Annotated in this window: 42 protein-coding genes and 3 pseudogenes (1 of these 45 running past the window's edge); 9 read left to right on the top strand and 36 right to left on the bottom strand. The window is 60.9% G+C overall.

The genetic code is table 11. From position 1 onward, the window contains the following. Window positions 1-60 precede the first annotated feature (60 nt). The 3 genes from bktB to P0D80_RS31170 all read left to right on the top strand — a co-directional run bounded on the left by bktB (window position 61) and on the right by P0D80_RS31170 (window position 3,272). Complete coding sequence (gene bktB / locus P0D80_RS31180; RefSeq protein ID WP_408289652.1) at window positions 61-1,257, top strand: beta-ketothiolase BktB; 1,197 nt, start codon at window positions 61-63, stop codon at window positions 1,255-1,257. Between the two features lie 25 nt (window positions 1,258-1,282). Next, window positions 1,283-2,134 (top strand): 3-hydroxybutyryl-CoA dehydrogenase, encoded by an 852-nt coding sequence (locus tag P0D80_RS31175; RefSeq protein ID WP_408289665.1) that lies wholly within the window; start codon window positions 1,283-1,285, stop codon window positions 2,132-2,134. A 511-nt stretch (window positions 2,135-2,645) separates the two neighbouring features. Further along, on the top strand, window positions 2,646-3,272 hold the full coding sequence (locus tag P0D80_RS31170; RefSeq protein ID WP_408289649.1) for a hypothetical protein: 627 nt from the start codon (window positions 2,646-2,648) through the stop codon (window positions 3,270-3,272). 145 nt (window positions 3,273-3,417) lie between these two features. Here P0D80_RS31170 and P0D80_RS31165 read toward each other — a convergent pair whose 3' ends face one another. The 9 genes and pseudogenes from P0D80_RS31165 to P0D80_RS31125 all read right to left on the bottom strand — a co-directional run bounded on the left by P0D80_RS31165 (window position 3,418) and on the right by P0D80_RS31125 (window position 16,827). Further along, a complete protein-coding gene (locus P0D80_RS31165) occupies window positions 3,418-4,092 on the bottom strand; it encodes a hypothetical protein (protein WP_408289646.1) in 675 nt (224 codons plus the stop codon). A 252-nt stretch (window positions 4,093-4,344) separates the two neighbouring features. Further along, a pseudogene (locus P0D80_RS31160) lies at window positions 4,345-4,594 on the bottom strand (IS5/IS1182 family transposase); the annotation flags it as partial. 84 nt (window positions 4,595-4,678) lie between these two features. Next, window positions 4,679-6,772, bottom strand: a complete 2,094-nt coding sequence (gene glgX / locus P0D80_RS31155) for a glycogen debranching protein GlgX (RefSeq protein ID WP_408289643.1) — start codon at window positions 6,770-6,772, stop codon at window positions 4,679-4,681. After that, complete coding sequence (locus P0D80_RS31150) at window positions 6,756-9,251, bottom strand: glycogen/starch/alpha-glucan phosphorylase (RefSeq protein ID WP_408289640.1); 2,496 nt, start codon at window positions 9,249-9,251, stop codon at window positions 6,756-6,758. Before P0D80_RS31150 ends, glgX begins: the two co-directional genes overlap by 17 nt. A gap of 44 nt (window positions 9,252-9,295) precedes the next feature. After that, window positions 9,296-11,692 (bottom strand): phosphoketolase family protein, encoded by a 2,397-nt coding sequence (locus P0D80_RS31145; RefSeq protein WP_408289637.1) that lies wholly within the window; start codon window positions 11,690-11,692, stop codon window positions 9,296-9,298. A gap of 44 nt (window positions 11,693-11,736) precedes the next feature. After that, window positions 11,737-11,967: pseudogene (locus tag P0D80_RS31140) on the bottom strand (arginine deiminase family protein); the annotation flags it as partial. A 1,025-nt stretch (window positions 11,968-12,992) separates the two neighbouring features. Further along, the gene (locus P0D80_RS31135; protein ID WP_408289662.1) at window positions 12,993-15,347 is read right to left on the bottom strand and encodes a mechanosensitive ion channel family protein; all 2,355 of its coding nucleotides are present in this window, start codon (window positions 15,345-15,347) and stop codon (window positions 12,993-12,995) included. A gap of 226 nt (window positions 15,348-15,573) precedes the next feature. Beyond that, the gene (locus P0D80_RS31130; protein WP_408289659.1) at window positions 15,574-16,287 is read right to left on the bottom strand and encodes an IS6 family transposase; all 714 of its coding nucleotides are present in this window, start codon (window positions 16,285-16,287) and stop codon (window positions 15,574-15,576) included. Window positions 16,288-16,614: 327 nt separating this feature from the next. Further along, window positions 16,615-16,827: a DUF2964 family protein gene (locus P0D80_RS31125; RefSeq protein ID WP_132383185.1), complete on the bottom strand. Its 213-nt coding sequence runs from the start codon at window positions 16,825-16,827 to the stop codon at window positions 16,615-16,617. Between the two features lie 157 nt (window positions 16,828-16,984). Here P0D80_RS31125 and P0D80_RS31120 point away from each other — a divergent pair. Further along, a pseudogene (locus P0D80_RS31120) lies at window positions 16,985-17,304 on the top strand (IS3 family transposase); the annotation flags it as partial. Window positions 17,305-17,653: 349 nt separating this feature from the next. Here P0D80_RS31120 and P0D80_RS31115 read toward each other — a convergent pair. From P0D80_RS31115 to P0D80_RS31075, 9 genes are all read right to left on the bottom strand, one after another. Then, a complete protein-coding gene (locus P0D80_RS31115; RefSeq protein WP_408182201.1) occupies window positions 17,654-18,022 on the bottom strand; it encodes a BON domain-containing protein in 369 nt (122 codons plus the stop codon). Between the two features lie 30 nt (window positions 18,023-18,052). Further along, window positions 18,053-19,198, bottom strand: a complete 1,146-nt coding sequence (locus P0D80_RS31110; protein WP_408182199.1) for a porin — start codon at window positions 19,196-19,198, stop codon at window positions 18,053-18,055. A gap of 92 nt (window positions 19,199-19,290) precedes the next feature. Further along, complete coding sequence (locus P0D80_RS31105; RefSeq protein WP_408289632.1) at window positions 19,291-20,919, bottom strand: 3-(methylthio)propionyl-CoA ligase; 1,629 nt, start codon at window positions 20,917-20,919, stop codon at window positions 19,291-19,293. A gap of 41 nt (window positions 20,920-20,960) precedes the next feature. Continuing rightward, window positions 20,961-21,317 (bottom strand): Rieske (2Fe-2S) protein, encoded by a 357-nt coding sequence (locus P0D80_RS31100; protein ID WP_408289629.1) that lies wholly within the window; start codon window positions 21,315-21,317, stop codon window positions 20,961-20,963. 184 nt (window positions 21,318-21,501) lie between these two features. Further along, window positions 21,502-22,062, bottom strand: a complete 561-nt coding sequence (locus tag P0D80_RS31095; protein WP_408289626.1) for an RBBP9/YdeN family alpha/beta hydrolase — start codon at window positions 22,060-22,062, stop codon at window positions 21,502-21,504. 7 nt (window positions 22,063-22,069) lie between these two features. Next, window positions 22,070-22,918 (bottom strand): TauD/TfdA dioxygenase family protein, encoded by an 849-nt coding sequence (locus tag P0D80_RS31090; RefSeq protein WP_408289623.1) that lies wholly within the window; start codon window positions 22,916-22,918, stop codon window positions 22,070-22,072. Between the two features lie 10 nt (window positions 22,919-22,928). Beyond that, entirely contained in the window at window positions 22,929-23,909 is a 981-nt protein-coding gene (locus P0D80_RS31085; protein ID WP_408289620.1) for a quinone oxidoreductase family protein, read from the bottom strand. Window positions 23,910-24,022: 113 nt separating this feature from the next. Then, window positions 24,023-25,342, bottom strand: a complete 1,320-nt coding sequence (locus P0D80_RS31080; protein ID WP_408289617.1) for an MFS transporter — start codon at window positions 25,340-25,342, stop codon at window positions 24,023-24,025. 155 nt (window positions 25,343-25,497) lie between these two features. Next, the gene (locus tag P0D80_RS31075; protein ID WP_132383167.1) at window positions 25,498-26,553 is read right to left on the bottom strand and encodes a beta-keto acid cleavage family enzyme; all 1,056 of its coding nucleotides are present in this window, start codon (window positions 26,551-26,553) and stop codon (window positions 25,498-25,500) included. A 254-nt stretch (window positions 26,554-26,807) separates the two neighbouring features. On the opposite strand from P0D80_RS31075, the gene P0D80_RS31070 reads away from it, so the two are divergent. Further along, window positions 26,808-27,809, top strand: coding sequence for an AraC family transcriptional regulator (locus P0D80_RS31070; protein ID WP_408182187.1), 1,002 nt, complete (start codon window positions 26,808-26,810; stop codon window positions 27,807-27,809). Between the two features lie 103 nt (window positions 27,810-27,912). Here the strand turns inward: P0D80_RS31070 and P0D80_RS31065 are convergent, their stop codons facing one another. The 6 genes from P0D80_RS31065 to aspT all read right to left on the bottom strand — a co-directional run bounded on the left by P0D80_RS31065 (window position 27,913) and on the right by aspT (window position 35,236). Then, window positions 27,913-29,016 carry an AI-2E family transporter gene (locus tag P0D80_RS31065; RefSeq protein WP_408289613.1) on the bottom strand — a complete coding sequence of 368 codons (1,104 nt, stop codon included), beginning with the start codon at window positions 29,014-29,016 and terminating at the stop codon, window positions 27,913-27,915. 350 nt (window positions 29,017-29,366) lie between these two features. Then, the gene (locus P0D80_RS31060) at window positions 29,367-29,954 is read right to left on the bottom strand and encodes a BPSL1445 family SYLF domain-containing lipoprotein (RefSeq protein WP_408182183.1); all 588 of its coding nucleotides are present in this window, start codon (window positions 29,952-29,954) and stop codon (window positions 29,367-29,369) included. Between the two features lie 141 nt (window positions 29,955-30,095). Beyond that, the gene (locus P0D80_RS31055) at window positions 30,096-30,287 is read right to left on the bottom strand and encodes a DUF2964 family protein (RefSeq protein WP_132383159.1); all 192 of its coding nucleotides are present in this window, start codon (window positions 30,285-30,287) and stop codon (window positions 30,096-30,098) included. A 33-nt stretch (window positions 30,288-30,320) separates the two neighbouring features. Beyond that, on the bottom strand, window positions 30,321-31,700 hold the full coding sequence (gene gad / locus P0D80_RS31050; RefSeq protein WP_408289608.1) for a glutamate decarboxylase: 1,380 nt from the start codon (window positions 31,698-31,700) through the stop codon (window positions 30,321-30,323). A gap of 80 nt (window positions 31,701-31,780) precedes the next feature. Then, window positions 31,781-33,436: a bifunctional aspartate transaminase/aspartate 4-decarboxylase gene (locus tag P0D80_RS31045; protein ID WP_408182179.1), complete on the bottom strand. Its 1,656-nt coding sequence runs from the start codon at window positions 33,434-33,436 to the stop codon at window positions 31,781-31,783. Between the two features lie 57 nt (window positions 33,437-33,493). Continuing rightward, on the bottom strand, window positions 33,494-35,236 hold the full coding sequence (gene aspT, locus P0D80_RS31040; RefSeq protein WP_408182177.1) for an aspartate-alanine antiporter: 1,743 nt from the start codon (window positions 35,234-35,236) through the stop codon (window positions 33,494-33,496). A 227-nt stretch (window positions 35,237-35,463) separates the two neighbouring features. Between aspT and P0D80_RS31035 the strand changes: the two genes are divergently transcribed. Beyond that, the gene (locus P0D80_RS31035; protein WP_408182175.1) at window positions 35,464-35,748 is read left to right on the top strand and encodes a hypothetical protein; all 285 of its coding nucleotides are present in this window, start codon (window positions 35,464-35,466) and stop codon (window positions 35,746-35,748) included. 32 nt (window positions 35,749-35,780) lie between these two features. Here P0D80_RS31035 and P0D80_RS31030 read toward each other — a convergent pair whose 3' ends face one another. Next, window positions 35,781-36,179, bottom strand: coding sequence for an RT0821/Lpp0805 family surface protein (locus P0D80_RS31030; protein WP_132383157.1), 399 nt, complete (start codon window positions 36,177-36,179; stop codon window positions 35,781-35,783). Window positions 36,180-36,367: 188 nt separating this feature from the next. Between P0D80_RS31030 and P0D80_RS51920 the strand changes: the two genes are divergently transcribed. Continuing rightward, window positions 36,368-36,664, top strand: coding sequence for a hypothetical protein (locus P0D80_RS51920; RefSeq protein ID WP_459252579.1), 297 nt, complete (start codon window positions 36,368-36,370; stop codon window positions 36,662-36,664). A gap of 387 nt (window positions 36,665-37,051) precedes the next feature. Next, a complete protein-coding gene (locus tag P0D80_RS31020) occupies window positions 37,052-37,525 on the top strand; it encodes a glycine zipper family protein (RefSeq protein ID WP_408182169.1) in 474 nt (157 codons plus the stop codon). Window positions 37,526-37,744: 219 nt separating this feature from the next. Here P0D80_RS31020 and P0D80_RS31015 read toward each other — a convergent pair whose 3' ends face one another. The 6 genes from P0D80_RS31015 to P0D80_RS30990 all read right to left on the bottom strand — a co-directional run bounded on the left by P0D80_RS31015 (window position 37,745) and on the right by P0D80_RS30990 (window position 44,435). After that, on the bottom strand, window positions 37,745-38,620 hold the full coding sequence (locus P0D80_RS31015; protein WP_408289598.1) for a hypothetical protein: 876 nt from the start codon (window positions 38,618-38,620) through the stop codon (window positions 37,745-37,747). Window positions 38,621-38,786: 166 nt separating this feature from the next. Continuing rightward, window positions 38,787-39,044 carry an RNA-binding protein gene (locus P0D80_RS31010; protein ID WP_132383151.1) on the bottom strand — a complete coding sequence of 86 codons (258 nt, stop codon included), beginning with the start codon at window positions 39,042-39,044 and terminating at the stop codon, window positions 38,787-38,789. A gap of 24 nt (window positions 39,045-39,068) precedes the next feature. Beyond that, complete coding sequence (gene fabI / locus P0D80_RS31005; protein ID WP_408289595.1) at window positions 39,069-39,851, bottom strand: enoyl-ACP reductase FabI; 783 nt, start codon at window positions 39,849-39,851, stop codon at window positions 39,069-39,071. An 80-nt stretch (window positions 39,852-39,931) separates the two neighbouring features. Continuing rightward, a complete protein-coding gene (locus tag P0D80_RS31000) occupies window positions 39,932-41,119 on the bottom strand; it encodes an acetate/propionate family kinase (protein ID WP_408289592.1) in 1,188 nt (395 codons plus the stop codon). Between the two features lie 4 nt (window positions 41,120-41,123). Continuing rightward, entirely contained in the window at window positions 41,124-42,062 is a 939-nt protein-coding gene (locus tag P0D80_RS30995; RefSeq protein ID WP_408182161.1) for a phosphate acetyltransferase, read from the bottom strand. A 36-nt stretch (window positions 42,063-42,098) separates the two neighbouring features. Beyond that, a complete protein-coding gene (locus P0D80_RS30990) occupies window positions 42,099-44,435 on the bottom strand; it encodes a DUF3141 domain-containing protein (protein ID WP_408289589.1) in 2,337 nt (778 codons plus the stop codon). Window positions 44,436-44,985: 550 nt separating this feature from the next. Between P0D80_RS30990 and P0D80_RS30985 the strand changes: the two genes are divergently transcribed. Continuing rightward, complete coding sequence (locus tag P0D80_RS30985; protein ID WP_408289586.1) at window positions 44,986-45,744, top strand: transporter; 759 nt, start codon at window positions 44,986-44,988, stop codon at window positions 45,742-45,744. Window positions 45,745-45,878: 134 nt separating this feature from the next. Here P0D80_RS30985 and P0D80_RS30980 read toward each other — a convergent pair whose 3' ends face one another. From P0D80_RS30980 to P0D80_RS30960, 5 genes are all read right to left on the bottom strand, one after another. Beyond that, entirely contained in the window at window positions 45,879-47,174 is a 1,296-nt protein-coding gene (locus P0D80_RS30980) for a TAXI family TRAP transporter solute-binding subunit (RefSeq protein ID WP_408289657.1), read from the bottom strand. 164 nt (window positions 47,175-47,338) lie between these two features. Next, a complete protein-coding gene (gene gltS / locus P0D80_RS30975) occupies window positions 47,339-48,538 on the bottom strand; it encodes a sodium/glutamate symporter (RefSeq protein WP_408289583.1) in 1,200 nt (399 codons plus the stop codon). 120 nt (window positions 48,539-48,658) lie between these two features. Beyond that, window positions 48,659-49,252, bottom strand: a complete 594-nt coding sequence (locus P0D80_RS30970; protein ID WP_408183643.1) for a PqiC family protein — start codon at window positions 49,250-49,252, stop codon at window positions 48,659-48,661. Continuing rightward, entirely contained in the window at window positions 49,249-50,865 is a 1,617-nt protein-coding gene (locus tag P0D80_RS30965) for a PqiB family protein (protein WP_408183641.1), read from the bottom strand. Before P0D80_RS30965 ends, P0D80_RS30970 begins: the two co-directional genes overlap by 4 nt. Next, a protein-coding gene (locus P0D80_RS30960) for a paraquat-inducible protein A (protein ID WP_408289578.1) crosses the window boundary here: on the bottom strand, window positions 50,858-51,406 show its end. The gene runs 717 nt beyond the window's last position; 549 of the gene's 1,266 nt are visible here — the last part of the coding sequence; its start codon lies off the right edge, out of view; it ends in the stop codon at window positions 50,858-50,860. Before P0D80_RS30960 ends, P0D80_RS30965 begins: the two co-directional genes overlap by 8 nt.

The following is a 51,406-nucleotide window of genomic DNA, read 5'->3' as shown; positions in this document are numbered from 1 at the left end:
TCGATACCCGGGGCGTCGGAAACGATGCCTGCGTGCGCCATCTAAATCAAGGAGTGCAACGTGCAAAGAGAGGTCGTTATTGTGAGCGGTGTGCGCACCGCCATTGGAAAGTTCGGCGGAAGCCTGAAAGACGTGCCGCCGACCGAGCTTGCAGCGCTTGTAGTGCGAGAGGTAGTGGCACGGGCCAATGTTGCCGGCGATCAGGTAGGACATGTAGTCTTTGGCAATGTTATCGCAACTGAACCCAAAGACATGTACATGGCACGCGTGGCCGCCATTAACGGAGGTGTCTCCGAAGCGGCGCCGGCACTGACCGTGAACCGCCTGTGCGGCTCTGGATTGCAGGCCATTATCTCTGCCGCGCAAGCAATTCTGCTGGGTGACGCCGACGTTGCCATCGGTGGCGGCGCGGAAAACATGAGCCGTGCGCCCTACATGACTCCCGACACACGCTTTGGCGTGCGGATGGGCGATGCGCGTCTGATCGACATGATGCTCGGCGCGCTTAATGATCCCTTCCATGCTGTTCCCATGGGGATCACGGCAGAGAACGTTGCGCAGAAATATGGCATCACGCGCGAACAGCAGGACGCATTGGCTGTGGAATCGCACCGGCGTGCGGCGCGCGCGATCGCCGAAGGGCGCTTCAAGGAGCAGATTGTTCCGGTAACGCGCCGGGTCAAGGGGAAAGAGGTGTTGTTCGACACGGACGAGCACGTGCGTCCAGACGTCTCCCTTGACGACCTTTCCGGTATGCGACCTGCTTTTCAGAAGACCGGTGGCACCGTAACGGCGGGTAACGCATCCGGTATCAATGACGCTGCCGCCGCCGTCCTGATGATGGAGCGAGGAGTTGCCGAACAACGCGGGCTCAAGCCGCTGGCCCGGCTGGTGTCCTACGCTCATGCCGGCGTGGATCCGCTCTATATGGGCATCGGTCCCGTGCCAGCCACGCGCATCGCGCTCCAACGCGCGGGTCTGGAGATTCGCGATATCGACGTGATCGAAGCAAACGAAGCATTCGCCGCACAAGCCTGCGCCGTCGCACAAGAACTCCAGTTCGACGCTGACAAAGTGAACCCCAACGGGTCCGGCATTTCACTGGGTCATCCGATCGGCGCAACCGGCGCATTGATCACCGTCAAGGCTCTCCACGAACTGAAGCGTGTTCACGGGCGCTTCGCGCTGGTGACCATGTGCATTGGCGGCGGTCAGGGTATCGCGGCTATCTTCGAAAACCTCCAGGCATCGCCATGAACTATTTGACTATCGGAGATCGAACATGACCATTGAAACGATCGGCGTCGTCGGCGCCGGAACGATGGGCAGTGGTATCGCGCAGATCGCCGCAACGGCCGGACTCAAGGTCGTTCTGATCGACGTCACCGAGACTGCCCTCACGCGAGGCATGGCGGCATTGCGGTCGAGCCTGGAGCGGCTTGTAGCGAAGAATACGATCGCCGCGGAGGTGGCCAGCGCGACGCTGGCGCGCATCGATACTTCAACCGACTATCAGCGCCTCGCCGATGTGGATCTGGTCATCGAGGCCGCAACCGAACAGGTCGAGCTGAAACGCGCGGTCCTGAAGCAGATCGAAGCGGTCGCAAAACAACACGCGATTATCGCCACGAACACCTCGTCGATCTCCATAACATCGTTGGCATCGAATCTTGCCGATCCTTCCCGCTGCGTCGGCATGCACTTCTTCAACCCGGTGCCCCTGATGCCGCTCGTCGAGATCATCCGTGGTGTGCAGACCAGCACGAAAACTGTCGACGCAATTCACGAATTGTCCCGCCGGCTCGACAAATCGCCAATCGGGGTCAAGAACTCGCCAGGATTCGTCGTCAACCGGATTCTGGTGCCGATGATCAACGAGGCATTTTTCGTTCTGGCGGAGGGAGTCGCAACGGCGGAAGAAATTGACGAGGGGATGCGTCTTGGCGCCAATCACCCCATTGGACCGCTTGCATTGGCGGATCTGGTGGGCCTCGATGTTTGCCTCGCCGTGTTAGAGGTACTCGCGAAGGACCTTGGCGATCAGAAGTATCGCGCCTGCCCTTTGCTTCGCGAACTGGTGGCTGCTGGGCGTCTCGGGCGCAAGACCCGGCACGGAGTCTACCGCTACGACTGATCAACGGTAAGTGCCAACGTCGACCGCCGTATTCAAGAGCATGAAACTATCCGTTCACGATGGGACTCACCTTCGAGATCAGTCCACCGCGAGCCTCGCGGTACATGTTCGCCCGCGCGAATTGCCCCTGAAAGACCTACACTGATAGACGGCACTGCCAAATTGCGAGGCTGGCCATCACCCCGGACAAGATTCGTTTGACGCCGAGAATGCATTTATCGCCGCAGCCGTCACGGGGGAATGTCCATGAAGACTCTGATAATGCTGGCGTGCGTGATGCTGTCGGCGAACGCGTTTGCAGAGTGCGCGAAGAACGCCCGTGGCGAAACGGTCTGTGGCACACCGCTATGAGCAAATCCGTACATGAGCACCTGCAGCGCAGAACGAAGTGCAGCGGCGGTTCAAGGCGCGCCGTGGACAAGATGGTCTCGCTCCGGCCAAGGCAGTAATGAACAGGCCGGGCGCGACGCGCGCATCGCAAACAAGTACCTGATCGCACAAGGTGACTGCCATGCCATTCCGATCGAATACACGCATTTCCGCTGCCCGCCGCTGTATTTGCATTCTTGCGGCTTTGGGCTTGTCCGCCGCATGGATTCCCGAGTGCGGTGCGGACGACGCCGTCCCGTCGGCGGCTGCGCAAGCCGTCCCAAGCGGCGCATCCGTCGACAGCGAGAGCGGCACCGTCAGCCTGATCGACCAGCGAAACGCAATCATCGTCGTGACCGTGCCGGGCCACGAGGATCTGAGTTTCAACGCTAAAAACCACCGGGACGCACTCAGCGCCGTCAAAATCGGCGACAAGGTCACGGCGAGCTATCTGGAACCCTATGTCACTGAGCTGTCGCTCGCGAAGGGCGTGCCGCTCACGCGCCTGAACCGCACGGTCAAGCTGACCCAGTATTCTCCGGGTGCCGGACAAGAGGAGTTTCAGGCGCTCAGAGTCTTCCAGGGCGTGGCCGAAGTCACCGGCGTCGATCACAAGCTCAACCTGCTGACGATCGAGGACAAGGAAGGTACGGCGCATTCGGTCCGGGTCAGCCGCCCCGAGCTCGTCAAAGTGATGCAGTCTCTCGCGCGCCATAGTCACGTGAGGATCACGTATGAATCCGAGACCACGGTGGTTGTCGCGCGCTAGGGTGACATCGCAGTGACACAGACGTTCCTCCAGCCAACCATTACGAACGCTATGCCACGCCAGGATCGCCCGCTGCTCGACGGAGTTGATCGCTACAAAACGGTTTCCAGACCGCAACCAGCCAGCTGTGCAATCCGGATCGAATCTAGAATCGAAACGTCGCGCTCAGGACTGGGCCCTTGAAACGCAGACTTTGAACAAGTTGATCACCCGAACCGTAGAACGCGAGATAGCGATATGACAGGGTGACGTCGCCCCACTTCATTGCATACGCGATACCGGACGCAGCCTGCCAGGTAAAGTCCGATGTACCGGTGCCTACATCGAGATAGAACGGAACGTACCAGTGGCCATCGCCGGTGAGTGACATTCGACCGCGAACGCCGATAAACCCGTCATAGATATCCGCGCTTTGCGACGCGTCGAATTCCGGGGTGAAACCTAGTCCGGCACCTCCAGCAGTGGTGTTGCGAGACACGTCGAGCGAGCTGCGCACGCCAAGATAGCGGATGCCCACAATCGCATCGAGTGTGACGCGCGACAGCTGTACGACGGTGTGGCCGCCACCCAACTGAATCAATACGCCCTCGAAGCTGGTTTCGCCGCTGCTTTCCAGTTGACGCTCGAGAGCACCGCTGCCCTTTGTCTGTACTGTTGCGGAGTGATTGCCGAAGTTCAGATAAATTGCGTCGGCGAAGATGCTCCAGTCGCCCTTGCGCGCTTCGCCCTGCAGCATCGCAAAAAAACGGATGTTCTGGAAATAGTTATACGGGCCAGTCGATGCATCGGCCTCTCCGTTGTCCGGCAACGAGAAACGCATCGAACCGTCGACGCTGGGCAACCAGACATAGGGCGTCAGAGCGAATTGCCACCGAGTGCTGGCATCTACAATGGGAGGTGTGTCCGCCCACGCTGGCAAACTTATGAGCGCGACACTCGAAAGCGCGATTCGAAGAATACGGCGACGCATAACGAGCCCCTACGCAACGATTGACCTGGAAGCGCACTTCCATGCCCTCGATGATTGGGTGGACATGAAGTACCCGGAAAACGGTGCAACTTAATGGAAGGGCCGTACGGTCATTGCGTTCGGCGCTCGGTCGGGTCGACGCCGCATGATTTCTAGTACGCGTTCGTGCTCCCATCGTCGAATACACCGATATTCATTTGTGCTACATCGGTCCTTGAGGAGGTAACGCCGGCAGGGCGTCGGGCCAGTACACGTGCAGATTCGGATCGTGTTCAACAGTGGTAGAGCGATGGACCGCCCGCTCGACAACGGAGACATCTACGATCCTCACGGCGCTGTCCTTGCCGATGTAGTTCACCAATACATCCGAGAAGTAATGCAACCTGCTTGGGGTCGCGATGGTCATTCATGCCGTCACGTCGCTCGGCAGGTCCGTTCACCTCTCTTCGAAAACCACCACACTTCGCGCTTGCACACGACATGCTTTGCTTTCCGCCCTGACCTCTTCGGCAAGCGGGACGATGTCGTGCGGTGGGACGGCTGCCGTGTCGACGACGCGCCGCCAGCCCCGCTCGTCGAGGTCAGGAAGCGCGACGAGGCGCGCGACTTGGTCCATGTTGAACACCACGTGCAGCAGCGGCTCGTCGGAAGCTTGCCCGGCAAGCGTGAAAGCGAGGAGACGGGCTTCCGGGTCGTGCCATGCGGGCTCATGCAGGCGCTCGCCGTGCCAGGCCACGTCGGGGTGCGTCTGCCCGCTTGCGGGACGCCCGGTGAAAAAGCGCGCACGGTGCAGACTCGCGTGCCGTTTGCGCAACGCAATCAACTCACGCACGAAGCGGGACATGTCCATACCGGCATCTGACGGCGTCCAGTCGAACCAGCCAAGTGCGTTGTCCTGGCAATAGCAGTTGTTGTTGCCACGCTGGCTGCGCAGTACCTCGTCGCCGGCGAGTAGCATCGGTACGCCCCGGCTCAAGAACAGGATGGCAATCAGATTCCGCGCCTGGAGGCGTCGAAAGCGGAGCACTTCAGGGTCGTCGGTCTCGCCTTCGGTGCCGCAGTTCCACGAGATATTTGCATCGCTGCCGTCGCGATTCTCTTCGCCGTTGGCTTCGTTGTGCTTTACCTCGTAACTCACCAGATCGTTTAGCGTGAAGCCGTCGTGGCAAGTGACGAAATTGATGCTGTTGCTGGGGAGCCTGCCGTCGTCCGCATAGAGGTCCGAGCTTCCCGCGATGCAGCTGGCAACTTTGCCGACGAGGCCGCGATCGCCGCGCACGAATTGGCGAATCACATCCCGGTAGCGGCCGTTCCACTCGGCCCAGGCCATGCCAGGGAAAGCGCCGACGTGATAAAGACCGGCAGCATCCCATGCTTCGGCGATCAGCGGCACGCGCGAAAGCACTCGCGAAGACTCGATAGCCCAGGGAATCGGCGGGTCGGCCATCAGATCGCCTCGCTGGTCGCGCGCGAATACGCTTGCCAGATCGAAGCGGAATCCGTCGACGCCCAGCTCCTCCACCCAGTATTCGAGGCAATGCACAATGAATGCGGTTACCACAGGATGGTTGCAATTGACCGTATTTCCGCAGCCCGTGTAATCGCGGTAGCGGCGCCGGTCGCCCCCGTCGAGATGGTAAAAGATGTCGTTCGCCAGGCCCTTGAAGTTAATCACCGGCCCTGAAGCATCGCCTTCCGCCGTATGGTTGAAAACGACATCGAGCAGCACGAAGATGCCCGCGGCATGCAACGCGTCCGTGAGCTCCCGGAATTCCTGCGGAGCGCGATTGGTATCGATGCAGTATCGGGGATGCGGGCTGTAGTAGCTGTGCGTGCTGTAGCCCCAATAGTTGCAAAGCCCGCGCACGGCTGCGGCTTGCGGCACGTCCTGCTCATCGAAGGCCATGACCGGCAGCAGTTCGACGTGGGTGACGCCGAGCTGCTTCAGATACGGAATTTTTTCGATTAAACCGGCGAACGTTCCGGGATGCGCTACACCGCTCGAAGGATGGCGGGTGAAACCGCCGACGTGTAACTCGTAGATAATCGCGTCGTCCAGTCCGCGCGATGCTCGGCTGCCGGACGCGAGCATCGGCTCCGTCACGATCGCGCGGTGTGTTGCATGCCCGGCGTCGGCCGTATCGCCAGCAGGGCGCCGTGTCCATAGATCAGTTGACACGGCACGGGCAAAAGGATCAAGCAGTTCCTTGCTCGGATCGAACGCGCAGCCGGTATGCTGCGTGTCCCGCGGTCCGTCCGCGCGCCATGTGTAACAGATGTGCAGCGGCAGGTTTTCCACCAGCACATGCCAGTAGAAGAAGGTTCGATTACGCTCGGACACGAGCGGGACGATCTGGAACGGCTCGCGACTGCTCGGGGCCGCATAGAGCAGAAGTTCCACCTGCGTTGCGTGGCGGCTGAAAACGCAAAAGTTGACTCCCCCGGGCACAACCGTTGCGCCCGGGGGGAAACGGGATCCGGGATGAACCGGATAAACTCGGGCCGGGCCGGTTTCAGAGTCGCTGGTCAAGATCGACGCTCACCGGGTGAATCTTCCAGATCTGTTCGCAATACTCGCGTATCGCGCGGTCGGAGGAGAACTTGCCCGCCCGCGCGGTGTTGAGTATCGACATACGGGTCCAGCGTCTCGCATCCTGCCAGGCGGCGCTCACCTCCTCCTGGCACGCCACGTAGGCCGCATAGTCCGCCAACACGAGGAACGGATCGGTTTGCCGCAGATTTTCGATCAACGGGCGGAACATATTGCGGTCTCCACGCGAGAAGTGCCCACCCGCGATCAGATCCAGTGCTTCACGCAGTTCCTCGTTCGCATTCACGCAATCCGCCGGACGATAGCCCTCGCAATGGATCTGCTCCACCTGGTCTGCGGTCAGGCCAAAAAGGAAAAAATTCTGATCGCCCACTTCCTCCCGGATTTCGACGTTCGCGCCGTCGAGTGTCCCGATGGTCAGTGCGCCGTTCATCATGAATTTCATGTTACCGGTGCCTGACGCTTCCTTGCCGGCGGTGGAGATCTGCTCGGACAAGTCGGCGGCCGGATAGATAAAGTGTGCGTTCTTCACGTTGAAGTCCGGGAAGAACACGACCTTCAGCCTGCCATCCATCGCAGGATCATTGTTCACGACTTCGGCCACACCGTTGATCAGTCGAATGATCAGCTTGGCCATTGCATACCCCGGCGCCGCTTTTCCGCCGAACACGAAACAGCGGGGCGCGACAGCCCGTTGCGGGTCGCGACGCAAACGCTGATACAGCGTAACGACGTATAGCGCATTCAGGTGCTGGCGCTTGTACTCGTGAATGCGCTTGACCTGAATGTCGAACAACGCGGTAGGGTCGACGACGACACCAACCGCGCTCCGCATGTGCTGCGCCAGAGCCTCCTTGTTCGCACGCTTGACGCCGCGCCACTCGTCCTGGAAGGCCGCGTCGTCGGCATGCGCTTCGAGAGCCCGAAGCCGCGTGAGGTCGGTCACCCATCCCTCCCCCACCGTCTTGTCCAGCAGCCGCGCCAATCCCGGGTTGCTGAGCAGCATGAAGCGACGCGGGGTGACGCCATTGGTCACGTTATGAAAGCGCTCGGGCCACAGTTGCGCGAAGTCGCGCATCACGGTCTGCTTGAGCAACGCGGAATGCAGCGCCGCCACGCCGTTCACGGCACAACACCCGACAGTCGCCAGATGCGCCATGCGCACTTTTTTCTCGCCTGCCTCGTCGATCATCGACATCCTCGCGAGGCGTGCGTCGTCGCCGGGATAACGTTGCCGGACCTCGTCGAGAAAGCGGCGGTTGATCTCGTAGATGATTTCGAGCGGGCGCGGCAGCAGGCCGCGAAAGAGCGGCAGCCCCCAAGTCTCGAGTGCTTCAGGCAGCAGCGTATGGTTCGTATAAGCGAGCGTGCGCCGGGTGATGCTCCACGCCTCGTCCCAAGGCAGCAATCGCACGTCCACGAGCAGGCGCATCAGTTCCGCAACGGCGATTGAAGGATGGGTATCGTTCAGTTGCGCCGCAAACATGTCCGCGAAGCGCCCAACGGGTTCGCCCTTGAGATCGAGCAGGCGCAGCATGTCCTGCAGCGAGCAGGAGACAAAGAAGTACTGCTGCGCGAGACGGAGCCGCTTGCCGGCTTCGGGCTCGTCGTTGGGGTAAAGTACCTTGGATAGCGTTTCGGATATCACCTTCTCCTGCACGGCCTGGTAATAATCGCCAGCGTTGAAGTCCTGCAGATCGAAGGACTCGACGGCTTCGCTCTTCCACAGGCGCAGCGTATTGCAGGTATTGACCCGGAATCCCAGCATCGGCGTATCGCAGGCCACGCCCTTGACCATGTGCGCCGGAATCCATTGCACGCGCAGGCGGCCCTGCGGATCGGTCTCGCTTTGCGTATGTCCGCCGAACGCAACGTAGTAAGCCACGTTCGGGCGCACGATCTCCCACGGGTTGCCCTTCTGCAACCACTTGTCGGTAACTTCCACCTGCCAGCCGTCGCGGATCTCCTGATCGAAGATGCCAAACTCATAGCGTATGCCGTAGCCCACGGACGGTATTTCGAGCGTCGCCAGTGAGTCCAGATAGCAGGCGGCAAGCCGTCCGAGCCCGCCATTGCCGAGTCCCGGCTCTTCCTCGATCGCGAGCAGCGCGTCGAGGTCCTGGCCGAGCGCCTGCATGGCGGCACGCGCATTGGCCTCGATACCCAGATTGACGAGGTTGTTGCCGAGTTGCGGTCCGATCAGGAACTCTGCGGAGAAGTAGCAAGTCACCCTCAACTCGCGTTCGGCATAGGTCTGGAACGTCGCAGCCCAGCGCGCCAGCATGCGATCACGCACACTGTAGGCAAGGGCCATGTACCAGTCATGCGGGGTAGCGATGCCCGGCGGACGGGCCTGCAGGCAGATGAGATTGTCGAGCACGCCGCGCTTCAGCGCGTCGGCATCCAGCCCCGTTCGCGCGGAACTGCGGATAGCGGTGGTGGTCGGGTCGGCAGCCATAATCGTTTCCTGCGGTTATCGGGGCTGGCGATCGGGGCTGGCGTTCACTCGGGCCATACCCAATCGGTGATCTCCGCGCGATCGATGCCATGCGTGTGCGCGTAGTCCAGGTTGCTGATGATCGCGTCCTTCATGTCTTCCCTGAGATGCGCTGTCCTGCCCTGCAATCGCGGCACGCGGTCGAGTACGTCGATCACCAGATTGAAGCGGTCGACCTGATTGAGAATCGCGAGTTCGAGCGGAGTGTTGATGTTGCCCTTCTCCTTGTAGCCGCGTACGTGCAGATGCTCGTGATTGCGAAAGCGATAGGCCAGTTTGTGGATCAGCCACGGGTAGCCGTGGAAGTTGAAGATCACCGGCTTGTCGACGGTGAAGAGGCTGTCGAACTCGCGCTCGGTCGAGCCATGCGGATGCTCGCTCGCGGGCTGCATCCTGAAGAGGTCCACGACGTTCACGAAGCGCAGTTTCAGCTCCGGCAGCCGTTCGCGCAGGATGGCCGTGGCCGCCAGCGCCTCCTGGGTGGCAACGTCGCCGCACGCGGCCATGACAACATCCGGTTCCTCACCTTCGTCGTTGCTTGCGCGCCGCCAGACGCCCAAGCCTTTCGCGCAATGCACTATTGCCTCGTCGATGGTCGTGAATTGCAGGTGCTTCTGCTTGTCCGCGACGATGACGTTGATGCAGTCGGTCGACCGCAGACACCCGTCGGCCACGGCAAGCAGCGTATTCGCGTCCGGGGGAAGGTAGACGCGCGTGACGGACGGGCTCTTGTTGGTTACGAGATCGATGAACCCCGGGTCCTGATGCGAAAAACCGTTGTGATCCTGCCGCCACACAGTCGACGACAGCAGAATGTTCTCCGACGATACCGACGCACGCCACGGCACGTGATTCTTGCTGATGTCCAGCCATTTCGCATGCTGGTTGAACATTGAGTCCACCACGTGCGCGAATGCCTCATACGTGTGAAAGAAACCGTGCCGCCCGGAAAGCAGATAGCCTTCGAGCCAGCCCATCAACGTATGCTCGGACAGCATCTCCATCACCCGGCCGTCGCGCGCCAGTTCCCCGCCGTCCTCGTCTTCCGGCAGGAGATCGGCCATCCAGATCTTCTTGCTGACCTCGTAGATCGACTGAAGGCGGTTGGACGCCGTTTCGTCGGGGCCAAACACCCGGAAGGTGTTCATGTTTTCGCGCATCGTGTCGCGCAGGAATTCCCCGAGCGGCCGGGTATTCTCTTGCAGCACCTTGCCCGCCTGTGTCACGTCTACCGCATACGCGCGGAAATCGGGCAACTTCAATTCACGGCGCAGTATTCCGCCGTTGGTATGCGGATTGGCGCTGATGCGACGTCGTCCTTTGGGCGCGAGGGCTTTCAGTTCGGGAAGCAGTCGTCCGTCGGCATCGAACAGTTCTTCGGGCTTGTAGCTGCGCAGCCAGCTATCCAGAAGCTCGAGATTCGCGGGATTGCCGCGCACGTCGGAGAACGGCACCTGATGCGAACGCCACGAGCCCTCGACCTTGTGTCCTTTGATCGTCTTCGGTCCCGTCCACCCTTTGGGCGTACGCAACACGATCATCGGCCAGCGCGGCCGCTCGACTTCGCCGCCAGCGCGCGCCTTATCGTGGATCGCGCAAATCTCGGCGACGACCGTATCGAGCGTGTCCGCCATCTTTTGATGCATCTCGGCATGGTCCGAACCTTCGACGAAATACGGCTTGTAGCCATAGCCCACGAACAGCGCTTCCAGCTCTTCGTGGCTGATGCGTGAAAGCACGGTGGGGTTAGCGATCTTGTAACCATTCAGGTTAAGAATCGGCAATACGGTGCCGTCCCGCGCCGGATTGACGAACTTGTTCGAATGCCAGGCCGTGGCAAGCGGTCCCGTCTCCGCTTCGCCATCCCCAACGACGCAGGCCACGATGAGCTCGGGGTTATCGAACGCGGCTCCGTACGCATGCGACAGGCTATAGCCAAGTTCGCCGCCTTCGTGGATCGAGCCAGGAGTTTCGGGCGTAACGTGCGAGCCGATGTGGCCTGGAAACGAGAACTGCTTGAAGAACTTCTGCATCCCCTCTGCGTCTTCGCTTTTGTCCGGATACACCTCCGAGTAGGTGCCTTCCAGATAAGCGGGGCCGAGTACGCCGGGAGCTCCGTGTCCGGGACCCGCCATGAAGATCACGTCCAGATCGTCGCGTTTGATCACGCGGTTCAGATGCGCCCAAACGAACGAAAGCGCTGGACTCGCGCCCCAATGCCCGAGGAGCCGCGGCTTGACGTGCTCCGCCTTGAGCGGCTCGCGCAGTAGCGGATTGTCCATTAGATAGATCATACCGACCGAGAGGTAGTTGCATGCGCGCCACCACGTATCGATCAGCCGAAGTTCATCGCTGCCAGGCCCAGTCTGCTCCGAAGCAGCCGTCGTAGGATGTGTGCCCATATCGATGTCTCCTGTCCTTGCGCATTGCCGTGTTCTCAATCCGGAACATCTTCCACAACCACGCCACCAATCAGGAATTCTGCGAGCCGGCGCGGTTCAAGGTTATCGAGCCAACTCCGTACTTCGCCGGCAAGGCCCACGCCGGTCGTGTTCGGGCGGGTCTTACGTTCGCGGATCCACGTTCGTGCCTCGGGGTTTTTGACTGCCTCGGTAAGCAGATGGTGCATCTCGACGACTTCAACGCCGCGTTCGCGCATCTTTGTCACAAAGAACAGACCATCACCTTGTGCAGCTTGCCGGCCTCGGAGTGAACTCCGAGGTTGAATGTCTCCGTGCTCACCATGCTGGTCCTGAATTGCGAGTGTGACGAATCTCTTGCAGGTTTCAGGGGGCGGCAACAACTCTCCGTTCTACAAACCGGATGGCAGTTTTCTTTGCGTACGTGAATGCCGCTCCCGGACTCATGCCTGTGGTGATGACTAGCGGGCCCCGGGGGCGTAGGAGTCGCACCGGATGCGACTCGGAGCCGAGCGCAATGGCATGCTGACCCCGGTAAACAAAGTGGCTACGGTTACGGTCGGCAGATCGACAAACGCGCGACGCAGCACGGTACAAACTAAAAAATAGCTTTGCTGACGCTTTGCCACAATAGGACTTTGGGTTTATTGGCCGATCGATAACGCTGGCTGAAGTGCGTTTCAGTTCAGATCAGTTCGTAATCGACTCGGCAGCCTGTTCTCCTTCGGTGACGGGCGGCGACCGCCGGGGCGACGGTATGCCGTCCTTCTTTCACACGGCTGACAACATTTCTCCTGCAAGCTTCGCGCAGATCAAGGTCAGTTTCGAGCCTGTTATGGGAATGCGGCGCGTGCGCCCGTCACCCGCCAAGATGACGGAGTACTGGAAGGAGCATGGCCGCTATGCCGACGTCCCGAGCGTGACGTCGTGGACGCACGACCTGCCTTTCAACGTTGACGAAAACCGCGTCCGCTCCCTGTTCTGCGCAATGGAGGCACGAATGGCACTCCCACCCGAGCTAGTCGGTGTGTCTGGAGACGGAGTGAGTTTGATGTCCCCGATGGGCGGCACCGCTTTGCCCTGCTGTCGGTCGGGGGCATGACGAGCTTCCCGACACACGTTCCGGCCGCTCGATCCTACGACATCGTCCGACAGATCGGTGCAAAGCAACCGGATCCGTGCTGGCATCGGAGAGAAACGAATTCATGCATGCGAGCAGATTGGGGTTATGCCGTCGATGCACTTGCGTTGGGATATGGCACTTGCGGCACCAATTACCGCTTCAACCGCGGCGCTGCCCTTCCCTCTCGTCCTGGCCACCATCGTCAGGCTGTGACCATGCTCTCGGTCCGCTCGGCGGGGTGTGAACCCGCATATGCGGCACTGGAATCTCAATACCCGCCTCGTCCATCTTTCGTTTGAGCCGCGCATTAAAAGCGCGCACCACGCCCCACTGCTGCATCGGCCGCGTCTTGATCTGCCCTTTCACAACCATCCAGTTAGCCTCGAAACGCTCAAGCCCCCACACTTCGACGGGCGCAAGTATTTCGTTGCGCAGGCGAAAGTTTCCCTGCAGGTCTTCGCCCACTTCCACGATCATGCGTGTGACTTCATCAAGGTCAAGCGAGAAGGGCACTCGTACCTCGAACACCGCATTGGCGAAGTCACGCGACAGGTTTTTAACGATTTTTATCTGCGAGAAGGGAATGGTGTGAACCGCGCCTTGTCCGTCACGTAACCGGACCGTGCGAATCGTCAGGTCCATGACGATGCCGGCGTGGCTGCCGTCAATCTCAATCCAGTCACCGACCGAGATCGTCTCCTCGACAATGATGAAGAGCCCCGTGATCAGGTCGGTGACGAGCGTCTTCGCACCGAAGCCGACTGCAAGACCGATCACGCCTGCGCCCGCAAGGAGAGGCGTAAGATTGACGCCCAGGGTGGCGGCGGCGACGATGGCGGCGAGGGTCGCAACCGCCACGAAAACAGCGTTGCGCACGAGCGGCAACATAGTGCGTGCGCGCATGCCGGGATCGAGTGCCTTGTTCCGCGAACTGCTCGGGCCCAGCGCGTTGAGAATGGCGGTGTCGCACAGTATCCAGATGAACCAGGCGCCAAAGACCGTCGCGACAACTGTAATCAGTGCGTGCTTGAAACTGGGTGTCATCGCACTGTGCTTGATCATTCGCGCGATCGGTCCGCTCCACAGGTCCAGCTCGAATTGAATGTACGCGAGCCACATCAAAAGGACGAGCAGCGTGCTCACGAAGCGCAAGAGTCGCATCAGGTGCGGCGCGCGGCGCTGGGCGCGCGTGTCCCTTCGACGCGTCACGTGCATCAGCAGCGCCGACACGAACAGCGTGAGCACGAGTAACAGCGCACTGAGAAGCGACGGTTGTAGTACGTTCTCTTCCGAACCGCGCGCATCAACGATCGTAAAAACCGATGCGATCGCGATTAAAAGGACCGGGATGTTCCACAGCGATGCCAGGATATCGAGCGCTTCCGTGGCGAGTTTGTGATCACGCCTTTGCGCATACGGGCGATTGCGTATCAGATGCGTGACGGGCCGCCGGTAAGCGAGTGCGAAATAACCGATCAGCAGGGCCGCAGCCACATTTGCGGATGCCGATACGAGCCCGGCGAGATTCAAACCGAGCAGGTTTGTCACGTCTGGATTGGCCGTCGCGTCACCGAGCGCACCACATGCACCGATAGCGAAAAGCGGCCAGCGGCTTTGCGCGAGCAGTTGATGAACTGCGACACGCCGGTGTGCCGTGTTGAACGCAGAGAACACAATCAGGCAGATTGCCGAGAAGATCGAACCCGCGACTATGGCATAGACGATCACAAGCCCCAGCGTGCCGCCGAGCGCGTCAGGCATTCCGCGCATGAACAGCGCCACCGCCACGAAAGCGGCGATCCATGGCGCCGTCCGCCAAAATGCAAAACTCAAGAGTTCGAACGAAGTTGGACCCGGTTCCAGCGTGAGCTTCCAGCCATAACGCGCACTGATGCGCCGCCGCAGATAGATCAGCAGGCCAGCGCACGCGCCCCAACCCACAAACGTCGCGATCATGCCAAGCAGGACATGGCCGAACGACTCCCCGCTTCCGCCGCTGAGAATAGTCCAAAGATCGTCGGCCGCCGCGCTCGAACGGGCCGCCCAGTAATGCAAGGGTGTGCGCCCTTCACTCAAATCCGTTTCGACAGACGCAATGCCTGACGCAATCGCGCCGAGCATATCGCTTTTGCCTTGTCCGGACGATGCCGGCGCAGCGGGGGCGGCACTTTGGGTACCTTCACGAAGCCCCTTCAGATGGGCTACCAGCGCTTTGCGTTGTGGATCGCTCTCGAGCGTGCCGATCAGGCTGTCCAGTGAGCGCGCCAGTTCGGCCTGACTCGCGGGCGTTGGTGCCGATGCAGCCTGCACTGCGGAAGCTGGCGGCGCGGTCCCACCCGTCACATTGTTGAGGATGTTTTGCAGCCCGGCGGGCAACGCGGCTGCCGCTGGACTGATGGCCGCCGTCGACAGAACGAGGAAGCTGGTCACGGCCAGCCATAAGCAGGCGCACCCAATGGCACACCACACGCCTTCATATAATCCAGCGTGCGCCGGCAGTCTGGCGGAGACCATGGCATGACTGGATTCACACTGCATAGAGGGGGTCATGGAGATCCCTTCCGAGAGGTCACCTCTGTGAGAGCTGGATCGCCCCGGGCTAACGCTATTACGAAAGCCTTGGCGCACCCGAACTGCGCTTCGTGCGGTTAAAGCATACATCACCATAAACCGATGCCCACTCGGCGTTTTGTTGCAGTAAGGCTCGCAGCCGAAAAGTGATCGATATGGGAAGCACTGCTTATATTGCCAGTTCGTGGAATCGATCTGCGGCGGACGGATGGGTTCCGCGAGCGCACTTCATCTGTCCTTTGGCGATCATATGCATCACTTCGATGCCGCCAGGAAGAATCCGGACGCAGCGAAAAGTCTTGAACCCCAGCATGGGTCGGGTGCGCCGCTTGATCGCCCGATGGTCTTGCTCGACGAGGTTGTTGGGATATTTGGACTGGCGGATCTTGACAGGCGTTTCACGGTCAGCATTGATGGCTTCGAGCGCCGCGAGATTGGCACCGCTCTTGTCGATGGTCACCGTCTCCGGGACGCCATTCTGGGCGATCGATTTCTCAAAATAACGCCGGGCTGCAGTCTTGTCCCGATGGGCGCGCGCCAGGAATTCGATGGCGTTACCGTCCTTGTCGACGGCCCGGTGAAGATATTTCCAGTCGCCCTTGACGCGTATGTACGTCTCATCCATTCGCCAGCTCTTTCCATCTGGCCGCTTGCGACGACGAAACGCTTTCTCCAGTACCGGCAACAGCTTGAGCGCCCAACGGGGCACGGTCGAATGATCGACCGACGTTCCACGTTCGGCCATCATTTCTTCAAGATGCCGCAGACTCAGCGGATAGGCGACGTACCAGCGCACGCACGTCAGAATCACCTCCAGTGGATAGCGCAAGCGTTTCAATACCTCGGCCAACGGCGGGTTCAGCGTTTTCGTCGATTCTCTCAGCAGCAACTTTGTATTGCTGGAATTCCACCGGTCATCTCTTACTGCAACACAGCCCGTTACTATGCGTGGATTGCGAGGGTGATCCGGTTGCGTATCGAGCGGCTCGCAGCGCCGCAATGCGATGCGCAGAACTCCCGTCTGGCGAACGATATGAGCGGGTTCTACGCACAAACAGGCGCCGCGGCGACGAAGCGGATGCAGGACACGCGGCGGGCGGCGCAAAAAAAGGACGCGTGAAGCGAAGAGCGATACGCGCGATCAGACGAAAAAGAAAAACGAAACCACACCTGCGCCGGCATTCGGTTCACAGTGAGCACGCTGCTATTGCTAGGTCTGCTTTTTCTTGCGCGGCAAGCCGGGAATCGAGATCAGGTTCAGCGCAATGACCGCGATCGCCACGCCGACGAAAATGGCGAGCGCGCCGTACCGGTATTCCATGCTGCGGTCATAGACCAGTCCGGTAATGGCGAAATAGAGACCACTGAGCCAGATGGCGATGCCCACTAATGCAATCGCAACCCGTCTTTCAGATTTCTTCATCGGGACCTCCAACATTTGCGACCGGTTTCCCAAAACATATTAGTTCGCTATTGCGGCCTTTGCCTGCCTTTGTCCTGCGACCCGGGCCACAAGCGTCGTTATCGTGTCGTGACGGACTCGAAACACAAGCTGCATGTCACGCAGAATCTGCTGGAGGTTTCCGCGTCGGCCTGAACCCGGCGCGCGGTATCGTTCGGACGGAGGCACCCAATTTGCTAGCCTCGACTTCCAGCGGATGCGCTGCTCGATGAGCGGCAAGGGTAATTGTTGGAAATGTACTGATGAAGACCTTCTTTAACAGCCTAAAGAACGAACGGGTGCCTGCTAACGCACTATCGCACCCATCAGGAAGTCGCTGCGGAGCTGTTCGAATACACGCTAGTGTTTTATTAGCGCAGTCGACGTCATTTGTCACTCGGCTTCGTACCGCCAGTTCAGTTCCTGCATGGCTGGATCAAAGCTCGGCAGATCAAGGATCCACGCATTCAGTGGCGCAGCTTATTTGTGCGAGACGAGCGAGCAGATTCACCGCGACGCCCGTTCTTTTCGCTAGAGACGTGACAACAAGGCATGGCAGGATAGGCTTCCGCCGGTTTTGGACGCCATGTGCAACGCATTTCTACTCGGCAAACAGGGTCGCGTCGAGCGTCAGAAAAATTGAACCGTGCCTTTGCCTCTCGGACGATGTCCTTGCACATGCGATCATCTCGCAAGGAGGCAAGGGCTGCGCGAAGCCGCCTGATCGGGTGTCACCCTATATGGGTGGAAGCCGGCGCGGCCAGTTGTCTTCGGCCTCGCCGTACTCCATGTGCCTGGCTATTGCAGCTTACATGCCGCCAAGCGGCTTCCTCACCGTCAGCTTGTTGGTCACCGACGTCACTCCTGGAACGCCCCTGGCGATCGCCTCGGCCTTGCCGATCTGGGCAGCTTCCGTGACCGCGCCATTCAGTGTCACCGCGCCGTCTTTCGCGATGACACTGATGTCTCCGGCGCTGATCTCCTTGTCCTTCCCGAAGGCGGCATAAATCCTGCGGCGCAGGGCACGGTCCGCTTTCCTGCCCGCGGGAGCCACGGAGCCCGATGCCGCCGTCGCGGACGCACCTTGCGCACTGGCTGCTTCACCGGTCTGGGACCACGCCGTCGTGGATACCGCAACGAATGCGGCGGCCACCAGCGCGAGTGTGATTGCTTTCATAGATTACTCCGGTTCATGAAGGTGACGGGATCAGAAGCTATGGCGAATGCCGACCATGGCCGCAGTGGTGGAGACGCCCGGCGCAACCGGATTCCCATAGATGATCGTCTGGTTCATCGTCCCCTTGTTGTCGACATAGCCGACTTGCGCGTACGCCTTGGTCCTTTGGGACAGGTTGTATTCGGCACCCACTGCGAATTCGCTCGAGTGATTCGCTGAATTGTTCCGGTCCTTCAGGTAGTAGTAGCCGGACGTGATCTTGAAGCGCGGATTGAACTGGTAGCCGAGGCCGCCCGACGCCATTTCGAAGTCGACGGTATTGCTCTTCGCCGGGTTTTTGCCGATGGCGTACGAGGCGGATAATGAAAACCCGCTGATCGTATACATCGCACCGAAATAATAGAAACGGTTATTGCTCTCGCCTGTCGCAGGCACGGCCGGAGCCGCCGGAAAGTTCTGCGGAAACGGATTGGTGTCATGTCCGTTGTAATACACAGCGGACAGGTTCAGACCGTAATTCGAATACTTGAGTACAGCCGACTCACGCGTGCCGCCCTGGAACTGTCCCGCGACGCCACCCGGCGCGTACTCGAGCGCAAGCGACGCGCCATAGAATTTCGGCGAATTGTAGACCAGCGCGTTGCTGTCATAGAGGGCGCCGATTGGAGCGTTCGTGCTGGTGCCGGGCCAGCCGGCTGCCTGATTGACGCCCAGCCACGCGGTCAGAATACTGCCGAAATACTGCGCGCCGCGTACGTCGGTTTCCGCCATGGCGTAGATCATCGGGATGATCTGCCGGCCGGCGTCGAACGTGCCAAACGGCCCGGTTGCGCCGATTGTCGCAAACTGGTTGAAGATCGCGGTCGTGCCGGGCGTGTCGGACAGCCCGAACCTGCCATTCGTGGTGTTGAACGTGCCTTGCAGCTTGAACGTGATCTTGTAGCCGGCGCCGATGTCCTCGCTTCCCTTCAGGCCCCAGAAGCTGGAATAGATTCCACCGTCCTTGAGCTGATAGACATGCCCCAGGTTACGCGCGTTCGGCAGAAAGGTTGCGGCCGAGGTGCTCTGATACAGAAGTCCCGTATCGAGTACGCCATAGAGCGTAACCGACGACTGGGAATGGGCCGCCGCGGAAAACACTAGCAGCACTGCCGAGCTATACGATTTTAATTTCATTACGTCTCCTCCGAGTGTGGGGCGCGCCGGGTAGACCCGGCAATTTATGACTTGTTGTTCGAATGAAACTGTGTTGTTGCCACGCAGGTATCTCAGGCCGGCAGGTAGTAGTCGCCGAACTGATCCCGAAGGCGGTTCTTGAGCACCTTGCCCGTGGCACCGAGCGGAACCGAGTCGACGAACAACACGGCGTCCGGCTTCCACCACTTCGCAACCCGATCGTCAAAGAACGTGAGCAGTTCGTCCGCGGCGAGCGTGCTGCCCGGCTTCCTCACGATCAGCAGCAGCGGCCGCTCGTCCCACTTCGGATGCCGCGCGGCGATGCATACCGCCGTCGTGACTTCGGGGTGCAGGTACGCGACGTTTTCGATGTCGGTCGAACTGATCCATTCGCCGCCGGATTTGATGACGTCCTTGCTGCGATCCGTAATCTGCATGAAGCCGTCGGGATCGATCCTGGCGACGTCGCCGGTCGGGAACCAGCCGTCGCGCAGCGCCGGTGTGTCGTCACTGCTGAAATACTCCCGCGTGACCCAATGACCGCGCACGAGAAGGTCGCCAGTCGCGGTGTCGTCCCACGGCAACGCGTTGCCTTGCAGGTCGACGATTTTCATGTCGATGCCGAACACCGGACGCCCCTGCTTCGCCTGAAGCGCGTAGCGTTGCGCCGCGGGCAGAGACACCTGATGTGCCTTGAAACTGCAGACGGTGCCAACCGGGCTCAATTCCGTCATACCCCATGCATGCAAGACGTCGACGTGATGGCGCTCCTGGAACGCCGCCGTCATCGCTGTCGGGCAGGGAGCGCCGCCGATAATCGTGCGCTTCATCGACGAGAACGAACCCTTGATCGCGTCGACATGCGCAAGCAGTCCCTGCCAGACTGTCGGCACGCCGGCCGAAAGCGTGACCTGTTCGTCCTCGATCAGTTCATGGAGCGATTGGCCGTCCAGCGCCGGCCCCGGAAACACCAGCTTCGCACCCACCATGCAGGCGATATACGGCAGTCCCCACGCGTTGACATGGAACATCGGCACGACCGGGAGGATCGCGTCGCGCGCCGAACAGTTCAGCGCATCCGGCAGCGCCGCCGCGTAGGTGTGCAGCAGGGTCGAGCGATGGCTGTATAGCACCCCCTTCGGATTGCCGGTCGTCCCAGACGTGTAGCACAGCGATGACGCGCTGTTTTCGTCCAGCAGAGGCCAGTCGAAAACGTCGCTTTGACCGTTGACGAGCTCCTCGTAGCACAGCAGCCTCGCCGGCAGCTCATGGTCTCGCGGCATGTGCGCGCGATCGGTCATGGCAACGAAGACCTTCGGACTCTTGACCCGCGACGCGACGCTCTCGATCAGCGGCAGAAACGTCAGGTCAAAGAACACAACGCGATCTTCCGCATGTTCGATGATGTACGCGAGCTGGTCGACGTGGAGCCGGGGGTTGAGCGTATGCAACACGGACCCCGCCCCGGACACGGCGAAATACAGCTCCATGTGCCGGTAGCCGTTCCACGCCAGCGTCCCTACCCGCTCGCCCGGCTCGATGCCGAGGCTTGCGAGGGCATTTGCCATGCGGCGCGCGCGTTGCGCAAAATCCCGGTACCGATACCGGTGAATGTCGCCTTCGACCCGTCGTGACACGATCTCCTGGTCGCCGTGATGGCGTTCCGCGTGCATGAGCAGCGAAGCAACCAGCAGCGGTTGCTGCATCATCAAACCTTGCATTCTGTTCCCCTAAATAGCTGTATGTTCCCGCACGGCCCGGATCACGGCGCCGAATTGCCCACCGGTGCCGGCGCGGGACCGGCGGCCGGGTCCTCGAGACTCACGACCAGCTTCCCGTCGACGGCCCGAACCGGGAAAGTCGTCAGGCTCAACCCGCCTACGCCCGGCATGCAGCCGGTGCGCACGTCGAAGCGCAGACCGTGCGCCGGGCAGCGCAGCACGCACCCCTCGAGCTGACCGCTTGCGATCGAGGCCCCGTTGTGGGGACATGCGTTGTCGATGGCGTGGATCGTGCCGTCGATGTTGAACAGGACAATGCTGCGGCCATCGACGAAGGCCAGTTTGCGCTGGCCTGGCGCGAGTTCATCGACCACTCCAACCGGTATCTGACGTGACATTTCCTGTTCCTCTAGCTTTGGACTGCAAACACCATGACTGCCAGCATCGCTGCGAGCGGGACACGGCCTCATCCGGATTGCGCTTGCCGATAAGGCACCGCGGGCAGATGAAGTCGAAGAAGGTTTCGCTCCGGGAAGGCCCGCTCGCTCGCGTCCCGATCTGGCTGTGCAGGTCCGGTTCTGATCAGACAAGCTCATTGATCAGCGTCTGCGCCATCGCCCATTCACCAAACCCTGCGGCCGGATTCAGGTGACCGACTTCGCCAAGGTCGACGAGACGACTGCCCCAGTTTTTCGCCATCGTCGCGACACGTTCGAACTGCGCGAGCGGATCGTTGCGGCTCGCGCCGACGATGCTCGGGAACGGCAGCGGCTTGCGTGGAACCGGATGCCAGCCGTTCTGGGCCAGTTCATCGATGGCCGGATAGCCCGCCGGCAGCGGCGTCTCCAGGTCGGCAGGAGCGGCGAGCAGCGCGCCGTGAATCCTGCGGCTGTGTTGCTGGGCCCAGTGCACCGTGATCATCACGCCCGCGCTATGCGCGACGAGGATCACCGGGCCATGGATTTTCGCGAGCGCGGCATCGAGCGCTGCGACGCGCGCCGCGCGACTGAGCTTGTCGCGCTCGAGCGGCGGCACTGAGGCGGCCTTGGGCAGCATCCGCTCCAGCAGTGTTTGCCAATGCTCCGCGACATGGTCGCGCAAGCCCGGCACCATCAGGATGGTTGGTGTCATATCGAGAGTCATGATGCAATCAGTACGGCCTGTCACCGACAATTCCGGCGCGCTCCATCTTGCGGTGACACGGCGCGTAATCCATCACGGCGTAGTGCTGTGTGCTGCGGTTATCCCAGATCGCGATGCTGTTGGGCTTCCAGCGCCAGCGGACCTGGTACTCGGGGATGTACGCCTGGCTAATGAGATAGCGCAGCAGGTCACCCGCACCCGGATTGGCGTCCTGCCCGAAGCGCACGCGCGCCGCCGTGTGGTAATTGGTGAAATGGGTGGTGAAGGCACTCACGAACAACACCTCCTCACCGGTCTCCGGGTGCGTGCGCACAACTGGATGCTCCGCATCCGGAAATTGCGCCTTAAGAGCGAGACGTTTTTCGATCGGCATCGCGGCACCAAAGCTCGCCTCGATGCTGTGGCGGGCGCGCAGATCTGCAATCTGGGCCTTGATGTGGTCCGGCAAGTTCTCGTAGGCGAGCACCATGTTTGCCCACATCGTGTCGCCGCCGACGGGCGGGCACTCCACGCAGCGCAGGACAGCGCCGAACTGCGGCGCCTCGCGCCAGGTGGCATCCGCATGCCACGCGTTTTCATACCGGTCGTTAGGCTGATCCGGGTTCTTGTAGATGCGTACGAGGCCCGGATGCTCCGGGTCGCTGCCGGCGACGGGATGGTCCTCCAGTTCGCCGAAACGGCGCGCAAACGCAAGATGCTCGGCGCGCGAGATGTCCTGGTCGCGCAGAAACAGCACCCGGTGTTTGAGCAGCGCCGCACGGATCTCCGCAAACAGGCCGTCATCGTCGACGGCGTCGGCCAGATTCACGCCGACCAGTTCGGCGCCGATGGCGCATGTCAATTGTTCGACTCGCATGGTGTTCTCCTCAGATGACGAAGACTGACGAGCCAGTCGTCTTGCGCGATTCAAGATCGCGGTGGGCCTGCGCCGCGTCCTCCAGCGCGTAACGCTGGTTGAGTTCGATCTTGATGCGACCTGCGGCGACATGCCCGAAGAGTTCGCCGGCGAGTTCGTCCTTTTCCGCGGGGTCGGCGATATAGTCCGCCAGCGCGGGGCGCGTCAGGTAGAGCGAGCCCTTCATCGCCAGAAGCTGGGGATTGAACGGCGGGATTGGCCCCGACGCCGTGCCGACGCAGACCATCAGGCCACGGCGCCTGAGCGAATCGAGCGACGCCTCGAAGGTATCCTTGCCGACGCTGTCGAACACGACGTTCACGCCGACGCCGTTGGTCAGTTCGCGCACGCGCTTCGCGACGTCCTCCCGTCCGTAGTAGACGATGTGGTCGCAGCCATGCGCACGGGCCATCTCGCCCTTGGCCTCATTCGAAACCGTGCCGATCACGGTGAGACCCAGCAGCTTCGCCCACTGCGACACAATCAGGCCGACACCGCCGGCGGCGGCATGCAGCAGGATGGTGTCGCCCGCCTTGAAATCGTGAATGCGGCGCATCAGGTACGACGAGGTCAGACCTCGCATCGTCATGCCGGCAGCCGTTTCGCAGGAGATCGCATCCGGCAGCTTGATGAGCGGTGCCGCCGGGACGAGGCGTTCAGTGCTGTACGCGCCGAGTGTGTTGAGAAAGCCGGTGTAGGTCACGCGATCGCCGACTGCGACGTTGGTCACGTCGGGGCCGATTGCCTCGACCACACCGGCGGCCTCGACGCCCATGCCCGCAGGGAGCGGCACGGGGTACAGGCCGCTGCGGAAGTAGGTGTCGGCGAAATTCAGGCCCACTGCCTCATGGCGCAAGCGGACCTGTCCGCGGCCGGGGTCGCCCACTTCAACGTTTTCATAGCGCAAGACTTCGGGACCACCGGTTTCATGGAAACGCACTGCTTTTGCCATATCGAATCTCCTATCCTTTACTCGAACTGCAAATTTATTTGGCCTGTGATGGGGCTGCCCGTCCTGCTCTCAGGCGCACCCGCCAGGTTTAAAGCTCGCGGAGGACCGTCGGGTCAGCCCCCGGCCTGTTCACGCAGGGCACTTACGCGATCGACATCGGCGCCATAGGTCCGCTTGCCGATGTAGAAAGCGACCGCCGCGACAAGGGGTGCAAACGGCACGAGTTGCAACGCGCCGAGCAGCCCGATCCGGTCGGCCACGATGCCCGTCAGGATGGCAGCGGGTGCCAGCCCCAGCAGATTGTTCGCCAACGTCAGGGTGGCAAACGCCGACGCATGGATCGACGGTGGGGTGAGATTCGCAACCATCGCCCCCGAGGGGCCGGTCGCGCCTGCGCAGAAGAACATGCCGGCGCCGATCACGATCAGTTGTGCCGGACCCGGCGGCATCCGGAAACCGACCATCAGCAGCACGAAGCAGAGCAGGCAGAAGGCGACGGCAGCGCTCCACTTCCTTTCCCGCCCATGCTTGCTGAGCCGGTCGGTCAGATTTCCGCACACCACCATGCCGAAAGCGGTGGCCAGCACGAACGCGGACGCGCTCATGGCCGCCTTGCCAGTGGACATGCCGTAGTAGCGGTTCAGGAAGCTGGGCATCCACGCCCATACGGCCGCCGGAACCAGCAGATGGATGCCGCTGCCGACGTAGGCACACACGACCGAGTTGGTCGAAAAGAGCCCCTGCATCAAGCTGCGCAAGCTCAAGCGCATACCGGCGCCCTGCGTCTGGCGGCGCGCGTTTGCCGGCTGCAGCGGCGCGAGCCGCTCTTCGGTGATGGCAAACCGGTAGATGACGACCAGTATGATCCCCAAGGCCGCCATCGCGCCGAACGCCGCGCGCCAGCCCAGGTGAGCCGCGACTGCCCCGCCTAGCGCCATGCCCAGCACTGAACCAAGAGCGCCGCCGGCCATGAACGCTGCGGTGAGCGTGGCGCGCAGCCGTGCCGGAAAGATGCTCAGGACGACCGCGATGCCGACACTGCCATAGGCGGCTTCACCGATCCCAACGAAGGCGCGCGCGAGCAGCATCTCGCCATAATTCGTCGAAAGCGCGCAGCCGAGCGTCGCGAGACTCCAGATCGCCGCCATCAGGACAATGCTCTTCACACGGCCCCAGCGGTCGGCGAGCACCGACAGCGGAAACGTGAGCACGCCGACCATCAGCGCGACCACACTGCTCAGCGAACCCAGCCGCGTGTCGGACAGGTGCCATGTGGCCTTGAGCATCGGAAACACCGCATTCAGGACCTGTCGCGACATATAGTCGGAGAGCAGCAACCCGACCGTCAAAACAAATACCACCCATGCATACGCGCGCACGTCTTTTTGCGCCGTCGAAATATTGCCAGTCGTAGGCTCGGCATGCGTGAACATGAGTCGTCTCCTTCGTGTTCAACTCGTTGGTGACCGCCTTTGCCCAGCAGGACAAAGGCGGCCTTTATGGATACCGCGCGGCCCTCACCGGGATGCCGGCGGGCCTTACCTTCTAAAACGCGGCATCCACGAAACGTCTGCCGCGCTCCAATCCCTTACGCCGCGCGCAGCGGCAGGTTCTTCACGCCGGCCTTGCGATTCGGTGTCATGCCGTTGGCCGCGAGTGTCTCGTCGGCCGTTTCGTACTGCACGCCGATTCGGTAGATGTCGCGCGCTTCCTTGCCGGAGGCGATCTCGCGGCCCAGTTCGCGCGCCACACGCACGCACTGTTCGATCTGCTGCACCGACGTCATCCGGTTGCCGTGCGCGTCGATGATCGTGTCTTCGATCCCGCAGCGAGGATGCAGGCCCATGGCCATCGCCATCATGTTGAACGGCAACACGTTCTTGAGCAGCGACTCGGCCGTGAGCGTGCAGCCATCCGGCGCGCGGTGCACGAAGTTGAAGAAGTTGAACGGGTTCGGGCCGTCGAAGCCACCGCCGATACCGATCCACGTCAGGTTCAGCGGCCCCTTGTAGATGCCCTTGCGCACCAGGCGATCGAGTGTCTCCAGCGCATGGATGCCCGTGAGCTGGAAGTGCGGCTGGATACCCGAAGCCTGCAGGCGGCGCAGGTGCTCCTCGACCCATGCCGGGCCGGCGGGAACCGTCATCTCGCTATAAGCGGCCATGAACGCAGGGTTGGACAACGAGGTGCCTTCCAAGTACTCCGGATAGAGCAACTCCATGATGTTCATCTGCGTGGTGTTGATCGCGACCGTCACCTGATCGGGCTTCGGGTCGAGATCGGCCAGCATGTGACGCGTGTCGTCGGAAAGCCACTTCGCCGCCTGGCCGTCGTCTTCCGGTGCAAACGAGATCGAGCCGCCCACCTGGATGATCATGTCCGGCACAGCCGCTCGCACGCCGGCGATGAGCTCGTTGAATTTCGAAAGGCGCTTCGAGCCTTTGCCATCCAGTTCGCGCACGTGCAGGTGCAGGACGGTCGCGCCGGCGTTGTAGCAGTCGACGGCCTTCTGGATCTGCTCTTCCATCGTCACCGGAATGTCTTCAGGAAAGTCCTCCGGCATCCATTCCGGGCCGTACGGAGCGGTTGTGATCACAACCTTGTCCTGGTTCTCGGGGTGCAGCGAATCGTCGAGGAATTGCATCGTGTTCTCCAATAGGGTGACGGGTATTCCGACGCTCGCGACACGGCTGGCCGCTTGACAACTGGTCGGAACATGATGAACCGTTGAGATGCACGATACGGCAATCCTGCGCTACACTTTTACGATACGGCGCCATTCTTTTCGGAATTCATGCCACTACGCGTTAACACCGGTACGTGCGGCAGGCATCTAATCAGCAGACATGGACACGGGGCCAGGGACGCTGCCGGCGACAGGTGAGCGGAGACATAGCGATGGAAACGATGTTGCGCGCGGTAGCCATGAGCGGCTATTTCGATGTGACGCGGCGGGTCGGTCTGAACCCGGTCGAGCTGGCGAAGCAGGTCGGGATCGATACCGCGGCGCTTGCGAATCCGGACGATCGCATTCCGGCAGCAGCCGCGTGCCGGCTGCTGGAACTGACGGCCGAAAAGGCGTCGTGCCCGACTTTCGCGCTGCAGATGGCCGGGACGCGGCAAAAGTTCGGTACTGGTGTGATCAATGTCCTGCTCGCGCATAAGCGCACGCTTCGCGAGGTGCTGCTGGCCGCGGCCCAATACCGGCATCTGCTGAACGAAGCCCTCGCCATGCACGTCGAGGACGCCGGTGAATCGGTCACCATCCGGGAAGAACTGGTGGTCGAACCGGGCACTCCGACGAAGCAGGCGATCGAACTCGCGGTCGGCGTGCTCGGGCGCCACTCCAGCGCCCTGCTCGGCAATCACTGGAAACCGCGTTCGGTCCATTTCGTTCACCAAGGGCCGGCAGACCTGACGTTTCATCGACGGTTCTTCGGCTGCACGTTGGAGTTCGGAAGCGATTTCAACGGTTTCGTGTGTGCGGCCGCCGATCTCGACTACCCGAATCCCTCCGCTGACCCGGAACTGGTGCGCTATGCCGAGAGCCTCGCCGACTCGCTCAACGTGGCGGGTGCCGATTCGACCGCGCTGGAAGTGCGCAAGGCAATCTACCTGCTGCTGCCCCTTGAGCAGGCCACGGTCGAACTGGTTGCCCGCCATTTGCGTCTGAGCGTTCGCACCATGCAGCGCCAGCTCGAACTGGCGCATACGAGCTTCTCGAGTCTGGTGGACGAGGTTCGGGGCGAACTTGCCGTGCGCTACATGAGCAACCCGCGCTATCCGATAGGGCGGGTTTCGGCGTTGCTCGGATATTCACAGCAGGGCTCCTTCACGTACTGGTTCAATTCACGCTTCGGCGTGACCCCGCGCAACTGGCGCAACAGCCATCTGAAATGATGGCGCCGCCGACCGTCGCTCTGTTGTACCCGCGGCTAGCGGCCGGCAACCTCGATGCCCAACTCAGCACGCGCCTCACGTCCACCGATCGGCCCAGGCAGCATCAGGCCTGCCGCTCTTCTTTCGGCTGCTCGGGACCGGATTGGTCTTTCACCCATCGCCAGAACAGTCGATACCCGACCGCAAGCATCACTGGACCGATGAACAGGCCGATGACGCCGCCCGATACCATGCCGCCGAGCGCGCCGATCAGCACGACAGGCATCGGCACGGCGACGCCGCGTCCCAGTAGCAATGGCTTGAGCACGTTGTCGACGAGCCCCGCGACGAACACGTAGACCGCGAAGATGATCGTCGTGGTACTGACACCCTCGGTGACGATGACAAAGACGATCACAGGCGCCGTGATCAGCGTGGCCGGCAACTGCATGACGCCGATCAGCAGCACGGCGAGCGCCAGCAGGCCCGCACCGGGAATGCCCATCATCACGAAGCCGATGCCAATCAACAACATCTGGATAAACGCGATCCCCACCACGCCTTGTGCCACGGCGCGAATCGTGGCCGTACAGAGCTCCGTGATCTGCGGGCCGGTCTCGGGACCGGAGATGCGCGCAGCGATCTGCGCCGCGCTTTTATGACCTGTCTCGCCGTGAGCCATCAGAATCCCCGCGACGATCAGCGCGACGAAAAAGATCAGCAGTCCCGCCGACAGGCCGGTGACCGTGGCGAGCAATGCAAGTCCGGCTTCCTTGAGCTGAGGTGCGAACCGGTGCGCGAGACCGGTGAGGTCCGTCGAGGCCTGTTGCCAGAAGTCGTGCACCTTCTGCCCGACCAGCGGCCAACTGGCAACCGAATCGGCCGGCGCAGGAATGTGAAAGCTGCCGCTCTTGATGACGGCCACCACGCTCTCCAACGAGTCGGCCACCGCAACGCCCAGCATATAGGTCGGCACGAGAATGACGGCAAACGCAACCAGAATGATCAGAGTGGCGATCAGGCCGTCCTTGTTGGCAAGCGTACGCCTGAGTCTGACCTGGAGCGGATACAGCGTGATCGCGAGGACGAGCGCCCAGACCATGAGGTTGAGGAACGGGGCGAAGATCCGGAAACAGAAAACAGCCAGAACGGCAATGAGTCCGGCACGGATCAGAACATCGAGCAATTGCCTGGACAACACCCGTTCGGTAATCGGTGTGAGCAACATAACTTGTCTCCCAGCAGGTCGCCTCGATGATCTGCTGGCGACAATCCAGGGCACGCCCATAACCATGGTAGTCGGAACAGAACCATGCCACTGCACCCATCTCTCTGAAAGATAGTCGATTCATCGCCAGCGAGTTGTTCATGCTGGGCGTGACGGATATCGCGACCGCTTCCGTGCGGGTAGATGCGCCGCCGGCTACGTCCGCGTGGCGGGCTGATCGACGACCGGGCCCGCGGCGCATTCGTACGCCCGAACGTCGTCCGCACCGGACGCGCGGCGCTCCGCCAGCCCCGCGCCCGTCACTACCGGTCAGGCAGGCTGGCGTATCTGGGGCAGGCCGCGTTTCACTTTCACAGATTCAGCCTTGTCACCTTGGCGCCGTTGAGCGAAGCGTCCGCCATCAGCCCGGCATTGGTCAACACGAGGGCCACGACCTGCGAGGAGACTGATGTCGTGTCGATTGTGCCGTTCGCACCCACTTTCAAGATTGACACCGCCGCGTCGCCGCCAACCGACCACCCAGCCGCGTTGCGGAACTTGTCGAGCGCGTCCCGCGTCATGAACATGAAAATGACTGCCGTCGACTGGGCACCGGCCTGGAATCCAAATGAAGCAGCCGCTGTGCTGTAGTAGCCCGCTGTCGTGCCACCCACACGCAATGCGCCTTCGCCATACTCTGCCCCAGCAATGAAGGCCGCCTTCTTCACATCCGGGAACACAAGGATGCCTTGGGCTTTCGCTGCGAGTTCGTGCGAGCCCTTGATCGTCGCGAAAAGCCGGCTCAACGTACCGTCAACACTCGCGTCGATCGCCTGGCGCTTCGATGCATCGGTTTCAGGGCTTTTGCCGCTGCCCGGCGTCACGGAGCAGCCCGCGAGCGTCAAACTCGCCGCGGTGCTGACAGCCGCTACTTTTAGTACAAAATTCCGTCTGTTCATCATCGACCTCCATTGTGTTTCCGAGGTAAATCCCCGGTGCGTGAGTCTCGCCGCTCCATCCTTCGATCCCGTTCGATCCGGCGCTCTGACAACCGAGCGCGACGCGCCAGGCCGTACGGGCCGACACTAGGTCCTCTCACCTTACTTGCCGGCTCCCTTACCCGGACGGAGCAGCAGCACGAAGCAGGCGACGCCGAGCACCATCGCATACGCCCCGATATGAACAAGAGCCGGGCTCTCGTAAAGCAAGCCTCGGATCGACGACGCAATTCCACCCAGCGCTACGAATACAGCAATCACCGCCAGGACGATCCTGCTTTCTGCGCGCGCCATAGTGAGTTCTCCCGGCTGCATCGTTTGCCATCCTCAGCATTTGGTCGGCGCCGCCGTTCCCGAGGGATGTGCGTGCAGCGTCGGCGGTGGAGAGTTTCCGCCATTTTTCTCGAGGTATTTGCAGGCACTGACGATGTCGCCTGCGAGTAGTTCCGCCACATTGCGATTGATGTGCGGCCTCACCACGACCCGCAGGCTCGTGACCGTCTCGGCATTGGGCGGCATGGTGTAGGCAGCGAGTACCCAGCCTTTCTCACGCACCTTGTTCGACACGTCGAATTCATTGAAATTCTTGATCTTGCTAGCGAGTGTCACCGCAACCACAGGAATCCGCTGCGCCTCGTTCATGACGTTGAAGTACCCGCTATCGACAAGAATTCGCCGCAACGCGATCGCATTGTCCAACGTATGCTGCATGATTCTTCTGTAGCCTTCGAAGCCGTGGCGGATGAACATGTAGTACTGCACGGCCACCTGAAAGGCGTTGCGACTGAAGTTCAATGTCGCGGTCGGCATTTCGCCGCCCAGATAGTTGACATAGAAAACAAGTTCTTCGTTGAACACCTTTCGTTCGCGAAAGACGACCCAACCGAGGCCGGGAGGAACCAGGCCATATTTATGCCCCGACGCATTGATAGACTGCACGCGCGGCAGCCGGAAGTCCCATTTGTAGTCGGGATAGAGGAATGGATTGACGAATCCGCCCGATGCTCCGTCGATGTGCATCGGAATCGAAATGCCAGTCCGTTTCTCGTAGTCGTCGAGCCAGTCATGAATGCCCTGGATATCGTCGTCCTCGCCAGTGAATGTCTGTCCCGCGATGGCGACGACAGCGATGGTGTTTTCGTCGACGTACTTGTCGAGACTCTCCGCCGTCAACCGGTAGTTGCCTGGACTCAACGGCACGATGCGCGGTTCGACATCGAAGTAGCGAAGAAACTTTTTCCACACGATTTGCACGTTTCCGCCGGTCACCATGTTGGGGCGAGTCACATCCTTGCCCTCGCCTTCCCTTTTCTTCCGCCAGTTCCACTTGTGTGCGAGACCGGCCAGCATGCAGGCCTCGGACGAGCCTACCGTCGCCGTGCCGTATGGCTCCACTCCTTTGGGGCCGTTCCATAGCTGATGCAACCACTTGACCATGCGAGTTTCCATCGCGAACACTTGCGGATACATGTCGTGGTCGATGTAATTCTTGAAGATGTTGCGTTTCGCCGTTTCCGCGGCCTCCGGTTCGGCCCACGTGGTAACGAACGACGACATGTTCAGCATCGGGTTCGCATCGGTCCACTCGGAGCTGATGACGATTCCGGCCGCTGCGCGGGCGGACATCCCGTCTTTGGGGAATTCATTCTCCGGAATGGGGAAGTTGAATTCGTCATAAGGCGTGATCTTTTCGATTGACGTGCTCATCTGGCAATCCTCACTGAAAAGAGGTTCCATGCGCAAGCCGCGGTGGCCGGCAGGCTCTACGGAGTGTCCAAGGTCGATGTCTACAGAACCCTATTTTTGTCGAGCGTATTGCCGGTCGAGGCGTTGTAGCGTTCGACATAGTCGGCAAGCAGCGCGCGAATGGCGCGTCCTATCTTTCGATAGTCGGACTCGTTCAGGTTCGCGAGCGACACTCGACCGGACGGATGAGCCGTACCGAATCCGCGCCCCGGAAGCAGGACCACGCGCGCTTCGCGCGCCAGCCTGAAGAGCAATTCGGTTGGTTCCGTATTCTTCATGAGCCACTCGACAAAATCGCGTCCGTACGCGCGCTCGCCAAGAAACTCCATGTCGAGGATTGTGTAGTAGTCGACCTGGTTCTTGTCGTTGTCGTCGAACGAAATACCGATTTCTTCATACAGCGCCCGTTTCCGGCTGCGGATCAGCCGTTTCAGCGCATTCTTGTATGCGTCAGGCGTGTCCATCAGCGAGAACAGCGAGAACAGCACCATCTGCACCTGCTGCGGCGTCGATAGGCCCGCCGTGTGGTTCAGTGCGACCGTTCGGCTATCGGCGACCAGGCGGTCGATGAACTTGAGCTTGTCTGGCTCGGTCGTGATCGATTCATAACGCTTGTGCAGTTCCTTCCTTGCGTCTTTAGGCAGGTCGGCGATCAACTTGTCGAGAATGTTGTCGCGGTGCGTGACGATCGTGCCCAGACGCCAGCCGGTTGCGCCGAAGTACTTCGAGTACGAGTACACAAGGATGGTGTTTCTCGGCGCGAGCGCGAACAGCGACACAAAACCGTCGGCGAACGTGCCGTACACGTCGTCGGTCAGCAGAATCAGATCAGGCCGCTCCTTCACGATTTCGGCAATGTATTCGAGACTCTCGTCGTTGATTCGCACGGACGGCGGATTGCTCGGATTGACGAGGAAGAACGCCTTCACCTTTGGATCGCGAAGCTTGTCGAGTTCTTTCTTCGAGTACTGCCAGTTCTTCTCCACATCGGCATTCACATTGACGACGGTTAGCTGATAGTCGTTCAGGGTCGGAATTTCGATGTAGGGCGTAAAGATGGGCATGCCAAGCGCGATCGTATCGCCCGGCTTGATCAACCGGTTCTCGCGCATCGTGTTGAATATATAGGTCATCGCCGCGGTGCCACCTTCGACCGCAAAAATGTCGAACTCGCCGATGAACGGATGGTCACCGATCATCTCACGACGCAGATACTGGCCGACGATTTGCTCCGACAGCTTCAGCATCCGGTCGGGCACAGGATAGTTCGACGCCAGAATGCCCTCGCACATCTCATACAGGAAGTCGCCGGCCGACAGTCCGAGCTGATCGCGCACATAGGATACGGCGCTAGCCAGGAAGTCGATGCCCGGCACGCCCTTGTTCCCGCGCAGGAACAGTTCGAAGCGCTCGACGAGTCCGTCGCGCTTCGGAAAACCGCCGATGCCTTCCGGCATGTACGCGAACGAACGCTCCGCTTCACGCATCGCAAACAGACCGAGTTGCCAGAAGCCATGACGTGGAATCGTCGCGAGAAAATTAGGATTACCGCGACCGGCATTGAGCATCGCAAGGTTCGCGGCTCGCTCCACTGCGCCGCCACCCGCTGCCTTGATCAACTCATCTTTCAATTCGAACGGACTGAGCGCCGCCAGCTTCGCGGCCTCATCCGATTCAGCTTTGTCCCGCTTTGCCATTTGCTGTCTCCACGATGAAGTTTCCGGGATAGGCGTCGCCAGTCACGACGCACCGGGCTAGGACAGGATCATCACGATCACCATGCCCCAGATGGTCAGAAGCGTATTGCCCACCGCGTAAGTCACGGTATATCCGAGTCCCGGGATCTGGCTTTTTGCCGAGTCACAGATCATCCCCAATGCCGCGGTCGTTGTTCTCGCTCCGGCACACACACCGAGCAGGATGGCCGGATGAAAATGGAACACGTAGCGAGCGATGAACATGCCGAGGATCAGAGGAACAGTGGTAGCGAAGATGCCCCACAAGAACAGACCGATGCCGAGGTGCTGCAATCCGGAGACGAATCCCGGTCCCGCTGTGAGGCCGATCACGGCAATGAACACGTTGAGGCCGACCGAATTCATGAACCATACCGTGGGTTCCGGGATGCGGCCGAAGGTCGGATGGATTGCCCGCAGCCAGCCGAATATCAGACCGGCAATCAGTGCGCCGCCCGCGGTCGACAGCGTGATTGGAATGCCCGCGACATCGATGACGATCGCACCCACCATCGCGCCGACGGTAATCGCCAGGCTGACAAACGCAACGTCTGTCAGGTTGGTGGCCCGGTCGAGTACGCCGAGTACTTTCGCCGCGGCGGTCGTATCCTGCGTGCGTCCGACGATCGTTATCGTGTCGCCGCGATGCAACTCCGTACTCGGTAGAATAGGTATTTGAGTTTCCGTGGGGCCCCGTTTGATCTTCCTCAGATAAATGCCGCGCGCAAGCGGCGAGTTTGCAAGTTCCTGCAACGTCTTGCCGTCCACTTCCTTGCTCGTGACATAAACGTCCACGCCCTCCGCGGGGACTGCCAGAAGCTCGGGGTCGTCTACTTCCGTGGCCCTCGCCTTGCGAACGGCGACCAGCTCACCGCCTGTCTCGTCACTCGTGCCGCTTGCCCCGAACACCGCGACGAGCTGGTCCCGAGGACCGGCTATCGCCACCACATCGTCGGCCTGCAGCACCTGATCGAGCGTGGCTTCGGAGACGGTGCCCCCACGCCTGATCCGTTCGATATACAGGCGCATCCCTTTCGGCTGGAGCGCTTCGAGCTCACTGACGGTCTTGCCGCAAGCCGGGCTTCCCGGCAAGACCCGATAGGCACGCAGTTCGTACCGGTGCCAGGCCTGGTCTGCACCACCCATTTCTTTCGTACCGCCCAGACTGGCCTCGTACTCCTTGCATGCCGCAACCAGGTCAATGCGCAACAGCTTCGGCCCGAGAGTCGCGAGGATCACCGCGGAGCCGATCGTGCCAAAAATGTAAGAAATGGCGTAGGCGGTCGGCATCGCGTCCAGCAGTGCTTTCGCCTGATCGGGTGGTAACGCAAGCCGATTGATGGCATCCGTCGCAAGCCCCATCGACGCGGAGATGGTCTGCGAGCCGGCGAAGAGTCCGGCCGCCGATCCGATGTCGTAGCCGGCCAGTCTGGCCGCGATAACCGCCGCGCCTAGACACAGCAGACATTGCACCACAGCAAACAGTGCCTGCGGCAAGCCGTCTTTGGCAATGCCGCGCACAAACTGCGGCCCCACCCCATAGCCCACGGCGAACAGGAACATCAGGAAGAACACCGACTTGACGTTGGGCGATACGGTGATGTGAAGCTGCCCGATTGCGATGGCAGCCAATAGCGTCGCCGTGACGGCACCCAGACTGAAGCCCTTGAAGCTCTTTCCGCCGACCCAATACCCAATTCCGAGTGACAGGAATATCGCGATCTCGGGATAGCGCTGTAACGTTCCAGCTAGCCATGCCATGGTAGCCCTCGTCTGCAGTTCACCCATTGACACCGATGTGCGAGCGGGTGCATTGATAAACGAATTGTGGTCGCCAGTCTTGATTGAGAAATATTCCCGTCTCTCAAATCGGTATCTCCTGTACTACAATGATTCCTCTCGCGGTACGAAACAATACGACCTTGGTCTCACAGACATACCCCTGCCTGGATTTTCCGAATACTCCAGATCTTTAAGAGAATGGAGTGATGGAAAATGACAGAAAGAAGTCACCGGATATTCGCCCGAAGCACGGCAACGGCGCTCCGAATGATTCACGCATAGCGGGCTGGGCATCATCGCAATGGAAGGCGAGCGCATTGATTGCAGCCTGGTCCGGCTGTTCAGGCGAGACCCTCTGCAAGTGGATTTACCAGAACGAAATGAAGCATCGGGTGCGACTCGCCTTCACCTCAGGTTCTTGCTCGTTCGACATACCAGTTGCCGACTTCGATAGCGAGTTCGTGACTTGGCAGTCGCACCCGGTTCATTGAATTCCCCCGCCGCGGGGGACGCCTCCGCCAGCTCATTGCCTCAGTATCTTCCAGAGGCCGTTGCCGTGCTTACAAACGGTGGGCATCCAGCTTTGCGTCTGGCCCTTTGCGATAGCCACGAGCGTCGTCGTCCGACAGGTTCGATCGCCCTTGTGCGAGGTATCGTGCGGAGTCACCGTGCCCTTGATGGATACGGGGTTGCCGGTGCCCGCGTTGTTCCATTCCAACGTTTCACCATCCTTCTTTGTCTCAAGCGCGGTCTGCGCGGCGTCGTTAAGTGCTTTCCGGTCAGCTTCCCTCATGTAACTGATCGGCGTATCTTTCAGGAAGTTCAGGTTTCCAGCGTAGCCGACAGTCGCTCCGGCCAGCAGAGCCGCACCTATCAACCAGTGCGGTAGAACGTGTATCGCAACGCGAGATTGGGCGGGCATCGGTGTATCTCCCTCAATAGCGGATCCGGAAAGCAATAGCATTGCCCTCGGCGCTGGCACGACAAAAACAGCGATAGCGTCATGCAGATGCGCTGAGAGACACGGCCTCGCGGCCTCATCCAACCGCTGCCTGCTCTATCCGTTGATGTGAGCGGCTGCATCGGTTCCGTCGGTCATACTTTTCGTGAATGGAATTCGTCGACGAAGTCCGCGACCTAGTTGCACCGATCGATGAGACCGAGGCGATCTTCGAGACCCTCGGCGCGAAGCATATCTCGCACGTCTCCGTGCGCGGCGACCACTTTCATCTCTATCGCGGCTGTCTGAAGTGCTTCATGCAACGTCTTGAGCATTCGCGCGCCCGCCAGATCGACAACGGGCGACGCGGACAGGTAAAGATCAGGAGTCTGACCGGCTCAGCGGTGGAGCGGATCTTCAGCCAGACTATCTCGCGCACGTGTCTCGCCGGTGAAATTGACCAATGAACTGAGACGCAGCAACCACGCAATGAGGCACATGCCAGCTATCAGCACGGCCGTTAGTGCGGCGATCGAGGCCCAGCGCGGCGGATCGCCAGCCGCCATTGCAGCTTATAGGTGAGCCAGTGCGATACCAATCGGACCTTGGTCTTAGATCATCGATCTCAGAGACTGACGAGGCGCCGAACGGCAAAAATACGACCTTAGTCCGATTGCGCGCGGTATGACGGGAACGCAATGATAAAAGCCAACCTGCCGTTGTTGCACACACATCGCCCAGCGCGAGATCCCGGCAGAATTGCCATGACGGTGTCGGTTACGGGCTCGCATTCAGGTGACCGGTGACCGGTGACCGGTGACCTGCATTAGCGTGGGCTCAAGCAAGGAGCTGCCGTGAATACGTTAACGAAGTACTGCGTTTTTGCCACTTTAGCCGCATTGATATCAGTTGACGTCGCCGCGCAGGGAAAGCCAATCGCTTATCCCGCCAAGGGTCAAAGCCAGCAAAAACAGCAGCAGGACGACGGAGCATGTTATTCGTGGGCCAAGACTAACACCGGAGTCGATCCAACTGCCGTGGCCAACGCCCCGCCGCCGCCTTCTGGACCGGCAGTGGGCGGAGGCGAACGCGTTCAAGGCGCGGCGCGTGGCGCGGCAGGCGGAGCGGTGATCGGAGCCATAGCCGGTGACGCAGGAAAAGGCGCGGCGGTCGGCGCCACGGCCGGAACGATGGTCGGCGGCTCACGCGCCCGGCAAAACCGGCGCGCTGCGTCGACATCGGCGCAGTCGCAGTCGCAAGGCGCCATGGACACCTTCAACCGTGCCTACGCTGCTTGCATGGAAGGTCGTGGCTACACGATCAAGTGAGCGGCATCGTAAGGGCAACGCGACGCGCGTCCGTCATGAAGGAAAAGGCGGCCAATCAGGCCGCAAAACACGATGCGCGTATGCGTCAAAGGACAGCAGCATGAGAGACAGCAAGCTCACCATCGTGGCGACGCTCGTGGCTCTCACCAACACGGGGTTCGCACAGACGGAGCCACCCTCTGTGCCAGCTACCCGGCACGGGGCATGAGAGGCCTTCCGTCAAATCAGCAACCGCCCGGCTTCCGTCAACATGCTGCGGACCGGCAGAAGGTTGCTACGCTGAAAGCGCACCATCGCGTAGGCGCGCATCGTCTCCGGACTCGCAGGCAAACGGGCTATCCGAAACTCTATTTCTTCTGCCGGGCGGATGCCCACTTCCTCCACGATGACGTTCAACCGGTCCAGCCGGAATGTCTTCTTCAAGATGTAGAAATGCGAGTCCGGTGACGACAGCACGCCGCAAATCACATCCAGTTCTCGCTCCAGCGCTTCGGTCTTCAGGCCCAGACTCGCCAGAGCCTGATTGTTCTCTTCGATGCGCGCCTGCAGGCGCATGGCTTCCGCTGGGTTGCACGACGCTTCGCTGCCCAGCAGCGAGCGCACCCCGGCCCCCTGCCGTTCGAGCAGTGCAAGACGTGTCCTGAGCAGCGCCCGCTCCTGTTCGAGCGAACCACGCCGTGACTCGTCCGCCTCGATTTTGCTGATTCCCTCGAGCGCAAGCTGGTCGACGACCCGCAGCACGATTTCCCGCCGAAGCGCTGCTTCCGACACACCGCAAACGCGCACCTGATGATCGCTAAAGCTGACCGTCGTCTGCACGACGTCGGTCCGGATCGTTGCCCCATGTTGCGCCACGCCGAGAATGCTCTTTTCCATGATGGCCATTCCGAGCACGGCGAAGGCTTCCTCCGCCTCAGGGTGATCGCGGAAGTAGGCGCGCACTGCCTCCGAGTGGCTAAAGACCGCGCAAACATCATCAGGCGCGGCAAAAAAAGCGTGAATGTACGGATCCGTTGTCCAGGCAGCCGCGCTTGCTTCACACGCGGGGGGCACCTCTTCCGCGAGGCGCGTCAGATAATCGATCGCTTTGCGCACTGCGGGCGCCATACGTGCCTCGTAGTCACGCGCGAGACGCAATTGCGGACTGAGCTTGACGATCCGATCAACGATTTCCTTCGTCTGCTGGACATCGCCTTCTTCAGGTGTGCGTTTTCCGGTCAACAACCACGACAGCAGACCCATGTTCCGCTCCAGCCGATATCTATGATTCGTCACGCTCAGGAAGAAGCAGCGCGGTGATCGTGCGGTTCTTCCAGTACATGTTGTGGACACGCGTCTGCAGTTTTCGCAGGCCGTCGGCAGTCACATCGTTGAAGATCACCAACGCCGCCGGCCGCGAGCCCGCACCGGCTATACGGCGGATCTCACTGCACTGAGGAAATCCGTACCTTATCAAGAACTCGCTGATTTCCTCATCAGAGACGGTTTCTTCCACATTTCCAAGCAGCAGTTCAGCCATGATGGTCGCTCCTTGCCAGTTGCCCTAGGCCATGATGTTCAGTCCGCCGTCGATATACAACGTGGAGCCGGAGAGCCGTCGCGCATACGGCGTGGCCAGAAACGCGCAGGTGTAGCCCACGTCCATGATGTCGACCACTTCGCCCAGCGGCGCACGATGTACGGCCTCGTTGAGCAGCAACTCGAAATCCTTCAGGCCCGAAGCTGCGCGTGTCTTGAGCGGACCGGGAGAAATGGTATGCACCCGTATGCCCTTTGGCCCCAGCTCAAATGCCAGATATCGCGTACAGGCTTCGAGGGCCGCCTTGACCGGCCCCATCACGCTGTAGTTCGGCACGACTTTGTTCGCGCCGTAGTAGCTCATGGTCAGCATGGTTCCGCCGTCTTTCATTAACGGCGCTGCAAGGCGCGCCATGCGTACGAACGAATGGCAGGAAATGTCCATTGCGCTCAGGAAACCATCGCGCGAGGACTGCAGCAGTCCGCCATGCAAGTCCTTTTGCGGCGCCCATGCAACGGCGTGAACGAGGATATCCAGATTCCCCCACACCTTGTCGACCTGCTCGAAGACGGCCTCCAGTTCGCCGTCATGCGTCACGTCGAGCGGCATGAAAATCTCTGCGTTGAGCGCCTGTGCAAGCGGTTCCACGTAAGGCCTGGCCTTATCGTTCGCGTAGGTGAGCGCAAGACTGGCCCCGAGCTCATGAAATGCCTTTGCACAACCGTACGCAATCGAATGCTCGTTGGCGACGCCAGTGACCAGCGCTCTCGCCTCCTTCAGGATCAACCGCGGTTGTTCGATCGGCATGGTGGAACTCCTTCATAGAAAGCCTGCGATGGACAATGTTCGCGATGCTTGCGCGGGTTCCCGTGGTCCGCCGGTTAGCTTTACAACGCCGAAGCACCGGTAACAGACTGCGTATGCCGGGCGATCATGAGTTCCTCGTTGGTTGGAATGACCCACACCGATACCTTGCTCGAAGGACGGCTGATCAACGGGCCGCCGGCCTGATTGGCCGCGTCGTCCAGTTCGGCTCCTAGCCAGGCCGCGTCACGCACCACCCGTTCGCGAATCGCCGCCGCGTGCTCGCCGACGCCGGCCGTGAACACAAGGCCGTCGATACCCTGCATAGCTGCGGCAAGACTGCCGAGTTCGCGCCCAATCCGGTACGTGTAGACGTCGAGCGCAAAGCGCGCATGCGGATCGGTGCTCGCCAACAACGTGCGCATGTCGCTCGACACCCCCGACATGCCGAGCAGACCTGAGCGCTTGTATATCAGGTCTGCGATTTCCTGCGAATCCATCTTCAGTTCGTCGAGCAGATACAGGATGACGCCAGGGTCGAGGCTTCCGCAACGCGTGCCCATGGGCAGCCCATCCACGGCCGTGAATCCCATCGTGCTGGCAACGCTCTTTCCCGCGACCATTGCGCACATGCTGGCACCGTTGCCGAGATGCGCCACGACGATACGCCCGCCCGCAGCGGCCGGCGCGACCTCCGGCAGCACGCTGGCGATGTATTCGTACGATAGCCCGTGAAAACCGTACCGGCGCACGCCCCGCTCCGCAATCGACGCAGGCAGTGCGTATGCCTTCGAGGTTTCCGTCTGCGTGTTGTGAAACATGGTGTCGAAGCAGGCAACTTGCGGAATCTCGGGGCGCAATTGCGCGATGATCCGAATCGGTTTGAGGTTATGCGTCTGATGCAGCGGTGCAAGCGGGCTGAGGCATTCCAGTTCGTCGATCACGTCGGGCGTCGCCATGACCGCCCTGGAGAACCGCTGGCCGCCGTGCACGACCCGATGACCGACCGCAATCAGGCGATGCCCCTCGCCATGGCTGCGCAGAAAACCTGCGAGGTACTCGATTGCGCCAAGATGACCCAGTTGGTAGTCGGTGCCCCATTCCTCGGTATCCACGTCGCCATCCCGCCCCGTCGAGCGAAAGCGAGGGTTCGTGTACAGCGCTTCGACCTGACCGTGCAGGACCAGGTCGAGGCGAGGCGTTTGCGCGTCGAATGCACTGAACTTCAGGCTGGACGAGCCCGCATTCAAGACCAGGATCACATCGGCCATATCGTCACCCGATTACCTTGCCGGCCTCGCGCCGCGCTTTCGCCACCAGCGCGGCAACCGCACACGACGCGAGACGCGTGGTGACGGAGTCGGCGCGGCTGGTCAGAATGATCGGTACGCGCGCACCGAGAACGATGCCCGCCGCATCTGCTCCAGCAAGAAAGGACAGGCTTTTCGCGAGCATATTGCCGGACTCGAGGTCCGGCACCATTAGCACGTTGGCCCGGCCGGCGACCGGCGAATCGATCTGCTTGATTCGCATGGCTTCGACATTGATCGCGTTATCGAGCGCGAGCGGGCCGTCGACCAGCGCGCCGGTAATCTGGCGCCGGTCCACCATTTTGCAAAGCGCCGCCGCTTCGATCGTCGACGGGATTTTTGGATTGACCGATTCGGTTGCGGACAGGATCGCTACACGCACCTCGTCAAACAGCAACGCGTGTCCAAGATCGATTGCGTTCTGCAGAATATCGACCTTCTCCTCCAGCGTCGGCGCGATATTGATAGCGGCGTCGGTGATGATCAGCGCATGTTCGTACTCCGGTACGTCCATGACGAAACAGTGACTGATGCGTCGCGCGCTGCGCATGCCGGCATCGCGCCGGATCACCTCCGCCATCAACTCGTCTGTGTGCAGACTGCCTTTCATCAATGCCTCTGCCTTGCCTTCCCGCACGAGTTGCACCGCTGCGGCGGCCGCGGCATGGCTATGCGGCGCATCGACGATTGTAAATTCGGATATCTTGATGCCATGCTCCTCGGCAAGCGACTCGATACGCGCGCGCGGTCCGACCAGCAGCGGCGCTATCAAGCCCATTCCGGCCGCCTCCACCGCGCCTGCGAGCGAGCTGTGGTCGCACGGATGCACCACTGCGGTCGGCAGTGGCGGCAAGTTCCTGCAGTACTCGATCAGGCGCTCATACTTCGCATGTCTGGGTTCCATCGACGTTCCCCTCGTGGTTCTGCATTGCAACACGGGTCATGTGCGAACCCGGTCGGGCACGGACCCCTGACGCTTGCGAGCGACACGCGATACGAGCACGGCGCGGATGTGTTCGAGCGCCGCCAGTTGTTCGTCGTCGGGCGCCGAATTCAACACGCGTTCGTCCGCCATGAGCTTCCCAAGCAGTTCCAGGAAGCGCTCACGGTCCTCGACGCGGGTGAGCAACGTCGGCAGTGTCGTAATGGCCGCTTCGGGTTCGTAACGCGCGATGATCTCCTGGACACCTCGTATGCGCCGCCATTGGTCGGCACTGATGTCCGGCAGATAGTCCGCATAGATTTCAGCCAGTTCCTTGCGCATCTCCAGTCGCGCGAGCGGCAAAGACGCACCCTTGCGTGCGAGAAGGAACGCCGCGCGCGCCAGTGCCTCCGTGTAGCCGCCTTCGTTGATCGACTGCAACGCTGCCTGCACGAACGGCGTGTCGCGAGGACCGGTTGTGAGCGTTTCCACATTGGCGCCGTCGGGTGAACGATCGGCAAGAAACATTGCATACATGTTCGCGTAGATGCCGAAGAATCCGGCCTCGGTCGCCGCATCGCGCATCGCACGGTAGTAGTCGAGCGATGCGCCGATGATTTCCGATCCGGTCTCTTCAAGCTTGCGCCAAGGGTTGTCCGCGGCGGCCGGTTGGCGACTCTCTCTGACCGCCTGCGCGGCCGGATGCAACCATCCGAGCCAGGGATTCATTCCAGACAACGCCCAGCGCTGAAGCCGCAGTGGATGAAACTCGCGCAACATGCGGGCGCTCGTCTCGTTGGACATCGCCTGCACCACGGGTTGCCCGACAAGTTCGTAGACTCGCTGATTCAACTCCGACAGCGCGGCCACCGCCTCGAACGGCTTTTCGTCCACGCGCCCGAATCGGTTGAAATGCGCGGAGATGTCCTCGAGCCGGCATTCACGGAATTCGACTTCGTATTCCGTCTCCCCGGACCCGCCTTTGACTTCGTTGATCGACATGCCGTAGAGGCCCGGCGGAAACGTTTCGATCGTCTCCAGCACGGAAACGATCTGCTTATGCTCTTTCTTTGCGACCCTTCCGGAGACGAAGATGCCGAGATGGCCAATATCCTCATGCATCAGGCCAACGATCACCTGCCCTCGCGACTTGATCTCTTCCGTGCTTCTGTAGAGGTCCACGACCCAGTTGAACGCTTGTTGAGGGGGCGTGATGTTATCGCCCATCGAAGCGAACAGCACGATCGGCGAACGGATCTTGCGCAGATCGAACGGCTCGCCGTGACCGCTGCTTACTCCCCCCGACCAGAGCTTGTTGCCGACGAACAGATTGCGCGTGATCCACTCGATCTCCTCGCGATTCATCAGGTAATAGCTTCCCCACCAACGCTCGAATTCCAGAAAACGCGCCGGCTCGGTATCGATATTCGCGAACAGGTGGTAATACTTTTCCCAGAACGTGTTGGCTGGGTTCAGATTCTCGAAGTTCTGCACCAGATGGGCCCCGTCGAATTTGCCGTTGCCCAGATCCGCCGCATACGATGCGAGCCACGAGCCCCCGAGAAGGCCGCCGGCGTAGCGCATCGGATTGTCGCCCTCGCCTTCGCTCCAGGCGCCGCTCCAGTACGACATCGGTGCACCGTTGATGACGATGGGACCGGTCTCGTCCGGATCGGAACTCGCAAGCATCATTGCCGCCCAGCCTCCCTGGCAGTTACCGATGACCGCCGGCTTTGGACTCTCCGGATGCAGCGAGCGAACCTTTCTTACGAACTGCTGCTCGGCGCTGCAAACGTCGAGCATCGTCTGGCCGGGCTCGGGATCGCGAAAGAACACCACGAAAAAAACAGGGTGTCCCGCGCGAAGCGCGACGCCAGCCTGCGAGTCGTCCTTGAAACCGCCGATGCCGGGACCGTGTCCGGCACGTGGATCAATGATCAAATAGGGACGCTTCTTTACGTCGATATCCACGCCTGCGGGCGGACGAAGTTGCAGCAACGCATAGTTGACCGGTCGCTTGAACTTGCGACCGTCGAGCACGATGTCATACTCGAAATGCAGCACCAGCGTCGGACTACCGGCACTTCGTTCGACGAACTCGGTTCCGCGCTGGTATAGCGTGTCCCAGAAGAGAAGCGAGCGCTGCGCGACGTCGGTGACGTATTGCCACGTATGCAGTGGATCAAATGACGCCGGAATAGCACCCTGCGAGCGAGTGTCATCCTGATCGCGGGCAAGCGCATCGCCTAGTCGTTCACTCAAATTCTCCTGCGCGACCTGGGTACGCCTTTGCAGCACGCGGGAGATTTTCGCGGCAATGTCCTGACTGCGGGACAACTGCGTTCTTGCGTCCATTCGGCGACTCCTGAAAGGTGCACGAGGCGAGCGTAGCCCCGTGGCAACGAGCGCGCGGTTCGCGGGCTCTTTTCGCGCCGCCGCCAACATGCTTCCCCGACAGTCGGGTGGTGCGCTTTTTCGCGCACGCAAACTGGTTTTGGCGCAACGGCGGAGCAGTCGCCGCAGCCTTTGCCGCAATGCCACATGGGAGCGCGATTGCATCAAGCCGCACTATCCGATTTTTATTTTCATGGTGTGGCGACTTCCGATATCTGCCAATCGGACCAAGGTCCTATTTCTCCGTCGGAGGGCGACAGGTAGGCTCGTTGCCTATGCTCTCTCATATACTTCAGGTGCGGGCGCGCGTTCATTTCCACGCGTGATCGCGAGCCTAGGGTCGACAATGAGACGTCGTCCATGCCGTTGGGCGCCAATCCAATACAGCGCACTCGGACTTCTGTTTTCAGTCACCACCACGTGCGCTCAGGAACTCGAACCACGCACCTATTCTCCGTCGCCCATCGGCACCCACTTCCTGATCGCAAACTGGGCCTATCTTTCAGGCGACGTGCTGACCGATTCTTCGTTACCGATCTCAGGCGTGCAGGCTCGGTTCAACATCTACTCGCTTGGTTATGTCTCGACTTTTAGCCTCGTGGGGCACACCGCATCGTTCGGAATCGCGGCGCCCTTTGCGCGCGGCAATGTCAGTGGAAATGTGATCGATGCACCGACGCAAGTGCATCGCGCCGGCCTTGGCGACATCCGGCTGCGCTTCGCCTTCAATCTTTTCGGTAATCCGCCTTTGCCCGTCGAGGCGTTCATCAGGCCGCAGTCGACCACTTCGGTCGGCACGAGCCTCACGATAGTCGTGCCTAGCGGCCAATACGTCGGCTCCCGGCTCGTGAATGTCGGGGCGAACCGGTACTCGTTCAAACCTGAAATCGGGGTATCTCAGCCTCTGGGCGACTGGTTCGTCGATGGATCCGCGGGGGTGTGGTTCTTCACGAGCAACAATAACTTCTTCGGCGGCAATCAGCGCTCTCAAGCCCCCTTGATGGCGTTCCAATTGCACAGCGGCTATACCTTCCGACCCGGACTCTGGATCGCAGCCGACCTCGGATACGCCGCTGGAGGCAGAACGTCGGTCAACGATGTGCCGGGTGAGGATCGCCAGGCCAACGTGCGGTACGGTGTCACCTTTTCCTTGCCGATCGCCCGAGGCTGGTCGACGAAGCTCGCGTATTCGCACGGTCTTGTCACGCGCGCCGGGGGCAATTTCACATCCGTCGCCTTGACGCTGCAGTACCGCTGGTTCGACCGCTGAAGAGGCCGCGGCGCCTGCGAGTGCAACACGGTCTTGCCAATGGCACGTCGCGCCGTTTGTCTTCGGCCAGGTACGAGAGGACTCCGCGGCATTGCCGGGTAGACACCGAGTGCCTGCTATTGGCAAGTTTGCCATTACTTGATGTTTCCTGCGATTCGGGAAATCCGATCCCTGACGACACTGATCGCCTGTTTGAGCGCGTACACATCCTGAAAATAGCGCTGCGGTATCCGTATCTGACTGGCGTGTGCATCGATGTCCTCGATTTCATCGCGCCATTGCGTAATCTGGTCCCGGGTCGGTTGCCTGTTTTTCCATATTTCATCTTCCAGCGATTTGATTTCGCGGTACCAAACCGCGAGCCGTCTCTTGATCCGCCCCTCCACCATGCGCGGCAACGCCTGTAGCAAGCCGAGCATTACGGCTATGAACGGTACCAGGATCAGCAGACGCCTTTCGACAAAGCTGGCCAGCCAGAACGGAAGGTAGCGCTGCAGGAACGGACGACCGGATTTGAAGTAGCGCGTGCTTTCGTCCGAAATGGGAAATTCGTCGGTGTTCAGGTTGGGAAACGCGCCGTGCGGCGTAAAGTAATCTTCGGCGCCGTGCACGGTTCTGGCCGCGTCTAGCAGCAGGTAGACCAGTGCGGGATGCATGGTGTCTTTCGACACGAGCAGAGCGGTGGCGGCTAGCAGGGTGACGTCAGCTTGCGGAAGGTCATCCACTATGCTGATCGAGGCGCGGGAAAAAACGATCTTGGAGAGAGACGGGAATTTTTGCACCAGAGCGTCGGCCTGGGCAAAACCCATCAGTTTCAGATTGCTGTTGAGTAGCGTGTGCTGCATCGGAGCGTCGGGCCTGCCTATAAAAAAAGCAGCATCCAGCTTGCCGTCTTCAAGGCCTTGATATGCCGTGACGGCATCCATTTGCATCAGCGAAGTATTGTCCCGAGTGACGCCGCTATAGGAGAGCAATACCTGGGCGACATTGAGCAGCCCGCTGCCGGAGACGCCGATGGCGATCCTTTTGCCGCGCAGTTGCACGAGCCGGTTGACGGTGATGTCGCCACGATAGAACACCCAGATCGGTTCATATGAGACGGCAGCGATGGTCTGCAGATGATCGGTTTCTTTCGGGCTGGTGGTGCCTGATTGAATAAAACCCACCTCGTATTCGCTATCCGGATTCTTCAGCCGTTCATAGTTTTCGACCGAACCGGAAGAACTGCGGATAACCAGAGTAATGCCGTCGCGTTTCAGGATGGGCGCGTAGCGATCCGCAAAACCGCGATAGATACCGTTGTCCGCCCCGGTTGTAATGACGATCGTGCGTTGGATGGCGGGCTTGATGAGCGTCGCAAGCGCCCAACCCAGCGCGGCCAGCAGCAAGATTGCGCCAATGAACAGAAGCCGCCGGCGCCCGCGTGTTATGGGGGCTTTGCTGCTACGCTGAAGCACTGGGTTGTGCCTGGTCATTATTCGGCATCTCCCGTCTGGCCTGTTCCGCGCGAAGTGGACTCGGCGAGCCTCTGTGCGGCACCGTTGCCGGCAGTCGCGAATGACCCGCGGAGTTTGTCACCTGCAGGTGTCCGCCGTCAGCCATAGAGCGGCAGCAACAAAAACAACTTGATGACGATCGCATTCGCGATGTCGATAAAAAACGCCCCCACCATAGGCACGACCAGAAAGGCCAGATGGGAAGGACCGAACTGTCCTGTGATCGCCTGCATGTTGGCTATCGCGGTCGGTGTTGCCCCGAGGCCGAATCCACAGTGACCGGCTGCGAGCACTGCCGCGTCATAGTTGCGCCCCATCACCCGAAACGTGACGAAAATGGCGTAAGCCGCCATCGCGATCGCCTGCACCACCAGAATAACGAACAGCGGCAAAGCGAGCGATGCGAGATCCCCCAACCGCAGGCTCATCAACGCTATAGCAAGAAAGAGACCGAGGCTAACGTTGCCGAGTACCGACACCGCGTCCTCGAACACGCGATACCAGCCGCGCACCGCGAGCCCGTTGCGCAGTACGACACCGACGAACAGGACGCACACGAACGCCGGCAACTCGAAAGCCGTACCGTTCAGCAATAACGCGATCGCCGAACCCACGGCAAGACAAACCGCAATCAGCGCGACGGTTTCGATGACGGCCTCCGCGGTGATCGGCCGTACCGTATTGGGCTCCTCGAAACCGGTCGAGGTTGCACCGTCCGTCTCCGGATTCGGGGCGAGCTGATAGCGGGTGATCAGAAAGCGCGCGACCGGCCCGCCGATCAATCCCCCGAGTATCAGACCGAAGGTGGCACAGGCAATCGCAATTTCGGTCGCCGATGCGAGGCCGTGGCGCTCGGCAAACACCTTGGCCCACGCCGCACCCGTGCCGTGGCCACCCGATAGCGTGATGGACGCCCCAAGCAGGCCGAGCAAGCGCTCCTGGCCCAGTGCCCAGGCGAGTCCGATACCGAGCGCATCCTGCATCACGAGCAGGCCGACCACGACACCCAGAAAGGCCATCAGCGAGCGCCCGCCCGCTTTCAGTCGCGCGAGGTCTGCATTCAGGCCGATGGTGGCGAAGAACGTCAGCATCAGCGGCACTTGAAGCGTGGTATCGAAACGGACGTCGATCTGCAGGGCGCGGTTCAACGCAAACACCAGCAGCGATACAAGCAGGCCGCCGACAACCGGTTCGGGGATGCTGTACGTACGCAGAAGTCTGACCCGGGCAAGAATCTGTCGTCCAAGGAGAAGAACGAGCGACGCGGCCATCAGCACTTCCAGCGTATCGAGGCTCACGGTCTTCTTCTCCAGTCCAGCGATCGATCAGTGACCCCGGAAACGGGGTATCCTGGTTTCAGCCGACGCGAACCTCGGCGACATATGACCGCTTATAGACGTCCGTTCTCCGTTCCGGCGTCAGTCGACGGTCGTCGGCGGACGGATGCCGGCCGCGATCGCGCGGCTCACGGTGGCAAGCGCCTTGCTCCAGGCCACCACCGCCGCTTCGTAGCCCGCGCCCGCGCAGGGCTCGCTCGCGATGGTCCGGCCGGTGATCGGCGGCGCTTTACCGGGTGGCAACACCGACCACAAGACATCGACAGTCACGGCATCGCCGAGCAAGGCGTCGAAGCGCTGGACGTCGATCCGCACTCGCCAGGCCGCCGCCACGTCGCCGCCGATCGGCAAAGTCGACACGCGAGGGCTGTTCAGCAGCTGCGAGAGATCGGCGACGAACACGCGCGGAATCTGGCTCTTCAGCGGCTCAGCCCAGCGGGCGAATTCGTCGATCGTCACATGGTTCGTGCCGGCGCGAACAACGATCTGCGGCCGGTCGACGAGTTCGGGCACGGTGACCGCGCCGATCACGACGATCATGGGCGGCCCATGATTGACGCTTTCGCGCGGCGCCTCCGCACTCAACGTGTAGAAGTCCGACTTGGGCGAGCCGGCACAACCGGCGAGCACGACCGTGGTCAGCGCAACGGCAAGGCATAGCGATAGGCGCTTCACTTTTTATCCTCCACCTTGCCGCGGATGAGTGCCTCCGGATGGCGTTCGAGGTAGTCCGCCAGCGTGCGGAAAGCGGCCGCTGTGCGCGCCAGTTCGTTCATGGCGTCCGTCGTGTTCTGCGCCAGTGGGGAATCGGGCTGTAGCGTGCTGTTCGCGGAATTTAGCGCCGTCTGTGCAGCGGCGAGCGTGTCCCGTGCCTGCGGCACCACGTCGGTCCGAAACTGCTTGAGAAGGGTATCGGCATCGGCTAGCGTCTTTTGCGCACCCTTCCCGATCCCACCGAATGGAATCTGGTTCAGCTTGGCGAGCAGACTCGTCACCGAATTCTGCATGGACTGCAGGCCGCCAGGTATGGTTGGTATCTCGGGCGGCGTGACGGTCCAATCGACCTTCGCCTTCGGCGCGTTCGGGAAAAAGTCGAGTGCAATATAGAGTTGCCCGGTCAGCAGGTTTCCGGTACGCAATTGCGCACGTAAGCCATGGTCGACCAGCGTTTGCGCAAGTCGCTGAGGGTCGTCGGTGATCCTTCCTTTCCCTCCCTTCATATAGCGCGACGTGAAGCGCTCTGGAAAGAGACGTATCTCGACCGGGATGCTGAACTGTTTGGTAACGGGATCAAACCGCGTATTGATCGCCGCGACTTCGCCGACCACGATACCGAAAAAATCGACCGGTGCGCCAACCACCAGCCCTCGCACCGACTCCCTGAAAACCAGCGCATAGGTATCGACGATCCGATCGTGCTGCTTCATCGCCTCCGAGCGATCGTGGTACAGCGCGAACTGCGCGTCCGGGGCGGCTTCGGCTCCATCGGCCGTTTGGTCCGGCGTCTGGAATGCGAGTCCGCCGATCAGGATGGCCACCAGCGATTCGGTGTTGACCTTGACGCCCGTCGTATCGAGCGACACGTCGATCCCGCTCGCCTGCCAGAAGCGCGTATCGGACTTCACGTATTTCTCGTAAGGGGCGTTGACGAAGACACGCATCGTCACGCCCTTCCCGTCCGGGTCCAACTGGTACGAAACGATCTGGCCGACCTGCAGCCGCCGGTAGAAGATGGGCGAACCGACATCGAGCGAGCCCATGTCAGCGCCTTTCAGTACAAACTCTCGGCCCGGCACGCCGATAGCGAACACGGGCGGTGACTCCAGGCCCGTGTAATCGCGCCTCGACTTCGTCGATGTGCCCACGTCCATGCCGACGAACGAGCCCGACAGCAGCGTGCCGATGCCGGATACGGTGCCGCCGGAAATGCGTGGACGCACGACCCAGAACCGCGTGTCGTCCACCAGCAGGTTGGTGGCATCTTTGGACAGTTCGGCCGTGGCGACCACGCGGCGGTGATCGCCCGACAGCGTGACACTCTTGACCACACCGATGTCGACGTTCTTGAACTTGATCTTGGTCTTGCCCGCTTCGAGCCCCTCGCCGGTCTCGAAGCTGATCGTCACCGCCGGGCCCTGCTCCATGATCGCCTTCACCGCCAGCCATCCGCCGATGAGCACTGCGATCAGCGGCACCAGCCACACGATCTGCATCCGCCAGCGCGAGCGCGGAGTGGCAATAGCTTCAGGAACGTCAGGCGACCCCGGTTGACCGGGAGGTTTAGCCATGATCGTGCTCCGTTGCGTCCCAGATCAGGCGCGGATCGAATGACATGGCGGCGAACATCGTCAGCACGACTACCGCGCCGAAAGCCACGGCGGCCGGACCTGCCTGGATGGTCGCGAGTGCATTGAACTGGACGAGTGCGACGAGAATCGTGATCACATAGATATCGAGCATCGACCAGCGCCCGACCAGTTCCACCACGCGGTAGACGCGCGTCCTCTGCTGCAGCATCGCAAGCGAGCGCCGCTGCGTCGAGATAACGAGGAACATGATCGCGATGATCTTGAGCATCGGGACGGCGATGCTCGCAATGAACACGATGATGGCTAAAGGCCAGGAGCCGGATGTCCAGAGGTACACCACGCCGCTCAGAATCGTGTCTTTCGCCGAGCCGAACAGCGAACTGGTGTTCATCACGGGCAGCATGTTCGCCGGGATGTACAGCACCATCGCCGCGATCAGGAACGCCCACGTGCGCGCGAAACTCGCCGGTTTGCGTTCGTGAAGATGCGCGCCGCAGCGCGGACAGCTCGCGTCGTGGAC

The organism is Paraburkholderia sp. RL17-373-BIF-A, from assembly GCF_046030175.1.
Lineage (GTDB): Bacteria > Pseudomonadota > Gammaproteobacteria > Burkholderiales > Burkholderiaceae > Paraburkholderia.
This window is presented reverse-complemented; position numbering and strand designations above follow the sequence as displayed.

Coding starts and splice junctions, on each gene's coding strand:
- P0D80_RS30965 (WP_408183641.1), bottom strand. CDS start 50,865: ATGGCTAAACCTCCCGGTCAACCGGGGTCGCCTGACGTTCCTGAAGCT.
- P0D80_RS31000 (WP_408289592.1), bottom strand. CDS start 41,119: ATGGCCGATGTGATCCTGGTCTTGAATGCGGGCTCGTCCAGCCTGAAG.
- P0D80_RS30990 (WP_408289589.1), bottom strand. CDS start 44,435: ATGGACGCAAGAACGCAGTTGTCCCGCAGTCAGGACATTGCCGCGAAA.
- P0D80_RS31100 (WP_408289629.1), bottom strand. CDS start 21,317: ATGTCACGTCAGATACCGGTTGGAGTGGTCGATGAACTCGCGCCAGGC.
- P0D80_RS31085 (WP_408289620.1), bottom strand. CDS start 23,909: ATGGCAAAAGCAGTGCGTTTCCATGAAACCGGTGGTCCCGAAGTCTTG.
- P0D80_RS31030 (WP_132383157.1), bottom strand. CDS start 36,179: ATGCCCGCCCAATCTCGCGTTGCGATACACGTTCTACCGCACTGGTTG.
- P0D80_RS31065 (WP_408289613.1), bottom strand. CDS start 29,016: ATGTTGCTCACACCGATTACCGAACGGGTGTTGTCCAGGCAATTGCTC.
- P0D80_RS30995 (WP_408182161.1), bottom strand. CDS start 42,062: ATGGAACCCAGACATGCGAAGTATGAGCGCCTGATCGAGTACTGCAGG.
- P0D80_RS31170 (WP_408289649.1), top strand. CDS start 2,646: ATGCCATTCCGATCGAATACACGCATTTCCGCTGCCCGCCGCTGTATT.
- P0D80_RS31055 (WP_132383159.1), bottom strand. CDS start 30,287: ATGGCGCGCGCAGAAAGCAGGATCGTCCTGGCGGTGATTGCTGTATTC.
- P0D80_RS31095 (WP_408289626.1), bottom strand. CDS start 22,062: ATGACTCTCGATATGACACCAACCATCCTGATGGTGCCGGGCTTGCGC.
- P0D80_RS31090 (WP_408289623.1), bottom strand. CDS start 22,918: ATGCGAGTCGAACAATTGACATGCGCCATCGGCGCCGAACTGGTCGGC.
- fabI (WP_408289595.1), bottom strand. CDS start 39,851: ATGCCGATCGAACAACCGCGGTTGATCCTGAAGGAGGCGAGAGCGCTG.
- P0D80_RS31165 (WP_408289646.1), bottom strand. CDS start 4,092: ATGCGTTTCTCGTTGCCGGACAACGGAGAGGCCGATGCATCGACTGGC.
- P0D80_RS31110 (WP_408182199.1), bottom strand. CDS start 19,198: ATGAAATTAAAATCGTATAGCTCGGCAGTGCTGCTAGTGTTTTCCGCG.
- P0D80_RS31135 (WP_408289662.1), bottom strand. CDS start 15,347: ATGGTCTCCGCCAGACTGCCGGCGCACGCTGGATTATATGAAGGCGTG.
- P0D80_RS31125 (WP_132383185.1), bottom strand. CDS start 16,827: ATGAAGAAATCTGAAAGACGGGTTGCGATTGCATTAGTGGGCATCGCC.
- P0D80_RS31115 (WP_408182201.1), bottom strand. CDS start 18,022: ATGAAAGCAATCACACTCGCGCTGGTGGCCGCCGCATTCGTTGCGGTA.
- P0D80_RS51920 (WP_459252579.1), top strand. CDS start 36,368: ATGGAATTCGTCGACGAAGTCCGCGACCTAGTTGCACCGATCGATGAG.
- P0D80_RS31075 (WP_132383167.1), bottom strand. CDS start 26,553: ATGCAATTCCTCGACGATTCGCTGCACCCCGAGAACCAGGACAAGGTT.
- P0D80_RS31080 (WP_408289617.1), bottom strand. CDS start 25,342: ATGTTCACGCATGCCGAGCCTACGACTGGCAATATTTCGACGGCGCAA.
- gad (WP_408289608.1), bottom strand. CDS start 31,700: ATGAGCACGTCAATCGAAAAGATCACGCCTTATGACGAATTCAACTTC.
- P0D80_RS31105 (WP_408289632.1), bottom strand. CDS start 20,919: ATGCAAGGTTTGATGATGCAGCAACCGCTGCTGGTTGCTTCGCTGCTC.
- P0D80_RS31145 (WP_408289637.1), bottom strand. CDS start 11,692: ATGGGCACACATCCTACGACGGCTGCTTCGGAGCAGACTGGGCCTGGC.
- P0D80_RS31060 (WP_408182183.1), bottom strand. CDS start 29,954: ATGAACAGACGGAATTTTGTACTAAAAGTAGCGGCTGTCAGCACCGCG.
- P0D80_RS31010 (WP_132383151.1), bottom strand. CDS start 39,044: ATGGCTGAACTGCTGCTTGGAAATGTGGAAGAAACCGTCTCTGATGAG.
- P0D80_RS31070 (WP_408182187.1), top strand. CDS start 26,808: ATGGAAACGATGTTGCGCGCGGTAGCCATGAGCGGCTATTTCGATGTG.
- P0D80_RS31150 (WP_408289640.1), bottom strand. CDS start 9,251: ATGGCTGCCGACCCGACCACCACCGCTATCCGCAGTTCCGCGCGAACG.
- P0D80_RS31045 (WP_408182179.1), bottom strand. CDS start 33,436: ATGGCAAAGCGGGACAAAGCTGAATCGGATGAGGCCGCGAAGCTGGCG.
- P0D80_RS31035 (WP_408182175.1), top strand. CDS start 35,464: ATGGAAAATGACAGAAAGAAGTCACCGGATATTCGCCCGAAGCACGGC.
- aspT (WP_408182177.1), bottom strand. CDS start 35,236: ATGGCATGGCTAGCTGGAACGTTACAGCGCTATCCCGAGATCGCGATA.
- P0D80_RS31175 (WP_408289665.1), top strand. CDS start 1,283: ATGACCATTGAAACGATCGGCGTCGTCGGCGCCGGAACGATGGGCAGT.